Here is a 57,671-nt window from a genome sequence, read left to right on the forward strand (position 1 = left end):
TGACAACGCCTGTATCGAATCCTTTCACAGCGTTCTAAAGAAGGAACTGATTTACTTAGACCACTACAAAACCCGTCGTGAGGCAAAGAAGCAGATTTTCGAATATATTACATGCTTTTATAATGGAAAACGAATCCACTCTTCCCTAGGTTATGTATCTCCAAATCAGTATGAACGGTTGTACCGAAAACCCGCTTGAAATTCTCGACTTTGGGTGTCCATTCTATTGACAGTAGTCCAATCTCGTATTGGGATACCCCATTAGCTCCCTGTATTCTCTGGTAGTCCGGTTTGGGTCCCTAATTAATAAGGAATTTAACTTAGTTATCTCTTTTATATCAAATTGCGTTTTGTGAACCATAAACTTTGATATATAATTGCTTACAGGCAAATTCGATAACTTATTACTACCATCCCATTGAAATAACTTAATCTGATTCTGAAATCTTTCAGTGTTCTGACCTTCTGATAAAAACCGATAAATTAAGTCACTTTTAATCATCGAAGCATCAGAGTTTTCTGCATAACCTTGCTCCATCAAAAATACAATTATACCCATAAAAGTATCTATAATTTGCAACGGAATGGATTCATGGGATTTCTGTGAACGAACTGATTCAATTGTATATCTTCGGTTTCTGTATACTGAATGTGCATTCATTTGCTCTTTAATTTTTGAGTATAATCTCAATACTTTATATTCATCGTTACGATCCACACTTATTTTGACATCAATATTACTAGGTAAGTTTAAATGCCGGGTAACCCCATAAAATAGCCTCTCAGGAATCTTTATGTATAATAACCCTCGAAGCTCAAGCATGGTTAAATTCATTTGCTGAGCAATTGAATGTGCATTCTGATTGTTAACAATTATGATATTGATATTTATGTCTTGATTGATAACATGATTAAGCACTTTGAAGTATTTTTTTAAATACTGATCATGATTATATTCTGTAAAGTGAAGTTCACTCTGTGTATTTAGAGATATATAGATATCTCTGATTGCTTTGGTTATGTTAGCCATTGTGGTGTCCATTCCACCATAGGCACCATAGTACGAGAAAGCTTTTCCCGGTTGATCAATTTTGTTGGCTTCATCAAAGTACAAATGAAAACTCATTTTGTATTACCGTTCCCTTCGTTGATTGCATAAGATTAATAAAGTTCAATTTGACATTTTCCTCGATACATATTATCATTAATTATATATATAATAAGATTGAGTGTAGTTTTCCCCGCTTCGTTAGCAGTGCTGACTACACTTTAGGAACAACCCTTCTCCGCTTCGTTAGCAGAGCTGGGTTGTTTTTTATTTTTAATAAGTTTTTAATACCTAAAATGATGACGAGGTTGTGATTGAACATTTTGCATACTGTATTTTAGATCCTTTAAGCCTTCTAAGTAAATCAAAGCCTTTACAATATCCGTAGCTTCCTTAGAATTCTCTATGGTTTTGATATCAAAACCATCTAGATTAATTTCCTCAATTAGTTCAATAACGTCCATTAATTTTGCCTTCATTTCTATATAATCACTATGTCTATTCTCCCCCCTGGAATGCATCTCCTCATACATTTGCCTCGCCGTGGGTGAATATTTAGGAACTACGATATCCTCTTTTTCATTTTGTAACTTCTCAGTGGGAAAAAACACTGCCGATTTCTCTTGCTTTTCCTTAAGAACATATTCAGGATAACGTTTCTCCAGATCCCATAATGCTGATCTAAATTTCCCGTTCTTCGAATTATCTGGTTCAATAATCTCTTCTAGTTCTTTTTCAGTTGAAAATTTCAAATCAGAAAGACGCATACCATTTGGATTTTCAGTTAATATTTTTAGAGCTGTCTTTCTTATAACTTCAGAAGCCGGTGTTTTCATAATAACCCCCTTCAGCTTTAGTTAATCTAAGATAACTTAGCTTTTCATGAAAGGTTTTAAAGAGTAGGAATAATAGCTTTTTCAACTTGAATACACGCATCAAGAAGACTATACTCCTTCCATTAGGTTTAAATGTTTAAACATTTAAGGAGAACTTATAGATATGGGAAAACAAGCAAACTACTCTTCTGGAGTCCCAATCCTGGTCTGATGCTGCGATGCAGGATGTAATATTCGGTCCGATCTGCCGATGCTGGAATTTGAACAGTGGAAGAGGCCATCCAGACGGTAATGGATCATCTGAAGCCACTGGCACTGTATTTATTTACAGAAGATAAACAGGTTGAACATGAAGTGCTTACCCGCCTTACGGCGATAAACTCAAGTGGGTTCGGAAAATTTTGCGCTAAAGATCCTTACTAAAAAAGCCCGCTGAATCTGGGTAGGTACACATTATGTGTATCTCCTTCCCTTTTCAGACAGGCTTTTGTTATCTTTTAATCACGACCAGCTTCACTTCCAGCATTTCTTCCATAGCGTACTTCACGCCTTCGCGTCCGGTACCGCTTTGCTTCACACCGCCATACGGCATATGATCGACGCGGAAGCTCGGAATATCATTGATCATCACACCGCCGACCTGAAGCTTGTCCGCCGCATCCAGCGCAGTCGTTATATTACGGGTGTAAATCCCCGCCTGCAAGCCATAGATCGAATCGTTCACATGATGAACGGCTTCATCTATAGAGCTTACGGAATGAATCAGCACCAGTGGGGCAAACACCTCGCGGCAGGACACCTTGGAAGTCGGGTCCACATTCAACAGAACGGTCGGCTCCAAAATCCCGCCTTCGGCTTGACCGCCCAGAGCGATCTTTGCGCCCGCCTGAACGGCTTCATCCAGCCATTCACGAACACGTTTGACGTCCTTCGCTGAAATAAGCGCAGATACATCCGTGTCCGGATCAAGGGGATCACCTGTTTTCAAGCGTTGGGCCGCCTCTATGAATCGGGATACAAAAGTATCATACAGCTCGTCCATGACGTAAATACGCTGGACCGAGATACATACCTGTCCCTGATTGGCAAAAGCTCCGCTCACACAGCGGTCAATGACCGCGTCCACGTCCGTATCGCTGTCGACGATGACCGCTGCATTGGAGCCTAGCTCCAATGTGACCCGCTTCAAGCCAGCCTTGGAGCGGATTTCCGTACCTACCGCCGGACTACCGGTAAAGGTGATATAGCTGACGCGCGGATCGGTAACGAGAACGTTGCCGATCGTTTTACCGTCGCCGCTGATCACGTTAAGAGCGCCCGCAGGCAATCCTGCCTGCTCCAGCAGCTCCGCGATCAAGTAAGCCGACAGCGGCGTCTGCTCCGCTGGCTTCAATACGACCGTATTGCCTGCCGCCAAAGCGGGACCCACCTTGTGAGCGACCAGGTTCATCGGGAAGTTAAACGGCGTGATGGCTCCCACAACGCCGACAGGCTCCTTGAGGGTGTAGGCCATACGCCCCTCACCCCCCGGTGCGGCATCCATCGGGATCGTTTCCCCGTGAATCCGCTTGGCTTCCTCGGCTGCAAACTTGTAGGTTTGCACCGTCCGGTCAACCTCTGCCAGCGCAGCCTTCCACGGTTTGGACGCTTCGCGTGCAATGATACGCGCCGCATCATCACGCCGCGCGTCCAGCAAATCAGCCAGCTTCTCCAAAATGGCTGACCGCTGATGCGCAGGCATAGCCCGCATTTCAGCGCGGGCATCAGATGCCGCCTGAATGGCAGCCTTGGCATCCTCTGCTGTGGCCTCTGCCACCTCAGCAATCACCTCACCGGAATACGGTGATTTCAGTGCCGTATACGATAGTGCTGCTTTCCATTCACCGCCAATAAATAAATGCTGCTGCATACTTATGGCCTCCTTCTCCCTATATTAACGTTTATTCTACCGTTTATTTTACCGTCAGCACAGGGCAAGGTGCATGCTGGATCACATGATGGCTGACGCTGCCCAGGATCATTTCGGAAACCAGCCCTTTGCCCCGTGTTCCCATAATGATCAGATCCACCTGCTCTTGCTCTGCACTTTTGCAAATGATACTCGCCGGATCACCATGACCCGCCAGCATGCGGTAAGAAATACCCTCGTCCTTCAGAAAGTCGGAAGCTGGCTCTAATATATGGCGCCCTTCTTCCTCAATTCGCTCATCCACATCCACCCCAACCGGGGGCTCATTCATGGATAAAGCCGGGTTCACATGCAATATGGTCAGACGCGGTTCACCCTGAAGCTGTTTGGACAGCGCTTTGGCTGTCTCCAACGCCTTCATAGCCTGTTCCGAACCATCAATCGCGACCAGAATATGCTTGTATTCGCTCATACTCTTTTCCTCCTCAGAAGTTCATTGTTAGTGAGCATCAATCTGTATATCCTGCATATGTCGACGACGTACGATCAGTACCGCTACACCCAGCAGTACCATCAATGCGCCAAAATAAAATGGAGTTTCCGCCGTATACCACTCGGACAGCTTCCCTGCAAGCCACGGCGAGATTGCGCCACCCAAAAAGCGCATAAAGCTGTAAGCCGCAGATGCCGTGGAGCGCTCCACCGGAGCTGCCTGCATCACAGCCGTTGTGATCAATGTATTGTTAATCCCCAGAAAAATACCAGCCACGATCACCGCAACAATGACAGTCTTCGGTGATCCTGCGACCGTTCCTATCGCCATAACGCCTAAATCAATGGCAAACAGCGTCAGCATGACACTAATGGAAGATACCACGCTAAAGCGTGCTTGAATCTTCGGTGCTACAAACACCGAGGTAAAGGCCAGCATAATCCCCCAGCCGAAAAAGACATAGCCCAAACCGTGCTCGTCCAAATGCATCACATATGGAGAATACGCCATCAGCGTAAAAAATCCGAAGTTATACAACAAAGCCACAATGCCCAGCGTTAGCAGGGCCGGATAAGTGAGCGCTTTGAACGGATCAGCAATCGAACCGCGCTTTTTAGGCTTCGGAATCGAAGGCAGCATAAATGTAATGAACAAAAATCCCACGACCATCAGCGCAGCTACACCGAAGAACGGACCGCGCCAAGAAATGGAGCCTAGCTCACCGCCAAGCAGCGGGCCGACCGAAATCCCTAGACCCAGGGCCGCCTCATACAAAATAATGGCTTTGGCTGTTCCCGAAGTGGACAGACCTACAATCGCAGACAGCGCCGTTGCAATAAACAGGGCGTTCCCCAGACCCCAGCCTGCCCGGTAGCCCACAATCCCGCCAACCGTATCGGCTGTACCTCCCAACCCGGCAAACACAATAATCAACAATATCCCGGTCAGCAGCGTCCATTTGACACCCAATCGGCTGGACACTACGCCCGTAATCAGCATAGCTACGCCTGTCACCAGATTATAGCTGGTGAACAGCAGTGACACCTGACTCTTGGTGGCATGAAGCTGATCGGCGATGGCCGGAAGGATAGGATCGACTAATCCCAGTCCCATAAATGAAATAACGCAGGCAAAAGCAACCGCCCATACCGCCTTGGGCTGAGACAGCAAGCCTGCCTGTTTTTTTAACTCATCAGGTAATGCGTGTTGTGAACTCATAGTAGGATGTAACCTCCATATCTAAATATAAAATGATTCGCTTATGACGGGTCGCTGCCAAGTTCCTTATCAAGCAGAACCTTTCGTTCGCGAACCCTGACCCGCAGCTCCTCCAGCTCGGTCTGGAGCATACGGATGCTGTTGATTTTTCCCTCCATCAGCTCCAGTTGTTCGTTCAGTGTTACCTCCATATCCTCCAACATGGCCCGGCGCTCAACAGGATGCAGGATATCCGTTCGCTCACGATATTCCTCCCGCTGACCCTTGAGCATTTCCGCTGCGGACATGTAACGCTGAAGTTCTTGCAAGGAGAAACCAAGGACTTCCTTGGCACTCACAATTTTTTTCAGTAAATCCACATCCTCCTGTGTATACAGCCGCATATTCCCTTCGCTGCGCTGCGGGGAGGGCAACAGACCGATTTCCTCATAATAACGAATGGTTCGCTTGGTCAAACCGCATCGCTTGGCGACCTCATCAATTTTATACGTAACCATGACACCCACCTTATGAAAAAGTTTATATATAAATACTACGCCTATCTAACATTAACGTCAACGTTAACTTTGGAGAAAAAAAAGAAACCGCTCCTATTAGAGACGGTTCCTGTTTCGACTTGCATGTTCATAGGCCCGAAGCATCGGCGCTCAAGCCCATGATTATAGCTTTAGATGAAACAAGTACGAGTGATGATAACCAGTAAAATGAAGAGAACCAGAATAACACCAGTGGAAGTCCAGATGTTACAGCCGCCACAACCTCTATCTACTTCACCCATTTCGTATTCCTCCTCCCTACTGATTACAGCAAATCGCCCGAATTTAAATTCTTGAGCTACGAATTAGATGATAAATGCTTTGGAGATAATAACGAGCAGAATAAAAAGTACCAGAATCGCTCCTGTAGATGTGAAAGCTCCATAACCAGCGCCTACTCCAGACATACTGATTCCTCCCTTCAAGGTTTACAAAAGCATCTTATGCGTATGTTGCCAACCATGATAGGTACAGATGCCGCGCCTCCCGCCCAAATGTAGGTCATTCGCTTTGGTTCCGTTATCCTTCATGCGCCAGCATGCCGTGATACAACAGGTTTCGCGTCTGCTTGGCAAGCACGGATGGACTTTCGCTGCCAGTCAGCAGTTTGGTTAACGTCAACCGTTCAATCAAACCAACGACGCATTCCGCTGTCAGCTCCGGGTCCAATTCCTCACGGCAAGAACCCCATCGTTGTGCCGCAAGCAGATGCTTTTTAATATGACCTGCCATTTCTGCCTTGATACGCACCGAGTCCGACGCCTGGTAAAATCCGACACGGGTTATCGCCGGATTATTGGATAACATACGAAAAATGGATTCCAGAAACACTAGCCCCCGGCTCAAAATTTCAGCTTGGCTTTGATCCGGTTCCACCTTCATGCATTGGACCGTCTCATTCACCAACACTCGGAAGCTCTCAACAAGCTCCTCATACATTTGTTCCTTACTCTCAAAATGAATATAAAAATCCGGCTGCGTCAATCCCGCACGCGCCGCGATCGAACTTACCTTGGTCTGATAAAAACCGGTCTGAGCGAACTCCTCAGCCCCCGCCTCCAGTAACAACCGTCGACCTTCCCGACTTCTGACTCCTGCTCTCGTCACGGTCCCTGCCCCCTTACTCCACAAATCTATCGTATTATAAAGTTCCCTTGCGGTAAGAACAATGGGCTTGAGGATGATATATGCCTGTCCTTCCAAAGTCCTAATACAGAAGAAATGAAGGTTTTGAAAATATAAGGGCATCTCCCTTTAAGGTAGTATTAACCAATTAGACCGTGAGCAAGCAAGAATGATGACGCCGGATCAGTGGTGAGGACAATATTTGCGCATCATTTCAATGGTTGTCAGATCATCATCCCGCCCTCGGTTTTGCAAACCGTCGATAATCTGTTGACGTTCCTGCTCTTTAACATTCTGCCCGAATTTGAATTTTGCGGTCCACTCATCCGGTACAATCTTGATCAGCGCAACCCCTTTCAGACGTGAAGCATACCGGGGATCGCTGGCATCGATAGGTTCATAGCCGCCCTCCGGTTGCAGCTTACTCATAAAAATGGAAAAGGCAGATGCCTTTTCTTCCAGTTCCACTACCTGTTCCGCATGACCTCGCACGGTAATACTTTTAAAAAATGATGTCGCCGGACATGCCATATGTTCATCCGTAAAATAAGACGGGATGAGCGCATACTCTTTGGCAGCGGAAAAAGTAACCCGGTTGTCCTCCTTCATCCGTTCCATCTTCTCTCCGGCACGGCTGCCATGAATATAAAAAACACCATTTCCATAAGCAAAATTCAAGGGTACAACCCGCGGGAACCCATCCTCGCTGTTCATGCCCAGAAAACCGAAACTGACCTCGCTCAGAAATAGCTCTATTTCCTCTTCTTCTGCCACCGTAAATTCTTTTCTTCTCATGGATCATGCTCCTTTCGTCTATTGACCAGCGCTACATTTCAGATTATGTTGAAAATGGATCAATGAATAGATCCAATATGATCGAAAATGAGTAGTCCAATGGAAGGAGAAGGCTATGGATATTACGATTGCTTATCAGCGTGCTATTCAACTGTATCATCATAAATATTTGGCCTTGTATCATGCTCTTCGGGAAGGAATTCTGAACGGATCACTTGCCAGCGGTACGCGCCTGCCTTCCAGTCGTGATCTGGCTGTGATGTATGGAATTTCGCGGGGCAGTGTTGCAGAAGCCTACGATATGTTGTTGGCAGAAGGGTACGTGGAAACGGCGGTAGGCAGAGGGACTTTTGTCATTGAACAAACCGCGTTGCTACCCAACACATCATCGATTGATAAGCAGACCCGACAAGCACCTTCTGTTAAACAAACACCCCCAGCTCTGTCCACATGGGGACAACGGATTATGCAGATGGAAAGAGAGTCACGGCCGTCTTCTGCTTCTGGTGTAAATGAAGATGCGGCTCAACAACCCCTGATTTCTTTTCAGGCAGGAGAAGTGGTGTTGGAAGGCAATTCACTGACCGCATGGAAAAGCGCAATGGCTGCCGCTGGCAAAGACTTGCAAAAGCCTTCGTCTGCCTTGATGACAGCACCCGTGAATGGCGATGAATGGTTGCGTGAAGCGATTTGTCAGCATGTTGGAAGAACGCGGGGAATTATGGCCCACCCGGATCAAGTCGTATTATGCAGTGGCTCCATGGAAGTGATCACCTTATTATGCCAGTTGCTTATTAATGAGCAAGATCCCATCGTGCTGGAAAATCCCTGTTATCCCGGTATTCACCGTGCGGTTACCGCATCGGGCGGACAGGTGCAAGCTGCTGAGCTGGATCAACAAGGAATTATTCCGCAGGATTGGGATTCCAGATTACTATTTGTTACACCGGGACGACAGTTTCCAACCGGAGCTGTATTGCCATTAGCCCGCCGTCAACATATTTTGCAATGGGCGGTGTCCAGAGGCGCGTGGATTATCGAAGATGATTATGACAGCGAATTCCGTTGGGCAGGACGACCGATTGAACCGCTGAAAGCACTGGATCGCGCGGATTGTGTCATCTATGTCGGTTCCTTTTCCAAAAGCATGTTCAGCAGTCTTCGACTGGGCTACGCTATTCTGCCCGCTGCACTGGCTCAAGCGCTAACAGCCGCCAAACGGCTATATGACCCGCTGCCTCCTGCCCGTCTGGAACAGCGCGCACTGGCACGCTTTATGATACGCGGCGACTATGTTCGCCATCTGCGTCGGATGACCCGGATGTACAGATCACGTTACGAGGTGTTCCAGCGCGAAATGCAGCAGTTGAGTGGACTGTTTCAATGGCATCAGACTGACTGCGGCCTGCATGCCTATGCGGTCTGGAAGCATGAGCCTGCTCAGTATCAGCAATTGATGCAGGCGGCCCGGTCTTTCGGAGTCACATGGCGTGATGCAGCCGATTACCAACTGACGCCAGGCCCCCCATCCGCCTGTTTTATTTTTGCCCATTTAACGGAACACCAAATGATTGAAGGCATTAACCGTCTGCGCCAGGCTTGGGATAGTATAAAAAAATGAGTGGAACCTTCGCCTCAATCGACCTTCGCACCATATGAACGCAAGAACGCCAGCGCCTGGTCTCGATCCATCCGTGCACCTTTGACAACAAGTGCTTTAAAATCGACTCCATCCATAGTAGCACCACGTAAATCGGCTCCCTGTAGCTTGGCATGAGCTAAAATAGCTCTGGTCAGGTCGCAATCTCTGAGGTCTGCCTTCTGCAGATTGGCATCCGAGAGATCCGCTTCATAAAAGCGTACTCCTCTCAAATCCTGCTTTTCCAGCCGGGCCTGCCGCAGATTGGTATAAGACCAATCCCCCTGAACGAGCGTAATGCCGTCTATTTTTGCTTTTGAAAAGTCCGAACCCGTCATTTTACAATTGCTGAATTTGGTGACGAACAGATTGGCTTCAATAAAGTTACAATTTATAAAAGCTGATTCAGTATGAATAGAACCGTTCAACAGCGCCCCTTGAAAATCACATTCGATAAAACGACATTCGCTGGTCATGATTTCCTCCAACGAACCGTTCGTAAAAGTACAACGTTCAAAGGTGCAACGAATAAGTTCACCATCCCTTAAATCTTTCCCGCTATAATCAATGTCCTCATATTGCTGCTCTTGATACTGAAACATAATGATCCCCCTTATTTAATCACTAGCCCTAACAGCCCCACAAAAGACGAAGCTTGATGCGGAGAGATCATGCACCCATCCAGGTCTTCGATATCCACCTGTAGTCCATCGAATTCGCAATCGCTCAGATCAATCCCCTTGAGCTTGGACCCCGACAGCATGGCCTGATCCATATTGCAACGGGTAAAAAAGGTTTTTTGTAGCGTCAAATGATAAAGGTCAGAGCTTATCAATGAACAATCCTCAAAACCAACCTGCTTGAAATTGGCAAAGCGAAACATTGAATAATCCCCTAAGCAATCCAGAAAACGAACATTTTGGAGTCTGCTTCTGGAGAAGTCTGTTCCGAGCAGTTTGCAATTTCTAAACTCTACCCGGTGAATAAAGGAACCGGAAAAGTTAATATTAGACAGGTCGCATTTATCGAAAATAACATCTGTCCATTCACTTTCCGGCAATGACGATTCCATAATCGTAACATTTTTAAAAGTCATCTTCTCAAACGAAACCCTGGTAGCTTCCACATTATCCATGGTCATATCCTCTACAGACCCCGTGTTAAATTCATCCTTGGATCGTAAGGAGTACATTTCATCGGTTAATACAGGTAAGTCTGAAGGAATTTTCGGCAACTCTATCTTAATTTCCATAGCTATCTCCACCTTCTGAGTGCTTATTCCGGCATATGTCTAGTTTATATGATGATGCGACGCAGTAACAATGGCTTTATACACGTACCTGTAAAATGAGAAAAGCCGCGCTACCCAGAGGGTCACCGGATTTCGAATCTGTCATCTATGCACCCTAATATACGAATCTATTTTCTATCAATCTCCACACATAGCGTAGCAAAAGCATGTCTGTCACATATATTAACGTTGTGAGTATACTCACGAACCTTTTTTTAAGGAGGTTGATAGCATGGCAGTACAGCTATCCAATAATGTGTTCTCCATCTCAGTCGGAGATTACGGGGATATCTCTTCCTTACGTCTGGTAGGAGACACATTCAATACGAACTATGTCATGAACAGCTCCAATGCACCCAAACAAAATACGGCAGATCATCAGTGGCTTGGTGAACTCATGTTTACCTACCGTATCGGTAACGGGGCGTGGACTCGGGCATGGACAAGCAACTCTGCGGATGCACGCACGATCACTTCATCCGGCAGTAGTGTTCAAGTATCGTATCAAAATTCTTCAAACAATCAGGGAATACGTAATTTTACATTAAATGAAACGTATTCGCTGGTTAACGATTACCTGCATTGGCAGATGAAAGTAACGAACACTTCCAATCAAACGCTGGAAATCGGAGATTGGGGGCTTCCGCTGCCTTTTAACGAGTATTGGTCCGGCGGCAATAACGAACAAATCTATGAAACAAGGGTACTTTCCCACTCCTTTGTAGGGCATAACAGTTCTTTTATTACCGCTGGACGGCCTAGCGGCATCGGGCCTTATCTACTGCTAGCCCCTGATTCCTCTACAGGCGCAGGTCTCGAATATCAGGATCATTGGAGAGTCGAGGAGCACCCGGGCAGTACGTGGGCTATGGAGCAAGGCGGCTGGTCCGAAGGACTAAATGTGTTCTATATCCACTCCAATGTCATCAAGAGCACCAACCGTGGCTATCTTTCCAACACCAGTCTGTCGCTGGCTCCAGGCGAAAGCAAAACGTATGCCTTTAAATTTTACAAGGTAGCGGACGAGCAGGCCGTGAAGGACAGGCTGTACAGCGAGGGACATGTAGATGTGACCGTGGTTCCGGGCATGATTTTCCCGACGAATCTCAAGGCTAAATTCGATCTGCATACCAGCAAATCCATTACCTCTGTCACAGCACAGTATCCATCTGAAACCACCATCAGTTATCTGGAAACAGCCCCCACAAATCATAAAATATATGAGCTTGCACTGGGACGGCTGGGGCACAACAATATTACCGTGAACTATGGCAACGGCGAAAAAACCGTTCTCCAATTCTATGCCATCGAGCCAGTCGACGCCGCACTTCAGCGCCACTCTACCTTCATGATCAACAGTACCCAGTGGAACGTGCCAGGCGACCTGCGGGACAAGGTGTTTGACGACTGGATGATGCAATATAAGGCCAAGCGCAACAGCTTTGCAGGCTACTGGGGCTGGGGCGACGATTGGGGATTAACCCATGGCCAGTTTCTGGCTGAGAAAAACGTTCAGAAGCCCGTGGTATCCGAGATTAAAGCAGTCGATGATTATCTGGAGGTTACCGTCTGGACGAATCTGATGGAAGGCCATCATACCGATTATCTGGTTCCCGATTTCCTGATGCCACAGCCCAACACAACACCGACGTACCGGGGCTATGCCTATCCGCATATTTACAACACGTTTTTCAGCATGTATAAGCTCACCAAGCTGTATCCGAACCTGATTAGCTACCGCAATAGCAAAAACACGTATTTGCTACGCGCTTATCGTATTTTCAAGGCATTGTATGAAGGCCCTGTCGCCTACAACTGGAACACAGGGCTCATGGGTGAACTGACCACGCCGGATATCATTAAAGCGCTACAGGAAGAAGGCATGACCACCGAGGCTAACGACCTGATCGCCAAAATGGCTACCAAGTACAACAATTTCAAAAACACCACCTATCCCTACGGCTCCGAGTATAACTATGACAATACAGGCGAGGAAGCGGTATATACGCTCGCTAAAATGAACAGCAATACGACGATGATGAGTAAAATCAACGCCAAAACACGTGCCGCACGCGGTCATATGCCTGTGTGGTATTACTACGCCGATCCGGTCACGATTACCGGGGAAAATTGGTGGAACTTCCAGTACACCACCTCGCTGGCAGGCTACGCGATGGATGACTGGACACGCCGTTATTCGTCCAAGCCCGAAGTAGATCAACGCTTGTCCTATGCCGCCAAGCTCGCTAACATCGGGGCCATTAACTCGGGACAGATCAGCTCCGATCCAGCCAATATCGGTGCAGTATCGTGGACGTATCAGGCGGGTAAGGGCAATTACGGCGCTCTTGGTCTGGACGGCGGTCCGCTCTTCAACGGCTGGCGCGGCATGTCCGGGGAAGCGGATTTGGGGCTGTTCGGAGCGATTAAAGTTCTAAGCTCGGACATTGCTGTCGATCCCATTTTCGGCTTGTATGGCTATGGCTGTGACGTTACAGAAAGCGGTAACAACTATACGATCACTCCCAAGGACGGTGTATTCCAGCGGCTGCATCTGATCACCCAAAAGCTGAGTCTGGAGCTGAATCGGGACCAATACAGCTCAGCCATCGTGTCCAAGTCCAAGAACAACGTCCGCTTCACGCTGAAAAACACAACAGCAGGCACAGCTCACACTACCGTTCTGACCTTGACCGGACTGGCCGCAGGTACGTACGACGTGCTCGTAGATGGAACGAAAACCGGCTCCGTCACGGCTATTAACGGTTCAGCGGCTACGGTCAGACTGAATATCGGTACGGCGGCCTCCTACGATATTCGTATTCAGACAGGCTCAGGTAATCCGACTCCAGCCGGAGACGTTGTAGCCCGCTATGATTTTAATGAAACAAGCGGATCTACCGCGGCCGATTTGTCAGGTAATGGGCAGCAGGCCAATGTGAACGGCGGCTCGTGGGGCGCCGGACGGAACGGCAACGCCCTGCTCTTAAACGGCACAGCCGCCTATGCCAGCCTGCCCGGTGGTCTGGTCAGCAGCGTTAACGATTTTACGATTGCGACCTGGGTGCGGGTGAACACGCATAACGGCTGGGCCCGTCTGTTTGATTTTGGAGCAGGCACGGATCGGTATATGTTTTTGACACCCAAGGCCGAGGGGACAGGTATGCGCTTTGCCGTCACCGTCTCGGGTAACGGGGAGGAACAGCAGTTAAATGCCCCGGAACTGGCGACAGGGGTCTGGAAACATGTGGCCGTGACACTGTCGGACAACACGGGAATTATGTATGTAGATGGTATAGAAGCGACGCGAAATACGAACATGACGTTAAAGCCGTCCAGCCTTGGGCTGACGGACCGGAACTATATTGGAAAATCCCAGTTTGATGATCCTTATCTGAACGGGGCAGTAGATGAACTGATCATCTACAACAGAGCGCTGACAGCTCAGGAGATTCGCAGCTTGGCCTCGGTAAGCAGTACTGTTGCAGACCCTAAAAAGGTAGCCAGTTCGTATGCCGAAGGGGCAGATTAAGCGGATGTAATTATTTTATACCATTAACTGTTTAACTTGTGAATGATTTGTGCCGTGAATGATTTGCATCGTGAATCACTCAGGCTATGAATGGTTTTATGCCCTATTCATTTGAGTAAAAAAGGCGGACGGCTCTCGTGGAAGCCTTGTTGCTGCCCGGTTTAGAGGCCGTCCGGCTTTGAGGAGGATTCCGCCATGTGTAAAGAACATGCAAGACCACCCCTGTTGGCAAGTGTTGACTGTGATTCATGCGGTACTTCTTCTGCTTCTACAAACCAGACTCTCCTCGAATCCATAACTGCACAAGTCTCAGCTTCCGATGTATCCCCGCAAGCGATTGGCAGCGATGCCGAGGTGATCGACCGCTTCGGGCGGATTATTAACTGGTACGGCGTTGAACTGGTGGATTGGCAAGGCTATATCGCCAATCCATTCATTAACCTGACCGTGAAGCCACCTGCCAGTGCGGCGTATCCGATCAGCATCACACTCAAGGCGCAAGGAACGTCCCGACTTATGATGAATCTGCCCAGTACGTTATCTGCCACTGGCGCTACGAAGGTGCTGAATTTTAACAATGCATCCGAGAGGAAGGATTTTAAGCTGGAGGTTGCACCTGACCGCAACGGTGGCCCGGACGAGATTGAGCACTATACGCTGTCCCTCACCATTGCAGACAGCGCGGGGGCCACGCGGACCCATACGATTCCAATCCGGGTATGGGATCAGGACGATAATCAGGATACCAAATTCCCATTGGTGTTCGATTATCGCTACGATACGGTCAATCACTATTTTGATGATGCAGGTATCCGCAAAGCAGCCGAGCAGGCGATTAAGGACTGGTTTTACTTCTTCGATGTCGAGCCGTTCGATACCGTTCCCGCCGGAGCTGAACGCAACTATATTCCGAACAACGACTGGAACGGGCATACGATTGGCACGAATAACGCTCCTTATAATGGAGAATGGATTTTCCTGCGTGGTATCGATGGCCCTTATTCGACCGGATGGCCCGGTAACAGTGGTTATTACCACACGAAAAACGGCGTCCGCGTTCCGGGTCCCATCCACCGTTCGCTAGGAACTGCGCTCGATTTTTATCCAGATGCTCAGGTATTTACCTCGCTGAATGACGACGACTGGTACAAAACCGATCTGACTCAGGTAACAGACGTATACGGACTCATCATGCATGAGTTTGGCCATGCCGTCGCTTTCAGTGATACATGGTCGGGGATGCAGGCTTATCATAGCAGCGGCGGCGCCGATTCCGTCGTTGAAGCGTACCAAGGCGTCCGGGTTCCGCTGGATGGAAGCTATCACATCCCGGCGGATCGGCAATACTGGGACCGTCTCAGCGGACAAAGCGCAGGCTGGGTGGCAGAATTCCCGGTACGCCGCTGGATGCTGAACAAGCTGACGCTGCTCATAGCCGAGAAAGCAGGCTGGAAGCTGAACCGCAAGCTGACACCTTTCCTCGAACCGGAAATCGTCACAGCCTCCTTGCCCAAAGCCGTCAAAGGACAAAGCTACAGCCAAAAACTTACAGCCAAGGGTGGAGTCCCCTTCTACGACTGGACACTGAAAAGCGGCAATCTGCCTACCGGGCTGACACTCGACCGCTTTACCGGAACGATCAGCGGCACTGTATCCGCCAGCCAGTCGCAAAACAGCTACACCTTTACGATCGAGCTTCGGGATTATGATGAGTTGGCGAAGCCGTTCACACGCAGCTTTACGATTAGTTTGTGAGAAAGCAGTTATTCCACCTATGGGACATTAGCTCCGTCTAATCCGTGTCGTTCTTGGTCTTAAGCGAACCAGCTCCTCACTGGTGAGTTGCCTAGTATAGGAGCGAGGGGAAGATCCTGTATCGACCCTGAGCACCCTGCCTGCCCCGTTGGGGCGGGCTACCCGTGTGTTGAATACCTGCATGAACCACTGCACCGGAAAGGCTATGGATAAGCGGCCATCTGCCGTGCCTGCATAGTTGACCGCAGCTGCATAATTATCTGACTGTCTGAGCCATACAGAGCCGGAATCCCCAGGTAGTGATACAGGAGTCGTACCTCTAATAACCGTCTGATCTTCGAAGGTCAGCAGGCCCAACTCTCCGCCATAATTGATTTGCAGGTCCGTATAGACGGACTCTACCGTGCCATTGACCCGCCCGGTCGTACGCCCTACCTTCTTCAATCTTTCTCCTATGCGATAAGCGGTAACATGACCTGGAATCGCTCCTACTGTAGCATAACGCGGATTGAGCAGGTTGTTACGTGTCGGAAGCGAAAGAGCCGCATCAATCAGGTTCGTACCGGTGGGATTCAAGCGTACGTAACGATACAACCGCCCTATACGATCTCGGGTATCCGTCCCCCCATCGGCTCCGCCTGGCTGTATTGTAGCCTCTCGGTTATCTGTATTGGAGGGATTGAGGACATGATTATTGCTAAAAAGATAACGCGTCGCCGGCGCTCCAGTTGGGGCAACGATCAGCCCGGTCGTACCGGAGCCTTCAACCGTTCCGACACTGTAGCCGGCGATGACCGGGCGTATGCGTACCCTGTAGTCCGTGGCATTGGCTTTGATCTTTCCGGATTTAACAATCCGGACAGGAACGCTCGTTTGCTTGCCTAGTGCTGTGGCCGACAGAAGTCCGGTAGAGGCCGTGGCCAGCCGATCTGTGTACACAATGACAGCGGCCCCCTTTTTGGGATGTGCAGGGTCCCTATACCCTACGCCGATGCCGTGGACACCGGACATTTTTAAGACTCGCTTGGCCATCCGCTTTTTCACTTGAAGGGCGGCCGAGAAGGTAGCCAACATAATCATCCCCTTTGACATTCAGATGAAATATTGTATGGCTGTGGCCGCTCCGCGTTCCATTTGATCTTACGATCGCTGTTGCAGATTCAAATCAACCGATGCACTACCAAACGCCGTAAGATTAGTTGAATTCGAAAAATCCCCAAAATTATTATGTATATATAAAGTAAACCATTGAAAGGTATACAAAAATATCCCAAAAGATGGTATACTCATTTCCGAAATTGACATTTTATCATTTGATTTTGATGTTCTTATTTTAAAATGATTGATATCCTATTTATTTAAAGGGGTGGTTTATTTTGTCCAATACAACCACGATACTCGCAGAACTGATGAAGTACATGAAAGAAAAAAAATTAGGTGTTAGCGATTTAGCCAGGGCATGCAATATGAATCCCGGCACAATTAGCGGCTTCGTCAATGGAAATCGCAAGCTCTCAGTCTACCAATTGGATCGAATCACAGAAACGATGGGACACCCTATTGGTTATTATTATGAGCACTATATTTCTGAGTACTTGGCCGATGCCGACCCCAACTGGCGAAGAATGAGTCCTTTTTTGGAAAGTTGTGCAAAATTGAATAAATTGGATTGTATTCAGCAAGTCGTAAATATGTTATTGGATAAGTTGGGCTATGCTAATCCATTATTTGAACTGGCTGAGAAACTATTTGAAGACGGTTTGTATGAGGCAGCAGCTATACTTTATGAAAACGTGGCTCTAAGTGAGAATAAGCAGCACTCGGAGCGCTTGGCTCTATGTCAGTACCGTCTGTTTCAGAGCAGGCAAGGGGATAACCAGGAAAAAAACTATGAAGCAGCCGTGCAGTTTGGAACCTACGTTGATCGTTTGGACGAACTAGACCAACTAGATGGGCTAAAAGCTTTAGCGAATACATATCGTTCGTTGCGTAAATGGGACAAAGTAGAATTATTCGCTAAAGCTTTGGGAGAAAAGGCTGAGATTCAATACAAATTGAGCAAACAGCAACATCGAGCAAAAAAAGAAAATTCAAAGCAACCAAGCTTCCCTTTGTTTGCTTACTGGGCATTCTCACATTTACTTCGAATGCAAGCCTGTGGCGAAAGAAGAGATTACGAACAGGCATTTTATCATATTAAAAAGTATGCTAATTTAAGCTGGGTAACGGATACGGATGAAGAAACCTTGAAATGGAAAAAGAATTATGAGGATTGGGCAGTAGTAAATATGTATGTAAATAAGCTTCTTTCGGGCGACAGGAACGTGCTTCCCGATTATGTAGCTTATATTTCTTCAAGAAAAGATGAGGTTCTTCCCGCGCTTGATAACATCCTTGAGGCTGCTAACCGATATCATTTTGATGTAGATGATATTCTAAAGCAATTCGAAGCAGATATTTCATCTTATCTGGAACAACAAAAAGTTGAAAGTTTTTATACTCAACGATTCATAACAGAACGCTTTATACATTTTTCCAAGGAATTATCCGCCTATTATTTGACCAAAGGAAAATTTACTGATGGCTTCAAATTTTTATTTAGTTGTTTGGAAAAATCTACATTAATCAATAATAAATCGTATATAATTAAATGTATGAGCCTGTTTGAGTCTTATCATGATTATGCGTCATCTGATACAAAGAAAGCGTACAAAAATATCATTAATGAGGTGAACAAAGATGAAGTGTAAAATACTGTTAACCTTTTTAGTAACCAGCTTTATGTTAGTAGCGATAGTAACTGTTCCCTTACAACTTCAAGATAAAGGGTCCAGCTATCAACCGACATACCACGGCGAAATGTAACCCATTTTAGATGAAGTGAATTAAGGGACGTACTCTTAGAGTACGTTTTTTCTCTTTGGAATATATAGAACATGTACCAAACATTTACTTTTCAATGGTTTCCACATGAATCCCTAAAATAAGAGTACAAAGGGGGAACTGTGATGCAAACCGACAACATTTTGAGTCACCATGTAGAAGCAGCTAGACAAAAACTGCATGATCTCCAAAATAAATATGGCTTTGGTCACGCTAGTGTACTCAAACAATCAATGGTTCTGGACGAACTTATCAATCAATATCAATACACTTATTATAGACGTAAAAAAAATCCGACTGTTTAAATGTAGCTGATTTGGGTGAATAAACGCGTCACTCAATGTGTTTACTCCTTCAATTTTTATGATCCTTATTTTAATAAATATAGTAATATATGCTTTTAATGAATGAAATTTTATAATATAAAGGATAAATGTGGTAACATAATGCTTTAGTATTATTTTACATTTTTTTCAAGAAAAATATACAAATGATACCTTATATATGTTAATGTTGTGTGGTAATACAAAAAAATAGAAATGGACGTGTTAGTATGTTAACATTGAAAAATACAGCAGTAATTCTTGCGGGTGTCTTAGCTCTTACGGCAGTAGTTCCACTGGCAGCCTCTGCTGCTCCTACTGCGGGAATCAAAGTATCGAAGGATGGTAGAGGTATAGTTATCCAACAAACTGGTCAAGAGGTACATGAGGTTCTTGGTGGGACAAGTCCGACGATGAACTTAATTGTTGAAAAAGGTTATGGACATGTAAGGATTAAAGTTCGGAATGCAGGAACATCAAATCTCACTTGGAGCTTGCAAGGTAACGGGAAAGAGTATGTCTATAAAACTGTTGGCAAAGGAGACACATTAACGTGGACTAGCGTTAATTCATTCCCTAATGGGATGCCTTCAGGAAAATATGTAATTCAATTCAGAGCCAACGGTAACGAAGTTAGAGGCGAAGCTTGGGGTACTACTGGTCAGTACACAGGAGACATTAACTAACCGTTGGAGGTTCTGAATTGAATAAGAAGAAAGTATGGAAGATTGTAGGGGTCTCTGTTTTGGGAATTGTTTTAATCTACATTTTCTTGGTTATTGTAGGAATTTCTCAGCTTGTTACTAACGTAACACCATAGGACTTGACTTTATGCTTTTTCGTACTTACAGTTGAATTATTGTAGGCTCTATCACAGCGGTCAAACACAAAAGACTTCCTTAATTATAGGAGGTCTTTTGTGTTAGCGGTAGAAGTAGCTAGACAACAACTGTATGACCTCCAAAATAAATATGGCTTTGGTCACGCTAGTGTACTCAAACAATCAATGGTTCTGGGCGAGAAACTTGTGGTGAGGTCGCTCGCCTATTTATTGTAACACCTGGTCTTACTTAGGGGGGATCTAATTCAGTCGTCTTACTTTTAAGGAGAGAGACATAAGTTGGTGAAATCTTCAATAGCTGCGCATAGGTTTTCATGGAAGCACCGGGATACTGTTTCATGAGGCTTAGCAGGAGCTTAACCATTTCTGCATCAGACAAATTTTTAATATCTTCTGATGTAGAGGGTAGCTGATTTTTTGGGATTGGGTACCCTTTGAGGTCATTTGCACAATAGATACATACATAAGATTTTTTGAAGCGAATGAGTTGTTTGTTTCCCCCGCATAGGAGACATGATTCACTTTCTAATCTACGCATAACAATAGCGCTTTCAGTTATGAAAAACTCCATTTCTGTGTTCTTGTTGATACCCAACCGATTTCTTATTTCCACTGGGATTACAACTCTCCCTAGGCTATCTAAATCTCTTTTCATTATCGCATCATTCATTGTATACACCCCTCCAAGACATATGATCCTTATTTTCATAAAGATAGAAATATATGCCTTGAGTGAGAGAAATTTTATAAACGAAAGGATAAATGTGGTAGTATCATACTTTAGCATCAATTTACATTTTATTCAAAAAAATTATACAAATATAACCTTATCTATGTTACGGTTGTAAGGTAGTAAAACAAATATAAGGGATGGTGATACGAATGCAGACAAGGTGATATTCTTCTTTTGAATAAAGAAGGAACTAGAAAATTGGTAAATGATAATGTGAAAAACCTGTTAAAGGCTGTTGCAATCTGCGTGTCGTATTTTTCATTTTTTGTCCTACATCGATATGTTGGCCGTTATGCCCAAGCTGTTCCCTGTTACTATAATTTTGAAACATGTAAGAGCTTTCAAAAAAACTCAAGGAGGATTAATCATTGAATAAAAAAAGTGTGTTTTCGGGATTATTGTCGCTATTTATGTTTTTTAGTTTATTAACGTCAGTGGGCGCTCAAGCAAGCAATGAAGTCGATCAGGGAATTATTCCTGCATTATCCGATGCCTCATCTGTTAGCGAGAGTACACTTGATGAGCACTTGCAAGAAATGGGATTTGATACAACCGAAATTTCTACTTTGCCAATTGAGATGAAAAGAGATATTTCTTCTAAAGACGGCAAAAAGGTAGCTGCTCAAGAATTGGCCACTACTGTTACCATTACTGATGAAGAAGGAAATATAGTAACTGACCGAGCTGCTATTAATCAGCTTGCTACAAGTGCGACTCCTAATATTTCCGGTTATGCTGTGTACTCAGGCACATCTAACAACGGAAGAGAAAGAGTCTATCAAGTTTATGCTACTTATAGATGGGCTAGCAGTCCATTTAATTTTTACACAGATAATTTAGCAATGGCTTGGCAGTCTAATGCTACTCCTACAGGTACTCCAAATGGACAACATTCTGTGGGAGGGAATACTTATTCGAGTCCAGTTGATAAAGAAGAAGTCAGCGGTACTGCTTGGCTTGTAGATATGAAAGCTGGCGGGAGTACTACAGTTCAAAGTGGCTGGGGACGTCAGGAATTAAGATACCCTACTTCGTCCAAAGGGATTAATACAGCTATTGCAGTAGGATATTCACATAGAACCCTGCCTACATTCACTACAGACATTAGTTTAAGCTATGGAGTTATCTCCTTTAGTGGTAATGGCAAAGATGACTATTATGGTCGCTTTAATTTTACGATTTAAAAGTTTTTAGAGTCATTGCGAATAAATCCTTCAATCATTCATAGAATGGTTGGAGGATTTATTATTACGAACTAAATATATCTTCAGCCTTTAATTGGGTTTATTATATAAGGATAATCATGAATTGAAGGGAGAACAGTTATGATTGCACTCTATATTATTGGTACCTTCGTTGCAGTAGGGGTACTGTCTTGGATTTTTGGAGCAATGGGTATTAATATTTTTGAAGGACCAAACGCTGGTCCATTTTATTTCTATGGGTCGATAGTAACAGGCATTCTTCTTAGTATAAATGATGAATTAAGAGATAACAAAAATAAGCAGAAGTAGATAGGAGACAAATGCAACAACAGCAACATCAAAGAGGGTCTTCAACAATACGTATACGATAAGTGCTGAGAAAAGCTGTCCGTACACGGCATTTTCCGTAGTTCCAAACAGCATAGGCACGTGCTTAACACGCCTGGGGAAAAATATATCTCATAAGTTGAGATAAGTTAAAATATTTATACAATTAACAGTTAATTGAAATGAGTGAGGGAGTTGGCAGATGTGTCTACTGCTATGATTGTGACGATTGTCAGTATTATTATTTTCATCGCTCTTTTTACTTTTTTGCCTGTTACTATCAGAAGGTGGATTAATAAAAGAAATCGGAACAAGACCCATTTGTAAGTTCATATGCTGAATGAAAAAAGATGCTTCTGGGAACCGGAAGCGTCTCCCTAGTATGTATAACTCCAGCCGCATACACCGGGACATTATACTCTGAAAGTGTAAATGGTATAACACATAGACAAATACTTCAAGGAGGTGTTTCATGGAACATTCTTTTTCATCAATATTGACATACAGCATACAAGCCATTGCGATTTTACTAATTATATTCAATTTTCTAAAGAAAAACGAAAAAAAAGTAGGTTGGGGATCACTTTCACTGCTTTTATCTCTTCTTGGTATGCTTGTTTCTTTTGAATTTGGCAATTACATATTGGGGGATCAGTTGCTTTCCCTTTTAGGATTACCCGCATGGTCTAACAGTGTTGATAATACTGGGTTTCACTACACCATTTTTCTATCCAGTATTTTCTTTATTCCCAGTTTAATCATTGGATATAAAAATCCTAAAGCATTTGGAGCTGAAATGGGAAAACTGGTTTCTAGTATATATCTAACTCTGATAACAGTTACGCTTTTATTTTTTATCATAAGCTAATTTCTCGAAGTGAAAGTTGTCTTAACGAAGGGCTTTTATTTTATCACATTAAATCCGAACAATCCGGGGTGGGTTATTAGATCAAGGAGCTGTTTGTAACCCTTCCTATCTTTTTATTGAAACGTTGGCGCAAAAAAAAAAAAAAGCTGAGTCAGAAAAAAAGCCTTCCTTGTTGATAGGAAGGCTTTCCACTTTATCCCTTAATCGCTCCCTCCGCAATGCCCTCCATGATGAATTTTTGGAAGAACGAATAGATCAGGATCACCGGGATGGAGGTCAGTACAAGTGCAGCCAGAATGAGCGACCAGTCCTTGTTATACTCCCCGAACAGCATGTTTGTCGAAAGAATCAGGGTGTAGTGGTTCACATCCGTCAGCATCAACAATGGAAGTAAAAAGTCGTTCCAAATCCACAGGAAATCCAAAATTGCAATGGTGACAGTGATCGGCAGCAGCAAAGGAAATATAATCCGGAAGAACGTTTGGAACTCATTACAGCCGTCCATTTGCGCCGATTCCTCCAGCTCACGCGGGATGGATTTGACAAATCCGTGATACAAAAAGATCGCCATATTCACACCCAAACCGATATAGATCAGTGCCAAACCATACGTACTGCCTTGGACAGACAAATCCTTTGCCATCCGTGTAAGCGGTATCATAATGGAGTGGAACGGTACCAGCATGGATGCGACAAACAGGAAGAAGATCGCACTACTCATTTTCCCACGTGTACGAGAGAGCTTGTAGCCCGCCAGCGCCGAACAGATCACGATACCGCCAATGCCGATAAAAGAAATAATCGTGGAATTGAGGGCGCTGTTCAGCAAATGAGTCTGGTGAAAAGCCTGACTGTAATTTTCAAAATGAAGCTTTGTCGGCAGCGACGTAAAGGATGCGAACATCTCACCCTGCGTTTTAAAGGAATTAATCACCGCCATGTAGATCGGGAAGAAGGACACCACAGCGCCCACGCAGAGGATCAGGGTAATCAACAAGGAGTTGGCTTTTTTCAGACTCATGCCTCCACCTCCCTCTTCTTCATCACACGTAACTGGATCAGCGTGAAGATCAGCACGATGGCGAACAAAATAACGGATTTAGCGCTTGCATAACCATAACGGAAGTTGTTGGAAAACGCCTCCTCATAAATGTTCATCGTAATTACCTGCGTACTGCGCCCCGGCCCTCCGCCAGTCAGTCCATAGACGACCTCGTAGACTTTGAAGGCACCGTTCAGCGTCAGGAAGAAACAGATGGTAATCGCATGGGTAATCATCGGCAGCGTCACACTTCTTAACGTCTGGAACGCGTTCGCCCCATCAATAATAGCGGCCTCTTTCAAGCTTTGCGGTACACCTTGAAGCGCAGCCAGATAAATGATCATCATATAGCCGACACCATTCCAGAGCGACACAATAATGATGGAAAAGAAAGATACCTTCGGATCGCCCAGCCACGATTGGCCCAAAAAGGCGATAGCTGTCTTTTCGGCGATCTGTGGCAGCACGGAGGAAAACACGAACGTCCACATAAATGCGCTAATAATGGTACTGATCATATTGGGCATAAAAAATATCGTCCGAAAAAATCCTTTGGTACGTGTACGTGATTCAATCAGCACCGCCAGAGCTAACGCCAGCACATTTTGCAGTACAATCATGACCAGTACATATTTGAGCGTGAACCAGAGGGAATTTAGAAAATCCGGGTCCTCCTTCAGCGCCTCCACAAAGTTCCCCAAGCCGATAAAGCTGTAATTCGGATTCAATCCGTTCCAGTCTGTAAAGCTGTAGTACATGCCGCTGATCGTCGGAATGAGCAGGAAGATGGCGTAAAAGATCAGCGCCGGGGCGGTAAACGCCAGCAGCATCACGTATTTTTTATAGATTTTAAAGGGCATGGAGTCTCCCCCTCCTGATGTATTTCTGTAGGTTTCCGTTACTTGTTCACTTTGTTATACGATTTCCATGCCTTATCCAGCGCCTTAATCACGTCATCCTGCGAGAGCTGGCCTGCATAATAGGATTGCAGCGATTTGCCTGCCTCATCCTTGACCGCTTGCGGGATGGACGGATCTTGATACGACTTGCCTGCTTTCACATACTCAGTAGCGTCATTGACCCAAGGATAGCTTTTGAACGTATGCACTTTAGAGATTGGGTTGAATTTCAATGATTCATAGAACGCGCTGGAATCCTTGTCGTCCAACACATAGTTTACAAAATCGAGTGCAACCTCCTTGTTCTTGCTTGTAGAGGATACAGCCAGCGAAGTCGAAGTGGACAGATTGATCAATGTCGCATTCGGATCATCATTGATTGGCAGTGGGGCTACTCCAAAATCCATCTTCGGATCAGATTTTAAAATCGTTTCCGCAAACCACGGCCCTTGAATCCACATCGCTGCTTTCCCCGCAGCAAAGGCCGCCGATCCATCATCCCCGCCAATTTCCAGCGCCTTGTCTGTACCGTTGCTATTCACCAGATCAATAATATCGAACATACTCTTCATTTCGGAAAAAGAGCCCTTATCCTGATTCATCCGGTCGATAAAATCCTTATTCTGTGTGTTCATCATCGCACCCGCCGTCAGCGGCACGAATAACTGTGGAATCCACGATTCCTTGTAGGAGAGCAGGAACGGCTTCACATTATTCGCTTTCAGCTTCTCGACCACAGCCTTCATTTCGGTCAGCGTTCCCGGTGGCTTCAAGTCCAGGTCCTTAAATATCTTTTTATTGTACAAGTACCCCCATGAAATCGTTTCCAAAGGAACAGCCACAACCTTCCCGTCTTTCGTCGTCACCGAAGGCTTCACACTATCCAGCAATTTACCGACAAACGGCTGACCAGACAAGTCCTCCAAATATCCCGCTTTATAAAACGGAGGAATTTCATTCACTGCATGCAGTGCGAACACATCCGGCGCATCGTTGGATGCAAGTCTTGTCTTCAAAATTTGTGCGGCATTGTCGGAAGGCGGCATCTCCAATTGGACCGTAACGTCGATATTTTTATCTTTCTTTTCCTTCGCTACGAACGCGTTAATATATTTATCGTAATGCTCCTTCAAGCGGGGCTGTGCGATAAACATTTTGAGATTAACCGTTTTACCGTCTCCACCGGAACTGCTACTGTCACTACCTGAAGAATTCGCTCCACACCCGGCCAATAACGTGCCAACCAGCATCGTGCTCAATACACCTTTCCACATTTTCATGCAAAATGACCTCCTCTAAGTTGAAAATAACTGTGACCCACTGGCTAATCAGTTGTTATTCAGTACAGCTATGCTGTCGGTTTTCAACCTCCAATGATGCACTGTGTGAGCTGCATAGAGGCTAAATTCCTTTGTACTACTTGTTTTGTATACGCTTTCATTATAGGGTGGGAGGTCACTTCTGCCATTGGACACCATTAGCCTGTTGGGTTGGATTTTTTTAAACTACGGCTGTTAACAGCCTACATCATTGCTCCTTCCTCATTTCACCGGGAGCCATGCCAAAATGCTTTTTAAACACCCGGTAGAAATACGATACGTCCTCATATCCCGCCATCTCCGCCACCGCTTTAATCGAAATCTGTTTATCTGCCAGCCACTCACGCGCTTTTTCCATTCTCCGCTGCACGATATAGTCCGTTACATTTTGACCATACTCCTGCTTGAATACCTTGCTCATATACTCCTTGCTGACAAAAAAGTTTTTCGCCAGTTGCTCCAGTGTAATCTGCTCGGCAAAGTGGCTGTCCATATAGCGCCGAACCTCCTCCAGATTCAGCTTGTTCTTATACTTCCGCTGTCGAATGAGCTGCTCCAGCTCCTGCACATAACATGCTGACACGAATTCCAGCGCACGATCCGCAGAGGATAGCGTGTCCTGCGAAAGCGGAAATCCAGCCTTGGCGGTGGGCGTATCCAGTCCGTTGGACGCTGCCAGCTCTTTAAGCTGGGAAAGAAGCTCCTGCACCAGCCTGCCCAGCATATGCGGACCAGGTTCCCCGTAGCTCTCCAGCTCCTGTAGGATTTGCTTGCAGGTCATTTGTACGCCTTCCCGGTTCAGCTCATTAAAATAAAGTCGCAGCAGTTGCTTATACCGGGACAGCTTGTGGAAGAACTCATAGTCCAGTTCCGCCGCCTCCTGCTGCTGTTCCGCTGCCTTGGCTTCCAGATCGTCTTTGCATTTAAGCAGCACCGCATTCAGCTCGACGGGATTGACGGGCTTCAGCAAGTAATCAACGGCCTTGTACCGAATGGCATGTTTGGCATACGCGAAGTCGTCATAGCCGCTCACGACAATAATTTTCATATCGGGAAAATGGTTATTCAGCGCTTGCAGCAGCTCCACTCCGTCCGCGCCCGGCATACGCATGTCGGTAATCACAATCTGCGGGGATAATTCCCCGGCCAGCCTGAACGCCTCATCCCCGTCCTCAGCTTCGCCAACCACCGACATTCCAAGCCTTTCCCATGCGCCGAACGTCTTTAGAATATCCCGGTTCCACGGCTCATCGTCGACAATTAATACCCGGATCATCCTTTTCCCTCCCCTGCTGATGTGAATGGAATGCGGATGGTGACACGTGTACCGATTCCCGGCTCACTGTCTATCGTCACCCCGTAATTCACTCCAAAATTCATCCGTATCCGTGAAGCTACATTGCTTAATCCAATATGGCTACCCTGCGCCCAGATCGGCTCCTCCGATGCATGTTCCAGCCGTGCCCGTACTTCTTCCAGTCTGTCGGGTGCCATGCCGCTACCATTATCGCAGACTGTAATGCATATGTCTTCTTTCATAATCTCCACCCGGATTCCCACCCGCCATGCTCCAGCCTTACGATCCAGACCGTGCTGAAACGTATTTTCCAGCAACGGCTGAAGCGACAGCTTGGGCAGACGAACATCCAGCGCCTGTTCATCCGTCTCCACCTGAAACACCAGTCGTTGCGGAAACCGCCGCTGCTGGATGCGCATATAGTGGCCTACATGGTCAATTTCCGCGCGTAAAGAGGCCATATCCTGCGGCTCCCGTACCACGTAGCGGAACATCTCACTCAGCGACCGAATCACCTCATACGTGTCCTCCGGCTTTTGGGAAAATACCATGCTTCCGATCATTTGCAGCGTATTTTGCAGAAAATGGGGGTGAATCTGCGCCTGGAGCGCTTTTAGCTCAGCCGTCTTTTTTTGCAAATTCATACTGTATTCCGTCTGGATATGCTCGCGGATTCGTCCTGCCATGCCATGCAGACTTCTTTCCAGCAACCCAATCTCATCCGGGCGTGTACTGGGTTCTCCGGCAGGTCCCTTGATCATATCCAGCTCCTGCACCGAACGCGCCAAATGAACAATCGGACGTGCAGTACGCCAGGCAATAAAAACAGCAATGCAGATCGAAACCAATATGGAGATCCCGCCGATAATAATACCGTACAGCATGGTCGAAAAAGCGCTGTGGTTAATGGAGGAAGTAGGTACGATTTTGACCAGCCGCAGCCCTACCACATCCAAATCATTATAAAATACATAATTACCGGCTGTCTTGATCATTCCCGGACCCGACCGAACATCACGCAGTGCTGTTAGTACCTCCGCAGGAGGCGACTGGTGGGCCTGCGACGGATACATCACCTTTCCATCTGAACCTGTAATAAAAACCTGATGCCGGTCTCCCCGCCCCAGCAAACCCAGCGTCTGATCAAATTGGGACCACAGCACATCCAGCGAAATAGCTCCCGTCTGCTTCTGATCTTCAAAACGCCGAATACTGCGCGTCAGTGTAAATCGTTCCGGGTCAGCGTGGCTTGTGCGAATCGAATAATCCTTATTCGCTTTCCACATCTCGGCATACTGAGGGGGTATACCGTTCACCGTCGTAATGTCATTTTGCATACCATTGAAGGTAAACAGCGTTTGCGGCTGCTTCAAATAGAGCTGGATGCCGATCACATGGCTCCCGGCCGAATAATATACATTCGCCAGCGTATTGAGCATTTTTCGCTGTGCATTAAATTGGCTGGAAAGATTGCCCGGCTCACGCTCATTCAAATAATCACTCAGATCGGGGCTGATCTGAATGCTGTAAATCAGGTGGTTCAGACGATCTAACTGGTCGCTGACATAGATCCCCGTCCATTTCATGTTGGACATATTCGTCTCCACCACTTCGGTTTCCATCGACGCTCTGCTTTTTTCCGCAGCCAGCGCCGTGACGGCAATAACCGGCAGCACAGAAAGGACGATCATCGTCAAAATCAGCTTGAGCTGAATGCTGCGTCGATACGGGGCTGTCAGTGCCCGAAACCAGCGGACTACTCGGGTTGGCATAGCGATGCTCTCCTCTGTTCAGCCATATGCGAAAACGCCCCGCTATACGCAGGGGCGCTCATTTTCCGGGTATTCCCGGCTGGACACATATATGATTTCATTCATATGTCAATTTCAGCTCATTACTCATCATTTACGCTTCTTCGATAATTATAACACTCCAAGGCTCTAATTGAAGCGTTTGTCCTTGAGTAATTGTCTGCTCCCCGATCAGCTCCTTGCCGTCTCCATGCGGATACACAACTGAACCTGCTTGTTCGGAATAGTTAAAAAAATACCGAACCGTCCGTCCCAGCTCATTTGTACCGGATTTAACAATGATCGGATACGATGCTTCTTGATCCACTCCCCACACTCCCGCCTGCTTCGCGACAGAACGGAATAGTTCACGAATGACCGCCGAGCTTACGACACAGCCGATGTAGGTCGCCGTTCCCTGACCATAACGGTTTTGCGTAATTGCGGCATATTTGCCCCAATACGGATGGTCGTAATAGGCCAGCACCTCGGCAGTTGTCGGTGTAATCAGTTCCATCCACGTATCCACCTGATTGTCCTCCGGTGTCACCTCAAAAGGATTATCTTTAAGCGTTACATTCTTCGGCTCCACGAACAGGCTGTAATGAATGCCGCAAGCTTCGCTAATCACGCCCGGCTGCCGGGAGGTTCTCACCTGCACATGCTCATCGGTAAACCCGCTTCGGAACGTGTATACCACATGACCGCCGTTTTCCACATAACGGTTCAGCTTTTCCAGTAACGCATTCGGTGCAGAGTAGAGAACGGGTACGATCAAGAGATCATAGTCGTCAAATGACTCTGTACCCGGATGAACGATATCCGTACCGATATTCAGCTTATACAGCTCGTCATACAAGCGACGTACAATGTCATTGTAATTCAGCGGACTATTCATATTGAACTTGAACCAGTCAATCGACGTTAACGCTTCGTTACTGACGAGGATCGCTGTCTTGTTTTTCTTTTTCAGGTTCACCAGATGAGGGGATAATCTTGCAAAATCCTTCCCAATCGTCTGTGCTTCCTCATAGACAGGATTGGGTTCAAAATCATGACTCAGCAGACCCTTCCAGTAGGTTTCGAAGGAATTATGGATGGAATGCCAATGCCAGTAGGCCACCATATTGGCCCCGGAAGCCAGATGACTGAACGCTTGCAGTCGCAATTGTCCCGGATAAGGAACCCAATGGGTAAAAGCCTGCGCTTCCGTTTCCAGCACCAGATAATTATTATTCTTCGTGGAGCGCGCCACATCACCACCGAAGGAAATTTCAATCCCGGTCAAATCATCCTGTGTTGGATGGTAAATATCCACTCCCGTCACATCAAATGCTTGGGATGCCGCAAAATGATCCACATCCGGCTGAATGCCGAAGGAATGGCCTCTCCACTCAAAATCAAAGTTTTGTGTAACAAATTGGTCTTCCCGCTTGTATTCATTCACGAGCGCAACCTGCCAGGCGAGGAAATCCGTGACCAGCTTGCGCTGGAATTGAGAAAATGCTGCGCCCAGGCTTCCATTAATCGTCCCGACCACCGAAGGGAAGTCCTCCCAGCTATTGATCCGATTGCTCCAGTAATCAAGTCCGAATTTGCGGTTCAGCTCTTCCAGTGATTCAAACTGCTCACGCAAATGCTTAACGAATCGCAATTGTACATTCGGCCCGCTTGTGTTGTAATGCTTCGTTTCGTTATCCGTCTGAAAACCGATGACCGCCGGATGCTGACTCACCCGCCCAATCAGCTTGCGTATAATTCGCTCGGCATGGAACAGGTACACCGGGTTCGTAATGTCCATAATCTGACGGGCCCCGTATTTCCCCGGTCCCTGAGGAGTTGTCGCCAATACGTCAGGATGCTCCTTGACCAGCCATGTCGGTACAGCATAGGTGGGCGTGCCCACGATGACCTCAATGCCCGCCTTATGCATGGCGTCCAGCACCCGATCCACGGAGGTGAAATCAAATACTCCGTTTTGCGGTTCATGTGTACTCCAGGTGGATTCGGCAATTCGAACCACGTTGATGCCCGCATCCTTCATCATTTGAATATCCTGGTCCAGACGGTCATAAGGCATATATTCATCATAATAAGCAACGCCATACAGTAGCTTTTTCATCAAGTCGTCCTCCAATTAGGTTCGTAATAGGGTGTCATGCTAAGCGCATTATTTTTAAATGCCGTGGCTTTTATGCGGTTTTGACAGAGATGGAACGGCTATGGGTAATTGCCAGCCAGCGCATATCATATGCGGGTTGATGTTGTTTACATAGCTCTTCCTGATTCCAAAATGGAACCGTTTTCAATCAATCCTTATATAAGCACTCTCTTTTATATAAAAGCTTATATTATAGGATTTGTAAACGCTCTTTTATTATAGTTACATGTTAGGTACAATGAGATTGTCTAAGCCGTGTAAAATTTGCCCTAATCGAAGGTGATCTTATGATATTGAATTCTGAAGTTGATCCAGCTCTATTCGAAAATTGCCACTGGCTTCCTATCATTGATTGGAATGTAAAGTTTTTCGGCGCTCATATTCACCGGGTAAAAGCAAACTGGTGTATGCCAGAAGAGTCACATATCGGTTTTGAAATTGTACTGATTTTGGAGGGTCGTCAGGAGACGATCATGGAAAATAACGTGTATTCGGTTGGTGTCGGCGATATTCTGATCATCCCACCGGGATTCAAGCATGTGAGTCAATGTGCTTCCCCAGACGGGATGTATTATTTCAGCACCCATTTTAATATAGATGATCCGTTGTTCCGTCAGGAGATGATTAAGAGCAATCAGCTTTTTTTTCCGGCCGGTACTGAAACGAACATGAAGCTGCAAAAGGTCGTGCACAGCTGGATTGGCATGATGCAGGAAAACGGAGAATATACGACAGCGGATCGTTTTCGCATGCAAATTGCCTTGTTTGAGCTGTTCGGAATATTCTCGCAAATGATATCTACCGGGATGGAGCCTACGCTTTCGCCCTCATCCGTTCAGTATGCCAAGGCCATTATGGAGGCCATTCAATCCAGATTCAAGCCTTATCGGGATGATGAATCTGCCGAGCCGACGTTCCGAATTGAGGATGTGGCAGCCTCCCTCGGGATCAGTCCCGGATACGCACAGGAGGTATTCCGCAAGGTATACGGCTATTCGCCGCGTCACTACCTGTCTGAGACGAAGCTGCACGAGGCGAAGGTGCTGATTCAGCAACCCAATCTGCCGCTCAACAAGATAGCTTCTCTGCTCGGCTACTCCAGCTTGGCCCATTTCAGCAGACAGTTCAAGCGCTGGACCGGCACCAGTCCGCTCAAATACCGCCAAACGCTGAGTCCGGTTATTGAGCAGGATTAAGGTAGCTAAATAGAGACACGGTAACAGAGACTTCACTATTTTCATAATGAAAAAAGAGCGTGACACCGAACATCCCCGTTGCCGCGCTCTTTCTATTTTATTGCTATCGACACGTGTTCCATCTAGGATTACTCTTTCAGGATATTCGGGTCACAGCCTTACATCCCCTATATGCTGATGCACCACATACATCATTCCCATCAAAAACAAGGCCAGCCCCAAATAACCGATCCCGAATTTCCAGCGTGATGACGTGGGTACTTCGTAATATTTATCATTTTCAAACGGAATGTAATCCATCTCACACAACAGTTTAAGCTGATACGCATCGGGTGTCGGGATATGCTCCACACCGTTCAGCCATACATGCTGGACAAGACACTGCTGTGGCAGCAAAAGCGTCTGCTCCACATCAAGACTTTCCATATACACCGTCACATATTGCTGCCCTTCCAGATCCGAGTAGGTATTAAAGGATAGTCTACGAGTATGCTCCGGTCCGGGCAGTGGGTATCCTTGCTCATAAAGATGCTGTACATTAACCAGCGGCTTTAGCAATAGAGATTGGACCTTGACCTCTCCTTTATTGCGTTTCACATATTTTTTGTACAAATCGTAGGCAAAAAACGCCCATATCAAGAAAAATAAAAAGGATTTTAAATATACTACTACTACAATTCCACCCAATAGGCCCACCAGCCACAGCCAACGCGTCACTGCCGTGGAAATCCGTCCTCCGTCGAGCGGATGAATCGGCAGCAGGTTGATCAGGTTCAGGAAAAAGCCGACATACGCCAGCGCATACAACAGGGGACTGTCTGTTGCATAGGCTCCTGCGTATACCGCCATAGCCCCAACCGTCCCCAGTAACGGGCCGCCCATGGCCACATAAGCCTCTGTCTGCGCATCCAAAGGTTGCCGTTTCATTGTAATCAGCGCACCGAGAAAAGGAATAAACAACGGTGCTGACACGGGAAGCCCCTTGCGCTTGGCAGCCAATACATGTCCCAGCTCATGTACAAACAACAGCAACACGAATCCGACCGCAAATCCCCACGGGTAAATGATCGCATATGTGCCAACCGTTATCGCCATAGATATCAGCGCACCGCCAAATTTACCGAATTTCAATAGAGCCAACAACGACTTCCCTTTCAAAAGAAGCAGAGCCGCCGCGCTGCCTAGATACCATTTGGATGAGCCGGATTTGGAATCGGTCTTTTTCTCTTCATTTTGCAAAAGTATCCGTCTCCTTTCTGTAACACTTCCATTGTATCCTGCTATGTGCAGCTTGTAAAAACTTTCCTACCTTCATTATTGTACAGCGTCTGTGCGTTTCATTAATTCAACGTACTGAATTAACTCTGCCTTTTGTTGCTCCAAATTATGAATTCTATTCGTTAACCCGACAAAAAAGGCTTCAATTTGGTCTCTGATTACATTAGCCGAATGCCCGGTCCATTCATGCAGACGACCATATAATACACGTGCCGCTTGTTCATCTGTGCGAAGTTGAGTGAGCAACCAGGTCAGCTCTTTTTCCGCAAGTAATAACTCTTCCAGTTCCACCCGTATTTGTCCGTTCAAATTACTGTCCGCCTCCTATGTATTCATTTCTCTATATCGTTAGTACATTGTTATTAGCGTTATTAGCTAATATCTGCCTGGATAAACTGCTCTATTTTGTGCTCGAGATAGTAAAGAAATTCATTAGTCGTCCGTAAATGCCACTGACTAAATTCCATCATGGAGGAGTCAAGCTGTGTTACAATCGGCTGCAACCGCCGACTCTGACTACTGTGCAGATAGCGTGAAAGCCTGGCTCTGACACGTTGGAAATCTGCATCGCATTGTTGTGCGTTCGCCTTCCATTTTTCGGCTACAGCAAGTAAATGCTCCGGCATGACCTGAATCGTACCCGCAGAAGCAGATGTAGCTGCCGTTACCAGCGCTGCCTTTTGAAATTGAGTTAAGGTCTGTCCTAATTGATGTATCCAGCCGTCCACCGTATCCATTAGGTTGAAGTCAGATGGAATACGCGGAGATTCAGCAATTCGTTCACCTGTTACAGGATCGTACAGCGGATTAGATACATAGCCGTTCTCAAAATCATAATGTTCGAGTTTGTGATAGGCAGGTCCGCTTAAAGTGTTGTCAATTTTCTCTTTAACACCCACTCCGTTATTCGCTGTTTCATAATTAGAATCCACATAGTAAGTTGATCCAACGTGAAGATCGTATCCTCCAAAGGCACCACTGGCAATAATATCACCCGGATGCAAAAAGTTTGTAATTTGATGGTCAAAGTCGCCATTTTCGGCTTTATGCCGATATTCCGTTGTTAGACTGGAAATGACAGAAGGAGCGCTAAACGTAACGGCGGTCAAGCCCGTATAAGCAGATACATACTGGGCATTTCCTCCCCCCAGCGAATGTCCTGTTAACGAGAAATTATAGTCTTTGTACTTCTTCTGTAAATCCTTAGCATAGTCTTCGGCTTGATAGAATTGATTAGAGCTACCAAACAAAGCCTTATCTACGCTCTTTTCTTTTTCACTAATCCAGTTATTCAGTGCCGTAAATCCTAAAGTATCATCCATTTCTTTCATCTTCTCGTTGTAGGCATCCGAATGAATATCTAAACTATCGTTAATTTTCCGATTGATTTCAGGAAGAGCTAGGGTGGCATCATTATACAAATCCTGTGGATCATCCGTTTCTGTCCCACGATAAGCAATGACAGCCTGTTTCGTTTCTTCGTTGTAAAATGTAGTGGCCGCTAATCCTGAGTCTTCACGATTAACGGAGTCCAGTACCCTCCAGCCAGGAAGTTCTTCCACCTCTTTGCCAGGTTCCCGATCTTTATATGCTATTTCTGACATTATCTTATAAGTTTTATCATTTACACGAGTTGAAATGTCCATTTGAAATAACCCTCTCTTTGCTTATTAAAATATAAGGTTATTCACTCCCTCTAAGCTTTTTGTCTGGTAAAACTTTCTTCAACTCTGGACTAATCAAAAAATTGGAAGTTTTTTGTGTATTGTAATCTACAGAGATATCAAATGTCTGTTCTTTGTGCCCCTTTACATTACCCTCGAAATCAATTTTATCAGCTACATAAGTTGGCATTTTTTTTGCGTAAGTGATTTCTACATCAATACCATAAGTCTCCTTCAAATATTGAACAGCTGTAGCTTTCGCTTTACTAATCAGTTCAGCATCTTCATCTTTACTCACCTTTTGGCATCCTCCCAATATTACAATTATAGCTATCAACACCATCATCCCTTTTAGATACCGGTGGCCGATTCTAATCATCCCTTTCATATGCACAACGCCCCATCTTATATCCACAAAATCCCTTTTATGAATTGTACCTTTTCTCTACGGAAACAAACAATACGCCTTTAGGCTTAAGACATGATTAAGTCCACAGCATCAAAAGGATGTAGAAAATCCACGTTCTTAGCTGAATAGTTTCAGTTCAACAATAAAATTATCCATATTTTTCAATAATAATTCATTTTTGTTCATCGTTAAAACGTCTGTCTTTGATCTTTCATTAGTTCATGTCATATCCCTTCTTCAATAGAACCTTCTCTAGTTCAGAACTAATTATGAAATCGGAAGTTTTCTGAGTTTTATAATCAACAGAAATATCAAAAGTCTGTCCTTTCTGTCCCTTTACATTTCCTTTAAAGTTTATTGAATAAGCTACATACGTTGGTAACTTATGTTCATAGGTAATTTCTACATCAAGACCATATTTGTCTTTCATATGCTTAATTGCCGTAGCCTTGGCTTTACTGATCAGTTCAGCATCTTCATCTGTATTCACTTTTTGACATCCTACTAGTATTAAAATGAGGACTAGACATAACCTCATTCCCCTCAAAAATCCCACTTGTCTAATCTCGATCACCCTCTCTCAGCACGTAGATGTCTTCGTTTATATCCAAAACTCTATTTAGATATAAGAATAAAAATCAGCTACTCCCTTGGTTTATATCCTTTTTCCATAAGAACAATTTTCAATTCAGGACTGTATAGAAAATTGGAAGTTTCTTGAGTTTTATAATCTACGGAGATTCCAAAGGTCTGTTCTTCACGACCTAGGACATTGCCCTTAAAATTCACTTTATAAACCACATAAGTTGGCATTTTTTTTGCATCAGTAATTTCTACATCAAGACCATATTTGTCTTTCATATGCTTAACTGCCGTAGCCTTCGCTTTACTAATCAGTTCAGCATCTTCATCTTTACTCACCTTTTGGCATCCTACCAGTACTAAAATGAGGGCTATCAATACCAGTATTCCTTTTATAGATTGGTGACTAATCTTCATCATCCTTTCGTGTACATAACAACGATTTAAGCCGAACTCAAAAAATGAGTATAAAAGCGAAGTAGGCAGAATGATGCTGTACAAGTGAAGCTGTGGTGATAGGAAGCACCATCCGGCTACGCAGTGTCACGATAAGAAACTTTTAAGTTCAACTTATATAGCTCAGTTTATGTCCTTTCTTTAACAAGCCCTTTTCCAATTCAGGTTCTATAACAACATTAGAAATTTCCTGATTATTATAATCAATCATTATTCCAAATGTCTGTTCTTTATGGCCAATGACATTCCCCTTGAAAGTGACTACATCGTCCACATACGTTGGTAATTTATGTTCATAGGTAATTTCTACATCAAGACCATATTTGTCTTTCATATGCTTAACTGCCGTAGCCTTGGCTTTACTGATCAGTTCAGCATCTTCATCTGTATTCACCTTTTGACATCCTCCGAGTATTAAAATGAGGACTATCCCCAACATCATTCCCTTTACTAATCTGCCACAGCTAATTTTAATCACCTTTTCCACAACGAAGTCATCTTGATCTATATCCACGACGCCCTTTCTCTTTCCATAAATTGTATCGTTAGTTCCCCTGTTCATTCAATAAGCTTTTAGACATAGAACTCATTTCATCCTATAGTAATAAATTGGAAAAGTTTTTCCACCCGTATAGTTTGTTAGTTTCATTTTTCGCATAATATTATCCATATATTTCAATAACCATCCGCATGTGTCCACGATCACGCCTGTTCTGTTATCATAAAAGAAAACGGAATGACTCAGGAGAGGATTGCGAACCATGAGCTTTGAACTTACCCGGCGGGTCATTAGACAGCTATGCAGTCAAGCCGCTTATGACGACGGGGACGCCTATTATCGGGCCAAAAGAGTGGCCTTTACGCAAATAGATCATGATGATGGTGTGTATGAGGCCACGGTCAAAGGCAGTCGCTTTTATGCCGTTGCTGCTATGATCCGCCCCAACGGCAGTATCCGCGCGGAATGCACCTGTAACACATATCAGACCACCGGACAGTATTGTAAGCATATTGCTGCCGTTCTCATTAACGCCCATGAAATGCTGCACGGAAAAAGCCTGTCTGTACGTTCTTATGCTTCCAGACTCCATTCGGGCATGACCCCGGATTCAGTAAAAGGAACTGAGAAAGACGGAACCTACACCGCTGCCGATGCTCAGCATGATCACGCCCGGACCGCACGCTTCTCTGGCATCACGCAAAGTGACCTCCAACTGACCGACAGTATGCTAGAGCTATTCAGCAGCAAGAAGCCGCTTCGCAGCACCCCTACGCTGCTGGATACTCGCGCTATTCTGGATTTTCAGTTTGTGATCCGTCCCTTTGCCTACGGCTACCAGAAGTACATGTTTGGCATAGAGATGAAAGCCGGACCCAAACGGTTGTATATTGTCCAGAAAATCCGTTCGTTTCTCGACAGCATTGATCGTGGCGACAGCTACATGTTTACGAGAAACTTTTCATACCAGCCTCAGTTATACCGATTTCGGCTTGAACATGATGCCATTCTCCAGCAGTTGGTTCAAGTTCGCCGCAATGAGCGGATGATCCGGGAAACCTCGGGCACATATTCGTCCTCTGGCAGCCACATGAGTGGAGAACGGATGCTGCTCATTCCACCTGCGGCCTGGGAAAAGCTGCTCCCCTTGCTGGCAGCAGCACAGGGCGTCCAGTTTGAGATTCATGGAAACACAACCGAGGGCATCCCTCAGTCAGGCAACATGCTGCCGCTGCAATTTGAATTCGACAAGGCCGAGGCTGAAACCGAAGGCTACCAGCTAAGCATTCAGGGACTGGCTGATCTAACCATTATGGAGGACTACGGCATCGTCATTGCCAATGGCAAGCTCGTAAAGCAGAAGGATGATCCGCTGCGGCGTCTGTCCGAGCTAAAACGGATGGTGGAAGTCCACCACAAGCGGAAAATTCAGATTGCACCGGAACAGATGGAGTCTTTTATGGACAAGGTTGTCCCCGGGTTGACGAAGCTTGGACGTGTCCATATGACACGGTCTGTCTCTGAGCGGGTCACACAGCAGCCATTGAAGGCGAAGCTATATCTGGATCGTGTAAGAGACAAGCTGCTGGCAGGACTGGAGTTCCAATACGGGGAAATCATCGTGAACCCACTGGAAACCGACGAGCGGAAGCCTGACAACGAGCGTATTCTGATACGGGATGGGGAGCAGGAACAACAAATTTTGGATCTGATGGAGCATAGCTCCTTCGCCAAGACAGACAGTGGATATGTTATGGAAGATGAGGATGCGGAATATGATTTTCTATATCATACGGTGCCACAGCTGGAAAAGCTGGTAGAGGTGTATGCCACAGGTGCTGTTAAATCGAAAGTAAACAACACCCTGCCCACCCCGAAGGTACGAGTAGAGCTAGACGAACGTACCGATTGGCTTGAATTTAAATTTGATATCGAAGGCATTCCGGAATCCGAAATCCGCCTGCTGCTAAAATCATTGGAGGAAAAGCGAAGATATCACCGCTTGCCGAATGGTGCTTTGCTGCCGCTGGAAACTGAGGAATACAAGGAACTGATCCGGTTCATGAACGAAACGGGAATTCGCAAAAGCGACCTGGATGCCGCACAAATTCGCATACCCGTTACGCAAGGACTGTATTTAATAGATCCCCATGATCAAGGGAAGAATCTGACGCTGGGCAAAACGTTTCGCCAACTGCTGGAGAATATTCGTAATCCCGATCATCTCGACTTTCCAGTACCCGATACACTCGCTCCGATCCTGAGAGATTATCAGGTCTACGGCTTTCAATGGCTCAAGACGCTGGCGCATTACCGTTTCGGGGGCATTTTGGCAGATGATATGGGACTGGGCAAAACACTGCAAAGTATCGCCTTCCTCGTCTCTGTGCTGCCAGAAATCCGCAATCAGCAGCTTCCAGCCATGATCGTGTCCCCTGCGTCACTGGTGTACAATTGGCGGAATGAGCTGGAGAAGTTTGCACCCCATATCCGCGTCGCTATTGCAGACGGTAACACGGATGAGCGCAGTCGGATCATCAGGGACGCAGCCCGGTATGATGTCATCATCACCTCCTATCCTCTGCTGCGTCGGGATACGGACTTGTACGGCAAGCTATCGTTCCACACGCTGATTCTGGACGAGGCGCAGGCATTCAAGAACCATGCCACCCAAACGGCACAGAGCGTGAAGGATGTAAAAGCCCGTTATCGTTTTGCCCTTACTGGAACGCCGGTGGAAAACACACTGGAAGAGCTATGGTCCATCTTCGATGTTGTATTTCCCGAGCTATTTCCCGGTGGCAAAAGAGCATTTCACAATCTCACCCGGGATGTGATCGCCAAGCGGGTACGACCGTTTCTGCTGCGCCGCCTCAAGAGCGACGTCCTGAAGGAGCTGCCGGAAAAAATCGAATCCGTTCAGGTATCGCGGCTCCTGCCGGATCAGAAGAAGCTGTATACGGCCTATCTGGCCAAGCTCCAGCATGAGACATTAAAGCATCTGAATGAGGAAGGCTTCCAGAAAAACAGGATCAAGATCCTTGCGGGTCTGACCCGGCTTCGCCAGCTCTGTTGTCATCCGGGCTTGTTCATTGAGGGCTACACCGGAAGCTCAGCCAAGTTTGAGCAGTTGCTTGAGATCGTTACGGAATGCCTTAGTTCGGGCAAACGGATGCTCATCTTTTCACAATTCACGACGATGCTTCAATTGATCGGACGTGAGCTTGCTCAGGAAGGAGTGCCCTACTTTTATCTAGACGGGCAGACTCCTGCTTTGGAACGCGTGGAGCTGTGCAGCCGTTTTAATGAAGGAGAACGCGATCTGTTCCTGATATCTCTGAAAGCAGGAGGAACCGGCCTGAATCTCACCGGAGCAGATACCGTCATTTTGTATGATCTGTGGTGGAATCCAGCTGTAGAGGAACAGGCTGCCAATCGCGCACACCGGATGGGCCAGAAAAAAGTCGTGCAGGTGATTCGTCTCGTCGCGCAAGGTACGGTAGAGGACAAGATGTATGAATTACAGCAAAAAAAGAAAAATCTCATCGATCAGGTCATCCAACCGGGACAAGAAACCCTTTCGGCACTGACTGAGCTGGAGATTCGTGAACTGTTAATGATCTAGGCTGCGTCATTTTTCATAGAAGAGACTTCTGGATCATACCGCCTGACGCTGAAAGAATTCTATGTTCTCATGTTTCTTACCTGCACATCGCCGTGTGGCTCACGCGGCTGTGCAGGTTATTTTTTGTGATCAGACAAACCACCCGATCAGTAATGACCGTCCCTCTTTCTTCACAATCCCTCCAACCTGAAATGACTGGGGATATTTTTCAATGTTCAAACCATAGCCAGAGCCCGTGAAATGGTACATTCCACGGACCTTGCATAGTTGAGTATAGTGGATTAATTTGAATGATGCTGTACATTAACAATGTGGATTCGTAAATGTTCTTGTTGTTGAAGCTCTCCAAAAAACCTTATTTATATAAGAATTTAGATAATCCATAATTACTTGTTCGATGCAACCATATTTATTTGTATTGTACAACTATAAAATTTCATATCAATCATTTATTTAAAATTATAACTATTCCAACATTCTGATGAACTACCACATTAAGGAGGAACTTGCAATGAACCATCCTCTTCATGATTCTCACGGGAATAAAGCAGTGGAGCTTATTGAGTATGAGTTAACAACATTTATACGCCGCGCAGTATACATTGATCAGTCTGAACACAAAATCGGCACTTTGGAGCGCGCCACGTATCTGCTATTGAGGCAGCTCATGGAGTATGGCCCCACTCGTGTAAAAACGCTCGCAGATATGTTTCTGCTCGATATTTCTACCGTCAGCAGACAAACGGCCGCATTGGAAACCAAGGGACTGATTCGCCGTCTATCCGACCCTTCGGACGGGCGCGTCAGCCTGTTTGAAATCTCGGAGCTGGGTAAGAAACTGTTGCTGAAAGACAAGAAAATGAGAGTAGCCCGGTATTGCGAAATGCTGGAGAGCTGGACAGATGAGGAACAGGAAAAATTCGGGGAGCTGTTAGTAAGGCTGAACAAAACCTACATTGAGGGATAACCCCATACAGATGTCATAAAGCAAGATGCCACTGAAAAAATCCAAAACAAAAGGTCCAATTGCGGTAGAAACACCCTGCAATTGGACCTTTTGTTAATCCTGCTTCAATACTCTAACTTCAATGGGAACCAGATTAGACTCAATCACGGAACGCTGAGGCTCAAACCACTCTGGCAGCATCAGCTTGTGCCCCAATTCGTTCAGCTCCTCATCCACGGTAAAGCCGGGTGGATCGGTCGCAATCTCGAACAAAATACCACCTTGCTCCCGGAAGTATACAGCATTGAAGTATTGCCGATCCACAATGCCGCTTGTCCCAAAGCCATGCTGGCGAACCGTTTCGTCCCACACCTGATGTTCTGCATCATCCTGCGCACGCCAGGCGATATGGTGAACTGTACCCGCGCCGCCGTTACCCCACGGCACATCTTTTACTGGAATGTCGATCAGGTTGCCCAAATCTCCAGTCGCCTGATAGCGGATGTAGCCTGCATCTGCATCTTCTCCGATGGGAGTCATTCCCAGGATGTTCTCCAGCACGCCTTGCGTATGCTTGGAATTAGCACTGAACAGCACTGCGCCGCCGAAGCCCTTGATCGCTTTATCCGCTGGCACGCCGCCTGCCGTCCACGTGTTGGCCGGGCCTTCTTCCCGCTCCACCAGCTCAAGACGCAAGCCTTCATTATCCTGAAACTGAATAAATGATTCGCCGAAACGAGCTGATTTTGTGAAGGATACCTTCAAGCTGTGCAGGCGATTTTCCCAATAATCCAGAGTGCCCGGCGGCACTACATACGTTGTAATTCCTACCTGCCCGCCTCCGAGCTTGCCCTTGCGTGTACCCGGAGCCGGAAAAAAGGTAATGATCGTTCCCGGGCTGCCTTCTTCATTACCAAAATACAGATGATATACTTCAGGAGCATCAAAATTAATCGTCTTTTTAATCAATCTCAACCCAAGCACGCCTGCGTAAAAATCTACATTACCCTGCGGGTCTGCTGCAAAGGACGTGATATGGTGAATTCCTGCGGTTTTCAATGACATGTTCAATCACTCCTTTGGATAGTCTCATATATTATAAATTTCAAAATCCGTTGTAGCTGACAAATTGTCCAACCGGCTTGCGGTATCCACGTGCACGCTGACCAGATACATCTTCTTTACCCAAAGTAATCAGCATAACTGGCACGAAATTTTCTGGAATATTCAATACTTCCCGTACCTTCTCCGGGTCAAAACCGATCATCGGACAAGTGTCCCATCCTTTGTCCTTGGCAATCAACATGAACTGCATGGCAGACAGGCTGGCATTGCGGATCGCTTCTTCTCTTTGGAAAACAGGTCCCCGCTCGCGATAAAACTGGGTTACCGATTCCACCGTGCTGTCATACTCCTGCTTACTCAGGACGCCCAGGTTCAGAAATCCCTCATTGAGGTCAGCTACTTTCGTATAAGCCTCTGTATCCCCCAGTACCACAATGGTCGCCGAAGCCGTTAATATTTTATACTGTTTACTTGCCTCATCATGCAGTCTTTGTTTCGTATCCGAATCCTGTACCACGATATAGCGTGCATGCTGTAAATTAAAAGCCGATGGAGCAAACTTCACCAGCTGGAATATCTCTTCCAGTTCTTTTGCATCTATTGTAACATCAGGGATAAATTTAGAAGCTGATCTTCTCTCTTGAATAATATTCACCAGTTCGCTCATGTTCAGTTCAACTCCTCGATATTATTCTCAAATAAATTATCTTTAAATTAAGAATATATCTTCGAAACCTTTCTGTCAAGTAAAACTATAAAAATTGTTAGTAAATATGTACTTAACCCTGTAGCGCGTATGAGAAGGATTTTACATAGAATCATCGTCAAACACACCTTTCACAGATCAGCTGCCCGTATTCTCATCGTAATCGCTTCACGCTGCGCTTTGGTCAAGCTTTTGAACACTAGCTCATACGAATGGTCAATCATGCTATACAAATCCTCTAATGGGAAGGTAGGATCAACCGTTACCGTGTTCCAATGCTTTTTATTCAAATGATAGCCTGGCTTAATCGCCTTGTTTTGCTCACGCAGGTTTTCCGCAATAATCGGATCACATTTCAGAGATACTTCGCAAATACCGTTCGCTTGCCTCAGGAGAGCAAATACTTTGCCTCCCACCTTCAGCACCAGTGGCTCAGGACCAAAAGGGTAATCCTCTATCGCTTCTTTTTTGCTTAGACCATACGTTACAATTTGCTCGTACATTAGCCTTCTCTCCTCTGCTCTAGTCATCGCTCTATGAACCTATTTGTGCCCTATTATATCACCTTCATGCTCTTCAAATACACCACGTCCATGCTACAATTAGGGTATCTGTGCCAAAAGGAGAGTCATTATGGATACCATTACACATACATTGTTCGGCTTGGCCTTATACGGCGCAGTCAAGAAGCCGGACATGACGCGCAAGCAAAAGGGCGCACTGCTATTCACTACTGTTATTGGCTCGCAAATCCCTGATATAGATGTGATTTCTACGTTGTGGGATGTGTCGGGGCGATACCAGATGTGGCACAGGGGTCTTACCCATTCGCTGTTCCTCGTTCCCGTATGGGCGGCATGTATTGCCTTGCTGGTGCGCTTGCTCTTCCGACAATCCGGCTGGCGGTGGTTTGGAATAGCCCTGCTAGCTGTGTTCATTCACGATACGAGCGACCTGTTTAACGCTTGGGGCACAGGGTATTTTGAGCCTTTCTCGCAGATGAGAGTGACCTTCGGAACGATTCCGATTGTGGACCTTGTTCTATGGGCGTTGATGCTGGCGGGATTCCTCTATGTCCGCTTCCGGCGTTCTGCCCGGATATCCTCAATGGCTGTCTACCGGATCGTATGGGTGCTGATGGCGCTGCATTTCGCCGTCCAGACTGCCCAAGGTATGCTGATTCTGCACCAGCAAAAGACACAAGCATCTTATGAGCAGGCAGCGCTATCTGCCGATTTTGTACCCGGTGTGTTTACGGTAATTAGCAAAAAAGACTCCGTGGTCACCTTGAGCAAAGGCTCCCTCTGGACAGGCTTTCACACGGTGGCAATGCTGCCATCCAAGGATGAGGCCAATCTGGATTCGCTGTTTGCTGGCAATCCGAAGGCGCAAACGCTTGTGCAATGGTCGCCCTTCGTGGTTGTAGTAGACGACGGACAGCGTCTGGGCGTATATGACCCGCGTTTCTATCGGGAGGGTCAATCCTTTCTATATGAATCTATCGACCGTCCGTGACCTCATACACGTCCTAAAGATTTAGCGATATTTCATTTAGTGTATCTGCCAAGCTGACAGCCCTTTCACTTCCGAATAGGAAGTTGGAGGGGCTTGTTTTGTTCATATAGTAGAGAATGTTATGCAACAGCCCTATATTTTGGTATACTTCCGTGAGAGGCTGTATCGATACATTCGAATGGTACTCTAGTTAGTGTAATTCAATATGTAGATGTGTGAGCCTATGGAGGTGAACTCGTTGGATTTTGCTCTGATCCGCAAGGACCGAGACAAAAGAACGGTCGCAAATTGACTCTTTTTTTGCCTTTCGGACCTTTTCGGCCATGTGCTGAAAGGTTTTTTTTGTGATCTAAAACAAAGGTAGGGAAAGGATTGAATGCAACCATGGCAACCTCGAAAGCACTTAATATTCTGCAATTGAAGAAAATGAAACAAGAAGGTTTACCTATAAGTATGATTACGGCGTATGACTATCCATCTGCTCGTTTGGCTGAGGAAGCCGGGATCGATATCATCCTTGTTGGTGATTCCGTAGGTAATGTGCTATCTAATTATAACTCCACACTGCCCGTCACTATGGACGATATGGTCTATCATACACGGTCTGTCGTGCGCGGTGCGGAACATACTTTTATTGTCGCGGATATGCCATTTATGACGTACTACGGGAGTAGTGAAGAAGCCCTTACTAATGTGCGCAGGCTCATGCAAGAGGGACATGCCCATGCCGTGAAACTAGAAGGGGGCATGGAAATTTGCGACACCGTGAAGCGAATTGTTCAATCCGGCGTCCCACTGCTGGGGCATATCGGACTTACACCACAGTCTGTGCATCAAATCGGCGGATACTTCATTCAAGGTAAAAACTCACAGGCCGCTGAGCGCCTTTTAAATGATGCCCGGGCCCTGGAGCAAGCGGGAGCTTTTGCCATCGTATTGGAGCTGGTGACAGAGGAAGTGGCGAAGAGCATTACCCGAGAGGTATCTATTCCGGTCATTGGCATCGGTGCGGGGAGATACTGTGATGGCCAGGTTTTGGTGTATCATGATATGCTGCAATACTCAGCTCCTTACCGAGAGAAAAAGTTCGTAAAAACCTATTCAGATATAGGTACTTTGATTCGCAACAGCGTCGGGCAATACGTCGAAGATGTGAAGAATCGTTCTTTTCCGGGCGAGGAGCATGTTTTTAAGGCAGATGAGAACGTAGTAGAAGGACTATACGGGAATGCAAAAGGAAAGGCAGGGACCCTATAATGCGATTTCTGATTGTAGGTGCAGGGGCGATTGGAGGCTATTTCGGGGGACTTCTTGTTCAAAAAGGAGAAGACGTGACCTTCTTCGTACGTCCTTCCAAAAAATCTCAGTTGAAAGAGAACGGTCTAATTGTTAAAAGTGTTCATGGGAATTTTCAGACGCCAATCCGTGCTATTACAAATGGTGAAGCTGCCGAGCCGTTCGACTGTATTATCATTTCGGTCAAAGCGTATCATCTTCCCCAATTGCAATTCGATCTTGAGCCTTATGTCGGTGATCATACCATGATTCTTCCGTTACTTAATGGTTACGAACATTTTGACTTTTTGCGCAAGCAATTCGGTTCTGAAAAAGTGCTGGGCGGACTTTGTTATATTGAAACTACGCTGGATCATGATGGTTCTGTTGTTCAGACAAGTCCGTTCCACCGTATCGTCTTCGGTGAATGGAACGGAGTGCAATCAGAGCGTACACAAATACTGCTTAATCATCTCGATCATGCAGGCTTCACAGTGGCACGAAGTCAGGATATTCAGCGTGAAGTTTGGCAGAAATATATATTTATTGCCAGCTTGAGTGGAATTACAACACTGATGGATGCCCCGGTTGGGACTATACTTGCCACGGCAGAGTCACGTGCCATATACGAAAAGTTGCTGCATGAGATTGTCACACTTGCTCGCAACGCAGGGATGCCGATTGATTCAGAGATGGAAGCTCATACACTGAAAACGATGGAGTCCTTACAACCAGAGATGATGTCATCCATGCAACGTGATATGTATAAAAAGCTTCCGATTGAAGCCAGTCACCTGCATGGTTCACTTCTTGCATTGGCTTCTGCCAGTAATACTGTTTATCCCATACTCGAAACGGTATATGCCCGATTAAAGGTATACGAGAGCTTATTAGTCACCGTCTAAAATTCAAACTTTAAAGTCATTTAAAAGGGGGCAGCGGCAGCTTCGAAGGTGAAAATGAAATCTTAGACTGCCGCTGCTTTTATTAAACTTTAAAAATCTAAAGAGTTCCTGTGCTTAAGCAAGCTTGCTCAAGCCCTTGAAGTAATGCTTCTAGCTCCTGCCTAGTTTCAGCGTTTGTAATTTCACCTTCCTGATTTAGCTTCAAGGTGATATGGGGAATAATAACCTTTCCATTCTCCACAATCTCTGCATTGATCATTTGCAATGTGAGCAGCAGCGAGGCATGCGCCAGATTGCCGCCCATAGGAGACGGTGATGCACTAATGACCGCTGTAGGTTTATTTACAAACTCACCTGAAGATACGAGCCAATCCAAAGCATTTTTCAAAGCACCCGGCACACCATTCCCATATTCCGGTGTACAGATCAGCACTCCATCCACTTGTTTCAATTGTTCCCGTAGCTCTCTTACGGAAGCTGGCCCCTCATCTACATCCAAGTCAGGGTTAAAATGCGGAAGATCCCCCAATCCATCATAGACTGTGAACATCATATTTTCAGAAGCCAGCCCTATAGTAGCCTTCATAAGCGCTGTATTGGAGGACTTTTGACGAAGGCTACCCGATATAGCCAATACTTTAATTTTCTGTTCCATCCGTATCATCTCATTTCTTTTAACTTGATCTAATCTTGCATATTCAGTGTACTATAGCTAACAAGAGAATTAAAAAGTAGGTGAGAACGCGGAATCGACCATATTGGAATCACGGTACCTGACGTGGAACAGGCGACGACCTTTTTACAGGACGCCTTCGGGGCCGACATCTGCTATGATGCCCTCAACAAGCCGGAGGAACACTCTTGTCCCCTCCACATGCGCTAACCGGAATTGAAGCAGGAGCACGTAACCAGTTTGTATATGGAAGATCACCCTGGGGAACGATCATTGAACTGATTAGCTACCCTGACGGTATTCATTATTCCCAAGAAAGCGAAACGTACCGTTGGACACCTCCTGCATGATAATGCAGCGTCAGCGATCCTTCCTATGCATAAAAGGGCAATAAAAAAATGCCTGCGGTTTCGCAGGCATTTGTGATAAACCAATGGCCTTATATACAAGGGTGGAATCTGTGGCGCTGAGTTAAGTATCCTTCTCTTGCTTGCGTTTTACCCCAATTAGATCGAGGAAGAAAACAAACAGCGGAATACCTACAATCAAGCCCCAAATTCCAATCAGATGTTCAGAGAAAATCAATACGACAAAGGTAAAGAAGATCGGTAAATTGGTTTTGGAAGACATCAGCTTCGGATTCAGGAAATAGGCTTCAATGGCATGTATCACCACAATCAGAATAACCAGATAAATGACATATTGAATGCCGCCGACACTGAAAGCAATCAGACCGAGCGGCGCCAGCGAGATAAACACACCTGCCACCGGGACCAATCCCAGCACGAATATGATGAGCGCAAGACCCAGCAGATTAGGAAAGCCCATAATCCAGAGCGCAATCGTGGTCAAGATACAGTTAATCAGTGAAATCAGCAGTTGAGCCTCCAGCACCTTCCCGAACGTGCCCAGGAACATACGACCAAAATGGCCCACTTCCTTGAAAAACCAACCCAGCTTGCTATCCACAAACGTTGCTGTAAAGCGTGTAATATAGGATTTTTCCATCAGGAAGAATAAGCTCAAAATAATCGAGACCAGCAGTTGTGTTCCCAATTGACTGACCTTCATCACTGCATTCAAGCCCGGCTCAAATAGCCGCTGGACATTCAACGTATCCATAAACTCAATGATCGTTTCATTCCATTGATTAAGATTAGGGTGCAAATACGCTTGCTGAATCATAAGATACACCTGCTTGACCTGTACGCTGATTAGCGGCACCATTCGGTAAACGCCCCACACCATAATCAGGATTAGCAGCCCATACACCAGTAGCAGCACGACCATTGACGGCACATTGACGAACCGCTTGACCAGCTTATTCACTCCGTTATATATACTGCCGATCAGGATCGTAAGCAGCAGTGTTAACAACATAATATTCATCATGCTTCTTAACATAAACAACAGCAAAACGATTATCGCAAGGACGGCTACCCGCCTGACGCCCGCATGATTCATCCAGTTTCTTACCATTCGTCTTTATTCCCTCTTTCCCACTTGACTGTCAACCTTGTAATCTGTCCTAACGATCAGCTTTCTCTTTTTAACAATTTACTGTTAGCGATCAATAGAGAACCTACCATGACCAGGATGGCAATGGACCACCAAAATGTGTTCTTGGCATCATCGTGATCTACAATAATGAGCCTGATGACGGCCGTGATACCGATATAGATAAAATAACGCAAGGGAAAATGGAGATTGGTTTTAAAGTACTTAACAATTAATGCAATGAACTCAAAATACAAGAAAAATACAAGCAGTTCCTCAGTGAATTCATAGTAATTCTTATCCGACTCTGTAGACAAAAAAACATAGGAAAAGATGGACCATGTTTCTCTCAGCAGCAAGAAGCTTAAAATCAGTCCGACCAAAAACAACGAGATATTCAAGATCATTTGCAGAAAACTAGGTAATTTTTCAATATGCTTCATAAAACCGTTCACTACAGATCCCCTCACTGGTTGTACAGTTTCTTTATTATATTATCGGCGGAATACATGAAAAATGCTACATTACTTTTGGTGTAACCTTATTGAAAGTGTATATTTGCTCCGGTAATATAACCAATCGAAATAAAAACAAGGGTCCATACGAGTGAGCCTGCGCTTGCCACCAGCATATATTTTCGAACAGGCATTGCACTTATTCCAGACAAGTAACTTGTCGCATGCCTGACGCCCGGAATGAAATAACCGACCAGAATGGTCCACAGCCCGAAGCGTGCAAACCACCCCTTCACCCTTGCAAACCGCTTCGGTGTCAGCCCGACCCACTTGCCGTGCTTATCCACCAAAGGCTGTCCCAGCTTTTTGCCGAGCGTGTAGCTGATCATCATACCTGTCATCGCCCCGATAAAGCTGACCAGCACAGACATTGAATAATTCAGTACCATGATGGAGGACAGATAGCCGACAAAGATCATAATAATTTCATCTGGAACCGGAAGGCCGATAATCCCGAGAGCAAGAAGTGCAAAAATAGCAATGTACCCGTAATGTGTAATCATGCTCATAGCCCATTCCATAGGGTGCTACCTCCTGATCGGTTTTTTTTTGAAGGACGGGAACGGAATACGGCTAATCATCAGGAAAGACAGCACTACCATGAGCCCAAGCAATAATTCGGGTCGCAAATGCTCACTCCATAAAAACATAAAGGACAAAATAACACCCGCAGCCGTAATTGGCATACCTACGAAGCCTGTACTAAAAGCCATCAAGTTGAATCTTGCCAGCCTCACTGCACCGCATATCACAAACAAAACAGCCACAAGCGGCCCCATCCAATGTGTACCTCCCAGTTGGTAGAACAAGGTCAAGAAAGCAGGGGCAACGCCAAATGAGACCACATCCGCCAGCGAATCGAGCTGCTTGCCAAAATCACTGGAGCAATGCAGCAGCCTTGCCAGCAAACCGTCTAGCACATCCCACAAAGCAGCCACCATAATCAGAATAAAAGCGGTCGTATATTGTTCATGAATCGTGTAAAACAGGGATAGTACCCCTGCCCCCAGATTTGCCATCGTGCATAGTGAAGGCAACCAATTCCATTTCATACTGCTTGACTCCTTTGCCATAGCTTAACCTCCAAATATGACGACAAAACGAACGCCATCCCTGGTATTCTCCGCCATATAGCGAAAATCGTGCAAATCCAAAATCCGTTTGACGATCGACAGTCCCAGTCCCGTTCCCCCTGTCTGACGGCTGCGTGAAAGCTCGGCCCGGTAAAACCGTTCCCAAATTTGCTCCAGCTGATCGTCGGGAATCGTTTCTCCTTTATTTTGAATGGAAAAGGTATTGATTTCCCCGGAGCCTTCGATACGGATCGTAATCGAGCTTCCTTCCTCAGCATGCCTTATGGCATTCATGACGAAGTTAAAAATCACCTGCTCCAGCCATCCGGCATCGGCGTGAATCGGCAGCTCATTAGCAGGGATAATGACCGCTTCCAGATGCTTTTCCTTTAGCAGATGGAACAGCTTGTCAACGACTTCCTCCACCAACTCGCTCAGTATAAAAGTCGTTTTGCGAAGCTTGAGGGTGCCGGATTCCAACTTGGCGAGATCCAGCATATCCTTGACCAGCCGCTCCATTTTGTCCGCTTCCTCCACAATCACCTTGATATAGTGGTCCTGCTTCCCGGCACTAACGCCATCCTGTAGCCCTTCGGCGAAGCCTTTAACAATACTAAGCGGGGTCTTCAGCTCATGAGAGGCGTTGGCAAAAAAGTCCTGCTGCACAGCCTCCATCCTCTGTTTCTGCTCCATATCCTCAACCAGTTGCTGGTTAGCCTCCTGAAGCTCGCGCAAAGCGGTGTCCAGGTTCTGGGACAAGGTATACATGCTATAGGACAGGCTGCCCAGCTCATCATTTTGCCGAATCGGTGTATGGGCTGTAAAATCGAGCTTTGCCATCCGCTTGGCGGTTTTGTTCAAGGCAATGAGCGGACGGGTCACCATTCGGGAATAGAACAAGGACAAAATAAGAATCAGTGCAAAACCCCCGATGCCCAGGTACAGATAGAACCAGCGCAGAGCTTCATTCGTCTCGCTGATTTCCTGCAACGATGTCACTGTGAACAGCAGGTCGATCTCTCCGGTGCTTTGTCGCACAGGATGGACAATGACCGCATTACGCACACCCGTCCAAGGCTCCTTCCACTCTTCCTCCAGCACTTCAAAATTCTTGAGCTTCTCCAAATGGGTCTGCGACAAAGGAAACCATTCCTCCAAAGCACTAAACAGCAATCCTTGCCGCTGGCTCCAGGTTTTCAGATCCGGCAGCACAATTTCTGTCACCGTACCGGACAACCTTACACTACCCTCTGTGCTCGACTCTTCCGAGGTCGTTCCTATATGTTTGGAGCCAGGCTTCTGAATGCCTGTCGGATAAATGAAATTGGCAGAAGAGATGCCGTCGGTTTCCAACACTTCACCTTCAACGGTTAATGAGTCGCCCGACTGAATCCGGGCTGCCCTCAGTTCATCTCCAAATTGGCTCATAAACAGAGACAGCGATATTTTAGCGATCTGCCCGTCTGCTTTTCGGAGATTGATATGGAACGGGTCATCCAGCTTTACTTTGCCGTCCAGCGTGACAATCGCCAACTGGTTCTTATTCTGAAGCATAAAGCGAGCTGCTTCTCGTGAAACCCTATCGGAGCCCCAGGCTTCCTTGACATAGCTTTGACCGAAGCTTTGCAAACGGCTTTCCACACGCCCGATCTTCTGTTGCTGATAAAAATTTTCAAAGAACAGCAGTTGGCACAAAATCACCATGCCGTAAAAACAAAGAAAAAATACAACGGTCATAATGAACAACTTAAAGGTAACTCCCCGTTTGTTCATTCTTCCTCCTCAAACCTGTAGCCTGTTCCAAAAACAGTTCGGATATGGCGTGATTCACGGCCCAGCTTGCTTCTCAGCTTTTTGATATGCGTATCCACGACCCTCGTGTCTCCTTCAAAGTCGATCCCCCACACCCGGCTAAGTATCGCATCCCGTGAAATGACCATACCTTTGTTATGTATAAGCAGCCGCAGCAGCTCATACTCCTTGGGCGTCAGCTCGACTTCCGCCTGATCCACCTCAAGCCGATGAGCCATCGTATTGAGAATGGCCGTGCCGAACCGCAGGACATGCGACTCAGGCAGCACATGGCCCTCCACCCGTTTCATCAGCGCGTTCGCGCGGGCGATCAGCACCTTGGGGCTAAAAGGCTTGGTAACGTAGTCATCTGCTCCCAGCTCAAAGCCCAATATTTTATCATCATCACCAGATTTGGCGGTCAGCAAAATGATCGGTACACCGGAACGGCTGCGAACCTCACGGCATACCTCCCAACCATCCAGCTCCGGCATCATAATATCGAGTATGATCAGGTCGGGCTGCACCGAATCAAACCAGCTTAGCGCATCTTTTCCATTGCCTGCTTCATAGACTTCCCAATTATTCTGCTTAAAATAATCCGCAATGACTTCACGGATACGTATTTCATCCTCCACGAGAAGAACCCTTTTATTCAATCGACTTCCCTCTTTCGGTCATTCTAGGACATCAGCATACCAAAGACATGTGTTCTTTATGTGTTCTTGGCACCTCTTATCAGCAGAATCCACCTTGGATTAGGGCAAATTTGTCTTGGCTCAGACCATCTCATCTCTTATGATCCTACCCTATAATAAGAAGAGATACAAAAAGCGTTAACAGGAGGGTAATATATGAGCAATCAGACCATTCAGTGGTTTTCCACTTCCAAAGCTAAAGCTTGGCAATCCCGATCTCATCATCCTAGCGAAACCCAAGAGCCTGTCAACCTGACCATTACGAGGGAAACGTATCAGTTTGTCGAAGGCTTTGGCGGCTGTTTTAATGAACTGGGCTATGTAGCCTTGAACCATTTGGAGAGGGACGAACGGGAGCAGGTACTTCATTCTCTCTTCCACCCGGAGGGCGAACACAAATTCACGATTTGCCGACTCCCTATTGGAGCCAGTGACTACGCGCTGGAATGGTACAGTCATAATGAAACGGATGGCGACGTGGAGATGAAGCACTTTTCCATTGAGCGTGATCAGCAGTATCTCATTCCTTTCATTCGGGAAGCGTTACAACTTAACCCGGACTTGAAGCTGTTCGCTTCACCCTGGAGCCCGCCGACATGGATGAAATCGCCCAAGGCTTACAATTACGGCACATTGCGCTGGGAAAAGGATATTTTGAAAGCGTATGCATTATACTTCGTCAAATTTGTGCAGGCTTACCGTGAGGCAGGCATTACGATTCATCAGGTCCATGTTCAAAATGAAGTCATTGCCGATCAAAAATTTCCTTCCTGTGTATGGACTGGTGAACAGCTTCGAGAATTTATTCGCGACTATTTAGGCCCTGCCTTCGAGGAACACGGACTAGATACGGAAATTTGGCTGGGTACCATTAACGCCCCTGATCCGTGGGAAGAATTAATGAAGAGGACTTCGACCGGATTCGATGAATATGCCCATACCGTGCTGAGTGACCCGGAGGCCTACAAATATATTAAAGGCGTGGGCTATCAGTGGGCAGGCAAAAATGCTATCCAACGCACCGTAGCCAGCTACCCTGAGCTTCGTTATATGCAGACAGAAAATGAATGCGGGAACGGAGAAAATTCGTGGGACTACGCCAAATATGTATATAACCTGTACCAGCACTACTTCACCAATGGCGTGAATGCTTATATTTACTGGAACATGGTTTTGGAGCCGAAAGGCAAGAGCACATGGGGATGGGAGCAAAATTCGATGATCACCGTTGACCCGGCAGATCGTAAGCGTACCCTGAACCCGGAATATTACGTGATGAAGCACTTTTCTCATTTTGTATTGCCGGGTGCGAGACGCATTGGACTCCGTGGATCATGGACGGGAAATGCCGTTGCTTTCCGCAATGCTGACGGACAAACGATAGTGGTCATTGCCAATCCGTTCCACGAATCACGTGTGCTGAATCTGTCCGCTGGAGAGGCTACGCATCATTTCGAGTTGGAGCCGGAATCATTTAACACCATCGTCATTCCTTTTTAACCGTCGCAGGCTTCTCAACTGTTCGTGCAGCATCACGTGTCACTGTCCGGTCCATCCGTATCCAAAAGTATGGTTAGTTTCCAAAATGGATGTATCCACTTTTGCGTATAGTAGCCATAAATAGTATACTTGGAGTAACTACGGACAGGAGGTCGATGAACATCACTACTGTAAAAGACCGGATTGATTTGAAGCTGATTAATTGTGATAAGGAATTGACCCTCGCCGTCATCGGCGGGAAATGGAAGCTGATTATTTTATGGCATCTCGGCATGGAAGGCACCAAGCGGTTCGGTGAACTGAAAAAGCTGATCCCCCACATTACGCAAAAAATGCTGACCAACCAGCTGCGCGAGCTGGAGGAGGATAAACTCATTCTTCGTAAGGTCTATCCTGTCGTCCCTCCGCATGTGGAATACTCACTGACCGAGCATGGCGAAAGCCTGATTCCGGTACTGAGAGCGATGTACGATTGGGGATCAAACTATCGTGAGAACGTGATTTGGAAAGAAGAAGAAGCGATTCAGGATGTAACACCCGTTTAATCAGCTTAACTATACATTTTTGTGATGAAGACAACCCTGGGATAGGGATATCCGGGGTTGTCTTTTTTCATTCTTAATCTTTTTCTGAATGAGCAGCTCCACTTGCTTCTTCCAGAGAATGAATGAGAAGTCTATGATCGATCGGTGACGACATGACAATCAGGCTCGTGTAGGTTCCATACTTATCGCACTGGTTACTAAACTCTTCTAGGGTGCGCGTCGAGTTGGTCACTACTTTTAATAAATAACTGTGATCTCCGCTTATACGGTGGCACTCGGCAACATGTGGAGATGTATGGACAAAATCAAGAAATGCATGGCAATCTCTAGTCCGAAACAATATATAGGCTGCCGTATCCTTTCCTATTTTTTCAGGAGAGATGATAGTGCGATACTCCTTGATAACCCCCTTTTCTTCCATTCGTTTAACTCGTTCTGTTACAGCAGGTTGGGACAAACCCACGCATTTCCCTAGCTCCGTCATTGAAATTCTTGCCTGACTTTGAAGATAAAAGAGGATTTGTTTGTCTACATGATCCAATTTGAATGTTCTCCTTTAAATTTAACGTTTTTATGAGAAATTCATTTAATTGCTTTGTATAATCATCATAATGGATTGATTGCCTTATGTAAAATGAATGATTTAGATTATATAATAAAACTCACATCGATAAGGCGAAACATGAAAAGATAGAGAGGATGGCTTGCCCTTGAGCAAATACATTTTAAATAAGGTAGGAACAGTAGCAGATTTAGAAGTACATATTGAAGAGGCTATTGATCGTACAATTGACGGAAAAAGACTGGTTGGTGTTGTTGTACGAGTTGCGCTTAATGAGGCGCAATATTATAGTTGTGCTGCCGGATGTCCAGACCGTGAACAAAAGTCTGGGGGAACCTCTCAGTGAGCCTACCCTTCTCCCGCAAAAATATAATTGCACTGGCCGCTATATGTTTGTCCGCATTGATGTTCGGCCTCGAAATTTCCAGTGTGCCAGTGATACTGCCAACTCTGGAAAAAGTATTGCATGGCGATCTTAAGGATATGCAATGGATTATGAACGCTTACACCATTGCATGTGCCACAGTTCTGATGGCTGTTGGAACGCTGGCTGACCGGTATGGAAGGAGGCGTATTTTTATTATCAGCCTCGTCTTGTTCGGTATTACATCCTTGATTTGCGGCTTGGCGCAAAGCACATCGGTTCTGATCATCAGCCGGTTTCTTCAAGGGGTAGGTGCTGGTGCGATGCAGATTTGCCAGATAGCAATTCTTTCACATCGGTTTCAGGAAGGACAAGAACGCAGCAAAGCCTTTGGCATATGGGGAATCGTGTTCGGTATCGGCCTCGGTTTTGGACCTATCATCGGCGGCATGATCGTGGCCGTGCTG

General features: G+C 46.0%; 61 protein-coding genes (1 of these 61 running past the window's edge). 24 read left to right on the forward strand and 37 right to left on the reverse strand.

Annotation, left to right across the window (positions count from 1 at the left end; all coding sequences use genetic code 11):
• Positions 1–199: IS3 family transposase (locus tag E0698_RS16645; RefSeq protein ID WP_192512266.1), on the forward strand; the 199-nt coding region annotated here is incomplete at its 5' end.
• 24 nt (positions 200–223) lie between these two features.
• Here the strand turns inward: E0698_RS16645 and E0698_RS16650 are convergent.
• Entirely contained in the window at positions 224–1,126 is a 903-nt protein-coding gene (locus E0698_RS16650; protein ID WP_192512267.1) for a DUF3800 domain-containing protein, read from the reverse strand.
• A 206-nt stretch (positions 1,127–1,332) separates the two neighbouring features.
• A complete protein-coding gene (locus tag E0698_RS16655; protein WP_192512268.1) occupies positions 1,333–1,884 on the reverse strand; it encodes a hypothetical protein in 552 nt (183 codons plus the stop codon).
• Between the two features lie 267 nt (positions 1,885–2,151).
• Here E0698_RS16655 and E0698_RS16660 point away from each other — a divergent pair, with 267 nt between their 5' ends.
• The gene (locus tag E0698_RS16660; RefSeq protein WP_192512269.1) at positions 2,152–2,307 is read left to right on the forward strand and encodes a hypothetical protein; all 156 of its coding nucleotides are present in this window, start codon (positions 2,152–2,154) and stop codon (positions 2,305–2,307) included.
• Positions 2,308–2,374: 67 nt separating this feature from the next.
• Here the strand turns inward: E0698_RS16660 and E0698_RS16665 are convergent, their stop codons facing one another.
• The 7 genes from E0698_RS16665 to E0698_RS16690 form a co-directional block, all read right to left on the reverse strand.
• Positions 2,375–3,793 carry an aldehyde dehydrogenase family protein gene (locus tag E0698_RS16665; RefSeq protein ID WP_192512270.1) on the reverse strand — a complete coding sequence of 473 codons (1,419 nt, stop codon included), beginning with the start codon at positions 3,791–3,793 and terminating at the stop codon, positions 2,375–2,377.
• A 43-nt stretch (positions 3,794–3,836) separates the two neighbouring features.
• Entirely contained in the window at positions 3,837–4,265 is a 429-nt protein-coding gene (locus E0698_RS16670; protein ID WP_192512271.1) for a universal stress protein, read from the reverse strand.
• A 27-nt stretch (positions 4,266–4,292) separates the two neighbouring features.
• Positions 4,293–5,504 carry an MFS transporter gene (locus tag E0698_RS16675; protein WP_192512272.1) on the reverse strand — a complete coding sequence of 404 codons (1,212 nt, stop codon included), beginning with the start codon at positions 5,502–5,504 and terminating at the stop codon, positions 4,293–4,295.
• Positions 5,505–5,545: 41 nt separating this feature from the next.
• Positions 5,546–6,001 carry a MerR family transcriptional regulator gene (locus E0698_RS16680; protein ID WP_134911254.1) on the reverse strand — a complete coding sequence of 152 codons (456 nt, stop codon included), beginning with the start codon at positions 5,999–6,001 and terminating at the stop codon, positions 5,546–5,548.
• Positions 6,002–6,345: 344 nt separating this feature from the next.
• Positions 6,346–6,447 carry a hypothetical protein gene (locus tag E0698_RS26985; protein WP_023986941.1) on the reverse strand — a complete coding sequence of 34 codons (102 nt, stop codon included), beginning with the start codon at positions 6,445–6,447 and terminating at the stop codon, positions 6,346–6,348.
• A gap of 112 nt (positions 6,448–6,559) precedes the next feature.
• Positions 6,560–7,147, reverse strand: coding sequence for a TetR/AcrR family transcriptional regulator (locus E0698_RS16685; RefSeq protein ID WP_134911255.1), 588 nt, complete (start codon positions 7,145–7,147; stop codon positions 6,560–6,562).
• A gap of 201 nt (positions 7,148–7,348) precedes the next feature.
• Entirely contained in the window at positions 7,349–7,960 is a 612-nt protein-coding gene (locus E0698_RS16690; RefSeq protein WP_134911256.1) for a pyridoxamine 5'-phosphate oxidase family protein, read from the reverse strand.
• Positions 7,961–8,075: 115 nt separating this feature from the next.
• Between E0698_RS16690 and pdxR the strand changes: the two genes are divergently transcribed.
• On the forward strand, positions 8,076–9,581 hold the full coding sequence (gene pdxR / locus E0698_RS16695; RefSeq protein ID WP_134911257.1) for a MocR-like pyridoxine biosynthesis transcription factor PdxR: 1,506 nt from the start codon (positions 8,076–8,078) through the stop codon (positions 9,579–9,581).
• 14 nt (positions 9,582–9,595) lie between these two features.
• On the opposite strand, the gene E0698_RS16700 is transcribed toward pdxR, so the two are convergent.
• The gene (locus E0698_RS16700) at positions 9,596–10,201 is read right to left on the reverse strand and encodes a pentapeptide repeat-containing protein (RefSeq protein ID WP_192512273.1); all 606 of its coding nucleotides are present in this window, start codon (positions 10,199–10,201) and stop codon (positions 9,596–9,598) included.
• Between the two features lie 11 nt (positions 10,202–10,212).
• On the reverse strand, positions 10,213–10,851 hold the full coding sequence (locus E0698_RS16705) for a pentapeptide repeat-containing protein (protein ID WP_134911259.1): 639 nt from the start codon (positions 10,849–10,851) through the stop codon (positions 10,213–10,215).
• A gap of 271 nt (positions 10,852–11,122) precedes the next feature.
• Between E0698_RS16705 and E0698_RS16710 the strand changes: the two genes are divergently transcribed.
• Together E0698_RS16710 and E0698_RS16715 are read left to right on the forward strand one after the other, a co-directional pair.
• On the forward strand, positions 11,123–14,422 hold the full coding sequence (locus E0698_RS16710) for a DUF5695 domain-containing protein (protein ID WP_192512274.1): 3,300 nt from the start codon (positions 11,123–11,125) through the stop codon (positions 14,420–14,422).
• Positions 14,423–14,617: 195 nt separating this feature from the next.
• Positions 14,618–16,177: an Ig domain-containing protein gene (locus E0698_RS16715; RefSeq protein WP_192512275.1), complete on the forward strand. Its 1,560-nt coding sequence runs from the start codon at positions 14,618–14,620 to the stop codon at positions 16,175–16,177.
• A 27-nt stretch (positions 16,178–16,204) separates the two neighbouring features.
• On the opposite strand, the gene E0698_RS16720 is transcribed toward E0698_RS16715, so the two are convergent.
• Complete coding sequence (locus E0698_RS16720; protein WP_192512329.1) at positions 16,205–17,251, reverse strand: hypothetical protein; 1,047 nt, start codon at positions 17,249–17,251, stop codon at positions 16,205–16,207.
• 302 nt (positions 17,252–17,553) lie between these two features.
• Here E0698_RS16720 and E0698_RS16725 point away from each other — a divergent pair, with 302 nt between their 5' ends.
• The 4 genes from E0698_RS16725 (at position 17,554) to E0698_RS16740 (ending at position 20,440) form a co-directional block, all read left to right on the forward strand.
• Positions 17,554–18,927 carry a helix-turn-helix domain-containing protein gene (locus tag E0698_RS16725; protein WP_192512276.1) on the forward strand — a complete coding sequence of 458 codons (1,374 nt, stop codon included), beginning with the start codon at positions 17,554–17,556 and terminating at the stop codon, positions 18,925–18,927.
• A 258-nt stretch (positions 18,928–19,185) separates the two neighbouring features.
• On the forward strand, positions 19,186–19,365 hold the full coding sequence (locus E0698_RS16730) for an aspartyl-phosphate phosphatase Spo0E family protein (RefSeq protein ID WP_134911264.1): 180 nt from the start codon (positions 19,186–19,188) through the stop codon (positions 19,363–19,365).
• 248 nt (positions 19,366–19,613) lie between these two features.
• Positions 19,614–20,069 (forward strand): hypothetical protein, encoded by a 456-nt coding sequence (locus E0698_RS16735; protein ID WP_192512277.1) that lies wholly within the window; start codon positions 19,614–19,616, stop codon positions 20,067–20,069.
• 233 nt (positions 20,070–20,302) lie between these two features.
• Complete coding sequence (locus tag E0698_RS16740; protein ID WP_149095696.1) at positions 20,303–20,440, forward strand: Spo0E family sporulation regulatory protein-aspartic acid phosphatase; 138 nt, start codon at positions 20,303–20,305, stop codon at positions 20,438–20,440.
• A gap of 13 nt (positions 20,441–20,453) precedes the next feature.
• Here the strand turns inward: E0698_RS16740 and E0698_RS16745 are convergent, their stop codons facing one another.
• Positions 20,454–20,894 (reverse strand): AbrB/MazE/SpoVT family DNA-binding domain-containing protein, encoded by a 441-nt coding sequence (locus tag E0698_RS16745; protein WP_134911267.1) that lies wholly within the window; start codon positions 20,892–20,894, stop codon positions 20,454–20,456.
• Positions 20,895–21,325: 431 nt separating this feature from the next.
• Between E0698_RS16745 and E0698_RS16750 the strand changes: the two genes are divergently transcribed.
• The 3 genes from E0698_RS16750 to E0698_RS16760 all read left to right on the forward strand — a co-directional run bounded on the left by E0698_RS16750 (position 21,326) and on the right by E0698_RS16760 (position 23,357).
• The gene (locus E0698_RS16750; protein ID WP_192512278.1) at positions 21,326–22,141 is read left to right on the forward strand and encodes a hypothetical protein; all 816 of its coding nucleotides are present in this window, start codon (positions 21,326–21,328) and stop codon (positions 22,139–22,141) included.
• 141 nt (positions 22,142–22,282) lie between these two features.
• Positions 22,283–22,471: a hypothetical protein gene (locus tag E0698_RS16755; RefSeq protein ID WP_192512279.1), complete on the forward strand. Its 189-nt coding sequence runs from the start codon at positions 22,283–22,285 to the stop codon at positions 22,469–22,471.
• A gap of 490 nt (positions 22,472–22,961) precedes the next feature.
• Entirely contained in the window at positions 22,962–23,357 is a 396-nt protein-coding gene (locus E0698_RS16760; RefSeq protein WP_192512280.1) for a hypothetical protein, read from the forward strand.
• Positions 23,358–23,550: 193 nt separating this feature from the next.
• Here the strand turns inward: E0698_RS16760 and E0698_RS16765 are convergent, their stop codons facing one another.
• The 6 genes from E0698_RS16765 to E0698_RS16790 all read right to left on the reverse strand — a co-directional run bounded on the left by E0698_RS16765 (position 23,551) and on the right by E0698_RS16790 (position 31,826).
• The gene (locus E0698_RS16765; RefSeq protein ID WP_044645319.1) at positions 23,551–24,378 is read right to left on the reverse strand and encodes a carbohydrate ABC transporter permease; all 828 of its coding nucleotides are present in this window, start codon (positions 24,376–24,378) and stop codon (positions 23,551–23,553) included.
• Positions 24,375–25,259, reverse strand: a complete 885-nt coding sequence (locus E0698_RS16770; RefSeq protein WP_044645320.1) for a carbohydrate ABC transporter permease — start codon at positions 25,257–25,259, stop codon at positions 24,375–24,377. Before E0698_RS16770 ends, E0698_RS16765 begins: the two co-directional genes overlap by 4 nt.
• Positions 25,260–25,297: 38 nt before the next feature.
• Positions 25,298–26,578: an ABC transporter substrate-binding protein gene (locus E0698_RS16775; protein WP_149095691.1), complete on the reverse strand. Its 1,281-nt coding sequence runs from the start codon at positions 26,576–26,578 to the stop codon at positions 25,298–25,300.
• A gap of 247 nt (positions 26,579–26,825) precedes the next feature.
• A complete protein-coding gene (locus E0698_RS16780; protein ID WP_192512281.1) occupies positions 26,826–27,893 on the reverse strand; it encodes a response regulator transcription factor in 1,068 nt (355 codons plus the stop codon).
• On the reverse strand, positions 27,890–29,686 hold the full coding sequence (locus E0698_RS16785; RefSeq protein WP_192512282.1) for a sensor histidine kinase: 1,797 nt from the start codon (positions 29,684–29,686) through the stop codon (positions 27,890–27,892). The genes E0698_RS16780 and E0698_RS16785 overlap by 4 nt, the downstream gene beginning before the upstream one ends.
• A gap of 133 nt (positions 29,687–29,819) precedes the next feature.
• Positions 29,820–31,826, reverse strand: coding sequence for a beta-galactosidase (locus E0698_RS16790; RefSeq protein ID WP_192512283.1), 2,007 nt, complete (start codon positions 31,824–31,826; stop codon positions 29,820–29,822).
• A gap of 326 nt (positions 31,827–32,152) precedes the next feature.
• Here E0698_RS16790 and E0698_RS16795 point away from each other — a divergent pair, with 326 nt between their 5' ends.
• Positions 32,153–33,061, forward strand: a complete 909-nt coding sequence (locus tag E0698_RS16795; protein ID WP_192512284.1) for an AraC family transcriptional regulator — start codon at positions 32,153–32,155, stop codon at positions 33,059–33,061.
• A gap of 150 nt (positions 33,062–33,211) precedes the next feature.
• Here the strand turns inward: E0698_RS16795 and E0698_RS16800 are convergent, their stop codons facing one another.
• The 7 genes from E0698_RS16800 to E0698_RS16830 all read right to left on the reverse strand — a co-directional run bounded on the left by E0698_RS16800 (position 33,212) and on the right by E0698_RS16830 (position 38,012).
• Positions 33,212–34,300 (reverse strand): site-2 protease family protein, encoded by a 1,089-nt coding sequence (locus tag E0698_RS16800; protein WP_192512285.1) that lies wholly within the window; start codon positions 34,298–34,300, stop codon positions 33,212–33,214.
• A 75-nt stretch (positions 34,301–34,375) separates the two neighbouring features.
• Positions 34,376–34,648: a hypothetical protein gene (locus tag E0698_RS16805; protein ID WP_152380403.1), complete on the reverse strand. Its 273-nt coding sequence runs from the start codon at positions 34,646–34,648 to the stop codon at positions 34,376–34,378.
• Positions 34,649–34,710: 62 nt separating this feature from the next.
• Positions 34,711–35,985 (reverse strand): lipase family protein, encoded by a 1,275-nt coding sequence (locus E0698_RS16810; protein ID WP_192512286.1) that lies wholly within the window; start codon positions 35,983–35,985, stop codon positions 34,711–34,713.
• A gap of 37 nt (positions 35,986–36,022) precedes the next feature.
• Positions 36,023–36,301: a hypothetical protein gene (locus E0698_RS16815; protein ID WP_192512287.1), complete on the reverse strand. Its 279-nt coding sequence runs from the start codon at positions 36,299–36,301 to the stop codon at positions 36,023–36,025.
• 325 nt (positions 36,302–36,626) lie between these two features.
• Positions 36,627–36,902, reverse strand: a complete 276-nt coding sequence (locus E0698_RS16820) for a hypothetical protein (protein ID WP_192512288.1) — start codon at positions 36,900–36,902, stop codon at positions 36,627–36,629.
• A gap of 152 nt (positions 36,903–37,054) precedes the next feature.
• On the reverse strand, positions 37,055–37,333 hold the full coding sequence (locus E0698_RS16825) for a hypothetical protein (protein ID WP_192512289.1): 279 nt from the start codon (positions 37,331–37,333) through the stop codon (positions 37,055–37,057).
• A gap of 226 nt (positions 37,334–37,559) precedes the next feature.
• On the reverse strand, positions 37,560–38,012 hold the full coding sequence (locus E0698_RS16830) for a hypothetical protein (RefSeq protein ID WP_238354037.1): 453 nt from the start codon (positions 38,010–38,012) through the stop codon (positions 37,560–37,562).
• 199 nt (positions 38,013–38,211) lie between these two features.
• Between E0698_RS16830 and E0698_RS16835 the strand changes: the two genes are divergently transcribed.
• Both E0698_RS16835 and E0698_RS16840 read left to right on the forward strand, forming a co-directional pair.
• Entirely contained in the window at positions 38,212–41,574 is a 3,363-nt protein-coding gene (locus tag E0698_RS16835; protein WP_192512290.1) for a DEAD/DEAH box helicase, read from the forward strand.
• 511 nt (positions 41,575–42,085) lie between these two features.
• On the forward strand, positions 42,086–42,541 hold the full coding sequence (locus tag E0698_RS16840) for a MarR family winged helix-turn-helix transcriptional regulator (RefSeq protein ID WP_192512291.1): 456 nt from the start codon (positions 42,086–42,088) through the stop codon (positions 42,539–42,541).
• 93 nt (positions 42,542–42,634) lie between these two features.
• Here the strand turns inward: E0698_RS16840 and E0698_RS16845 are convergent, their stop codons facing one another.
• The 3 genes from E0698_RS16845 to E0698_RS16855 all read right to left on the reverse strand — a co-directional run bounded on the left by E0698_RS16845 (position 42,635) and on the right by E0698_RS16855 (position 44,794).
• Positions 42,635–43,585 (reverse strand): ring-cleaving dioxygenase, encoded by a 951-nt coding sequence (locus E0698_RS16845; RefSeq protein WP_192512292.1) that lies wholly within the window; start codon positions 43,583–43,585, stop codon positions 42,635–42,637.
• A 40-nt stretch (positions 43,586–43,625) separates the two neighbouring features.
• On the reverse strand, positions 43,626–44,252 hold the full coding sequence (locus E0698_RS16850) for a nitroreductase family protein (RefSeq protein WP_134911285.1): 627 nt from the start codon (positions 44,250–44,252) through the stop codon (positions 43,626–43,628).
• 170 nt (positions 44,253–44,422) lie between these two features.
• Positions 44,423–44,794, reverse strand: coding sequence for an MmcQ/YjbR family DNA-binding protein (locus E0698_RS16855; RefSeq protein WP_192512293.1), 372 nt, complete (start codon positions 44,792–44,794; stop codon positions 44,423–44,425).
• Between the two features lie 130 nt (positions 44,795–44,924).
• Here E0698_RS16855 and E0698_RS16860 point away from each other — a divergent pair, with 130 nt between their 5' ends.
• The 3 genes from E0698_RS16860 to E0698_RS16870 all read left to right on the forward strand — a co-directional run bounded on the left by E0698_RS16860 (position 44,925) and on the right by E0698_RS16870 (position 47,986).
• Positions 44,925–45,806, forward strand: coding sequence for a metal-dependent hydrolase (locus tag E0698_RS16860; protein WP_192512294.1), 882 nt, complete (start codon positions 44,925–44,927; stop codon positions 45,804–45,806).
• 384 nt (positions 45,807–46,190) lie between these two features.
• Positions 46,191–47,063, forward strand: coding sequence for a 3-methyl-2-oxobutanoate hydroxymethyltransferase (gene panB / locus E0698_RS16865; RefSeq protein ID WP_192512295.1), 873 nt, complete (start codon positions 46,191–46,193; stop codon positions 47,061–47,063).
• Entirely contained in the window at positions 47,063–47,986 is a 924-nt protein-coding gene (locus E0698_RS16870; RefSeq protein ID WP_192512296.1) for a ketopantoate reductase family protein, read from the forward strand. The genes panB and E0698_RS16870 overlap by 1 nt, the downstream gene beginning before the upstream one ends.
• A gap of 97 nt (positions 47,987–48,083) precedes the next feature.
• Here the strand turns inward: E0698_RS16870 and E0698_RS16875 are convergent, their stop codons facing one another.
• Positions 48,084–48,650, reverse strand: coding sequence for an NADPH-dependent FMN reductase (locus E0698_RS16875; RefSeq protein WP_134911289.1), 567 nt, complete (start codon positions 48,648–48,650; stop codon positions 48,084–48,086).
• A 114-nt stretch (positions 48,651–48,764) separates the two neighbouring features.
• Between E0698_RS16875 and E0698_RS27510 the strand changes: the two genes are divergently transcribed.
• Positions 48,765–48,869 (forward strand): hypothetical protein, encoded by a 105-nt coding sequence (locus E0698_RS27510; protein WP_335338617.1) that lies wholly within the window; start codon positions 48,765–48,767, stop codon positions 48,867–48,869.
• Positions 48,848–49,009: a hypothetical protein gene (locus tag E0698_RS26995; RefSeq protein WP_238354038.1), complete on the forward strand. Its 162-nt coding sequence runs from the start codon at positions 48,848–48,850 to the stop codon at positions 49,007–49,009. The genes E0698_RS27510 and E0698_RS26995 overlap by 22 nt, the downstream gene beginning before the upstream one ends.
• Before the next feature lie 121 nt (positions 49,010–49,130).
• Here E0698_RS26995 and E0698_RS16885 read toward each other — a convergent pair whose 3' ends face one another.
• The 6 genes from E0698_RS16885 to E0698_RS16910 all read right to left on the reverse strand — a co-directional run bounded on the left by E0698_RS16885 (position 49,131) and on the right by E0698_RS16910 (position 54,194).
• Entirely contained in the window at positions 49,131–50,138 is a 1,008-nt protein-coding gene (locus E0698_RS16885) for an AI-2E family transporter (protein ID WP_149095677.1), read from the reverse strand.
• Positions 50,139–50,194: 56 nt separating this feature from the next.
• Positions 50,195–50,611: a phosphate-starvation-inducible protein PsiE gene (psiE, locus tag E0698_RS16890; RefSeq protein ID WP_134911291.1), complete on the reverse strand. Its 417-nt coding sequence runs from the start codon at positions 50,609–50,611 to the stop codon at positions 50,195–50,197.
• A gap of 86 nt (positions 50,612–50,697) precedes the next feature.
• On the reverse strand, positions 50,698–51,192 hold the full coding sequence (locus tag E0698_RS16895) for a DedA family protein (protein ID WP_192512297.1): 495 nt from the start codon (positions 51,190–51,192) through the stop codon (positions 50,698–50,700).
• Positions 51,193–51,198: 6 nt separating this feature from the next.
• The gene (gene pssA, locus E0698_RS16900; RefSeq protein WP_044645397.1) at positions 51,199–51,723 is read right to left on the reverse strand and encodes a CDP-diacylglycerol--serine O-phosphatidyltransferase; all 525 of its coding nucleotides are present in this window, start codon (positions 51,721–51,723) and stop codon (positions 51,199–51,201) included.
• A gap of 24 nt (positions 51,724–51,747) precedes the next feature.
• Complete coding sequence (locus tag E0698_RS16905) at positions 51,748–53,517, reverse strand: sensor histidine kinase (RefSeq protein WP_192512298.1); 1,770 nt, start codon at positions 53,515–53,517, stop codon at positions 51,748–51,750.
• Complete coding sequence (locus tag E0698_RS16910) at positions 53,514–54,194, reverse strand: response regulator transcription factor (protein WP_149095675.1); 681 nt, start codon at positions 54,192–54,194, stop codon at positions 53,514–53,516. Before E0698_RS16910 ends, E0698_RS16905 begins: the two co-directional genes overlap by 4 nt.
• Positions 54,195–54,389: 195 nt before the next feature.
• On the opposite strand from E0698_RS16910, the gene E0698_RS16915 reads away from it, so the two are divergent.
• On the forward strand, positions 54,390–55,733 hold the full coding sequence (locus E0698_RS16915; RefSeq protein WP_192512299.1) for a glycoside hydrolase family 30 protein: 1,344 nt from the start codon (positions 54,390–54,392) through the stop codon (positions 55,731–55,733).
• 155 nt (positions 55,734–55,888) lie between these two features.
• Entirely contained in the window at positions 55,889–56,278 is a 390-nt protein-coding gene (locus tag E0698_RS16920) for a winged helix-turn-helix transcriptional regulator (protein WP_023986908.1), read from the forward strand.
• 73 nt (positions 56,279–56,351) lie between these two features.
• Here the strand turns inward: E0698_RS16920 and E0698_RS16925 are convergent, their stop codons facing one another.
• Positions 56,352–56,819, reverse strand: coding sequence for an Lrp/AsnC family transcriptional regulator (locus E0698_RS16925; RefSeq protein ID WP_192512300.1), 468 nt, complete (start codon positions 56,817–56,819; stop codon positions 56,352–56,354).
• A gap of 169 nt (positions 56,820–56,988) precedes the next feature.
• On the opposite strand from E0698_RS16925, the gene E0698_RS16930 reads away from it, so the two are divergent.
• Together E0698_RS16930 and E0698_RS16935 are read left to right on the forward strand one after the other, a co-directional pair.
• Positions 56,989–57,186 (forward strand): hypothetical protein, encoded by a 198-nt coding sequence (locus E0698_RS16930; protein ID WP_192512301.1) that lies wholly within the window; start codon positions 56,989–56,991, stop codon positions 57,184–57,186.
• Positions 57,183–57,671, forward strand: the beginning of a protein-coding gene (locus tag E0698_RS16935) for a DHA2 family efflux MFS transporter permease subunit (protein ID WP_192512302.1). Its footprint extends 1,032 nt past the window's final position; only the first 489 of its 1,521 coding nucleotides appear in the window; the start codon lies at positions 57,183–57,185; its stop codon lies beyond the right edge, outside the window. The genes E0698_RS16930 and E0698_RS16935 overlap by 4 nt, the downstream gene beginning before the upstream one ends.

This window comes from Paenibacillus sp. 23TSA30-6 (assembly GCF_014858585.1).
GTDB lineage: Bacteria > Bacillota > Bacilli > Paenibacillales > Paenibacillaceae > Paenibacillus.

Excerpts from the sequence above, each read along its gene's own strand:
- E0698_RS16650 (WP_192512267.1), bottom strand. The coding sequence starts at position 1,126 with ATGAGTTTTCATTTGTACTTTGATGAAGCCAACAAAATTGATCAACCG.
- E0698_RS16655 (WP_192512268.1), bottom strand. The coding sequence starts at position 1,884 with ATGAAAACACCGGCTTCTGAAGTTATAAGAAAGACAGCTCTAAAAATA.
- E0698_RS16665 (WP_192512270.1), bottom strand. The coding sequence starts at position 3,793 with ATGCAGCAGCATTTATTTATTGGCGGTGAATGGAAAGCAGCACTATCG.
- E0698_RS16670 (WP_192512271.1), bottom strand. The coding sequence starts at position 4,265 with ATGAGCGAATACAAGCATATTCTGGTCGCGATTGATGGTTCGGAACAG.
- E0698_RS16675 (WP_192512272.1), bottom strand. The coding sequence starts at position 5,504 with ATGAGTTCACAACACGCATTACCTGATGAGTTAAAAAAACAGGCAGGC.
- E0698_RS16680 (WP_134911254.1), bottom strand. The coding sequence starts at position 6,001 with ATGGTTACGTATAAAATTGATGAGGTCGCCAAGCGATGCGGTTTGACC.
- E0698_RS26985 (WP_023986941.1), bottom strand. The coding sequence starts at position 6,447 with ATGTCTGGAGTAGGCGCTGGTTATGGAGCTTTCACATCTACAGGAGCG.
- E0698_RS16690 (WP_134911256.1), bottom strand. The coding sequence starts at position 7,960 with ATGAGAAGAAAAGAATTTACGGTGGCAGAAGAAGAGGAAATAGAGCTA.
- pdxR (WP_134911257.1), top strand. The coding sequence starts at position 8,076 with ATGGATATTACGATTGCTTATCAGCGTGCTATTCAACTGTATCATCAT.
- E0698_RS16700 (WP_192512273.1), bottom strand. The coding sequence starts at position 10,201 with ATGTTTCAGTATCAAGAGCAGCAATATGAGGACATTGATTATAGCGGG.
- E0698_RS16705 (WP_134911259.1), bottom strand. The coding sequence starts at position 10,851 with ATGGAAATTAAGATAGAGTTGCCGAAAATTCCTTCAGACTTACCTGTA.
- E0698_RS16710 (WP_192512274.1), top strand. The coding sequence starts at position 11,123 with ATGGCAGTACAGCTATCCAATAATGTGTTCTCCATCTCAGTCGGAGAT.
- E0698_RS16715 (WP_192512275.1), top strand. The coding sequence starts at position 14,618 with ATGTGTAAAGAACATGCAAGACCACCCCTGTTGGCAAGTGTTGACTGT.
- E0698_RS16720 (WP_192512329.1), bottom strand. The coding sequence starts at position 17,251 with ATGTTGGCTACCTTCTCGGCCGCCCTTCAAGTGAAAAAGCGGATGGCC.
- E0698_RS16730 (WP_134911264.1), top strand. The coding sequence starts at position 19,186 with ATGCAAACCGACAACATTTTGAGTCACCATGTAGAAGCAGCTAGACAA.
- E0698_RS16735 (WP_192512277.1), top strand. The coding sequence starts at position 19,614 with ATGTTAACATTGAAAAATACAGCAGTAATTCTTGCGGGTGTCTTAGCT.
- E0698_RS16745 (WP_134911267.1), bottom strand. The coding sequence starts at position 20,894 with ATGAATGATGCGATAATGAAAAGAGATTTAGATAGCCTAGGGAGAGTT.
- E0698_RS16755 (WP_192512279.1), top strand. The coding sequence starts at position 22,283 with ATGATTGCACTCTATATTATTGGTACCTTCGTTGCAGTAGGGGTACTG.
- E0698_RS16760 (WP_192512280.1), top strand. The coding sequence starts at position 22,962 with ATGGAACATTCTTTTTCATCAATATTGACATACAGCATACAAGCCATT.
- E0698_RS16765 (WP_044645319.1), bottom strand. The coding sequence starts at position 24,378 with ATGAGTCTGAAAAAAGCCAACTCCTTGTTGATTACCCTGATCCTCTGC.
- E0698_RS16770 (WP_044645320.1), bottom strand. The coding sequence starts at position 25,259 with ATGCCCTTTAAAATCTATAAAAAATACGTGATGCTGCTGGCGTTTACC.
- E0698_RS16775 (WP_149095691.1), bottom strand. The coding sequence starts at position 26,578 with ATGAAAATGTGGAAAGGTGTATTGAGCACGATGCTGGTTGGCACGTTA.
- E0698_RS16780 (WP_192512281.1), bottom strand. The coding sequence starts at position 27,893 with ATGATCCGGGTATTAATTGTCGACGATGAGCCGTGGAACCGGGATATT.
- E0698_RS16785 (WP_192512282.1), bottom strand. The coding sequence starts at position 29,686 with ATGCCAACCCGAGTAGTCCGCTGGTTTCGGGCACTGACAGCCCCGTAT.
- E0698_RS16790 (WP_192512283.1), bottom strand. The coding sequence starts at position 31,826 with ATGAAAAAGCTACTGTATGGCGTTGCTTATTATGATGAATATATGCCT.
- E0698_RS16795 (WP_192512284.1), top strand. The coding sequence starts at position 32,153 with ATGATATTGAATTCTGAAGTTGATCCAGCTCTATTCGAAAATTGCCAC.
- E0698_RS16810 (WP_192512286.1), bottom strand. The coding sequence starts at position 35,985 with ATGGACATTTCAACTCGTGTAAATGATAAAACTTATAAGATAATGTCA.
- E0698_RS16830 (WP_238354037.1), bottom strand. The coding sequence starts at position 38,012 with ATGAACAGGGGAACTAACGATACAATTTATGGAAAGAGAAAGGGCGTC.
- E0698_RS16835 (WP_192512290.1), top strand. The coding sequence starts at position 38,212 with ATGAGCTTTGAACTTACCCGGCGGGTCATTAGACAGCTATGCAGTCAA.
- E0698_RS16840 (WP_192512291.1), top strand. The coding sequence starts at position 42,086 with ATGAACCATCCTCTTCATGATTCTCACGGGAATAAAGCAGTGGAGCTT.
- E0698_RS16845 (WP_192512292.1), bottom strand. The coding sequence starts at position 43,585 with ATGTCATTGAAAACCGCAGGAATTCACCATATCACGTCCTTTGCAGCA.
- E0698_RS16850 (WP_134911285.1), bottom strand. The coding sequence starts at position 44,252 with ATGAGCGAACTGGTGAATATTATTCAAGAGAGAAGATCAGCTTCTAAA.
- E0698_RS16855 (WP_192512293.1), bottom strand. The coding sequence starts at position 44,794 with ATGTACGAGCAAATTGTAACGTATGGTCTAAGCAAAAAAGAAGCGATA.
- E0698_RS16860 (WP_192512294.1), top strand. The coding sequence starts at position 44,925 with ATGGATACCATTACACATACATTGTTCGGCTTGGCCTTATACGGCGCA.
- panB (WP_192512295.1), top strand. The coding sequence starts at position 46,191 with ATGGCAACCTCGAAAGCACTTAATATTCTGCAATTGAAGAAAATGAAA.
- E0698_RS16870 (WP_192512296.1), top strand. The coding sequence starts at position 47,063 with ATGCGATTTCTGATTGTAGGTGCAGGGGCGATTGGAGGCTATTTCGGG.
- E0698_RS16875 (WP_134911289.1), bottom strand. The coding sequence starts at position 48,650 with ATGATACGGATGGAACAGAAAATTAAAGTATTGGCTATATCGGGTAGC.
- E0698_RS16885 (WP_149095677.1), bottom strand. The coding sequence starts at position 50,138 with ATGGTAAGAAACTGGATGAATCATGCGGGCGTCAGGCGGGTAGCCGTC.
- E0698_RS16895 (WP_192512297.1), bottom strand. The coding sequence starts at position 51,192 with ATGGAATGGGCTATGAGCATGATTACACATTACGGGTACATTGCTATT.
- pssA (WP_044645397.1), bottom strand. The coding sequence starts at position 51,723 with ATGAAATGGAATTGGTTGCCTTCACTATGCACGATGGCAAATCTGGGG.
- E0698_RS16905 (WP_192512298.1), bottom strand. The coding sequence starts at position 53,517 with ATGAACAAACGGGGAGTTACCTTTAAGTTGTTCATTATGACCGTTGTA.
- E0698_RS16915 (WP_192512299.1), top strand. The coding sequence starts at position 54,390 with ATGAGCAATCAGACCATTCAGTGGTTTTCCACTTCCAAAGCTAAAGCT.
- E0698_RS16920 (WP_023986908.1), top strand. The coding sequence starts at position 55,889 with ATGAACATCACTACTGTAAAAGACCGGATTGATTTGAAGCTGATTAAT.